Consider the following 56,786-nt stretch of genomic DNA (forward strand, 5'->3'; position numbering starts at 1 on the left):
AGATTGGAATCATTGGATTAAGAAATCGCAGCCGGCTTACGTTCCGTCTGTGGCGAGATTCGGCATGTTCCCGCGACAAATCTCTCATATACGACGGTTTGCGCAGGCGGAAGGCGGCCTACGGCCGAGGCTGGTCCGAAGCCGGCCTGATCGCTGCGGCAGAATGTCCGGGCAAGCCCTGGTGCAGCCTTACGGGCCGACGCCGGGCGGCTCGCTCGCTAAGCGCCGAGCGCCTTGCGGTTCAACGTTCGCAGGAAACGCAGCGACAACGTTCGCACGTTCGCAACATTCAGCAACCAGGCCGCAGCCGCATAAGCGAGGCCGCCGGCGAGACTGACGATGGCGAGCGGCACGAGGCCGGTGCCGCCCGCTTGCGATCGCGCGATCAGGATCGCGGCCGCCATCACGGCTGCGGAGACGGCAACGCCGGCGAGGCGGTTGAACTCGAACGGGACCGGGTGGGCCCGATGCATCAGGACGACGGCAGCGAGGAAGCCGATCGCCTCGGTCGCCAGCGTTGCCAGCGCCGCGCCGTGGAGGCCATAGCCGGGGATCAGCGCGAACATCAGGATCACGCTGACCACGAGCGTGAGGAAGGACTGCGCCGACAGCATGAAGGGCCGCTCGGCGAGCTGAAAGCTGATCTGCACGTAGAACTGGTTGGCGATACCGAAGGAGCGGGCGAGCACCAGGGTCGGCAGCAATGCCGAGACGCCGGCGCGGAAGTCGACGCCGACCAGCGTGCCGGCCACCTGGTCCGCCGCAAGCGCGAGCCAGACCGCAACGGGTGCAACGACGACGAGCAGGAGCTCGAGGCTTTCGGTCAGCCGCTCCCGCGTCGTCTCGCCGTTGTTCTCGGACAATGACCGGAACACCAGCGGCACGGTCGCCGCGGCAACGCTGGATGCGATCATGACCATGAACTGGCGCGGCAGATCGGCGGCAACGCCGAAGATGCCGGCAGCGTCCTTGCCGAGCAGATAGGCGACAATGAGCCGGTCGGAGGCCGAATAGACGGCGACGGACAATCCTGCCAGCGTCAGCGGCAGGCCGTAGCGCGCCAGCTGCATGAACTGGCTGCGCTGGAAGCGCGCGATCCTGGTGCGGTCACCGACGAGGTTCAGGATGATGCCCGTGAGCGACCCCAGACCAAACGCGGCGAGCAGCCCCAATCCACCCCAGCCGAGCCAGATGCCGAGCAGACCGAAGCCGACGCTGGAGACGCTGCGCACGATCGAGATCGCCGCGAACCGGTAGGGGCGCAATTTGGCGCGCTCGAACTCCTGGCCGACGTCGACCGCGTTGGCCATGATCGCGACGAACATGCTGGCGAGCAGCAGCTCGACACTGACGTCGCTGCGGAGCAGGAAGACCAGCGGAGTGGTGGCGCAGAGCACCGCGGCCGTGAGAGCGAAGGCGACCATCGCCGTGCCGCGGAAATCGACCTCCGCCGACATCGCCTGATAGCGGGACACCGACAGCTTGATCCAGGCGAAGAAGATCGCGCCCAGAATGCCCGCAAGGCTCATGCCGACGACATAAACGCCGTACTCCGCCGGGCTCAGGAGCCGTGTATAGGCGGTGACAGCGAAGAAGCCCACCGCCGCGGGCAGGATGTAGGCGACCAGATAGATCGAGAAATGGCGGTTCAGCATGCGGGCACGGGACCGTTGGCGGCCATCAGGATTAACGAGACGTTAAGGCAGTTGGACTTTGGTGTGACAATCGGATTGCGCCGCTGGCATCGGCGAAGATAGCCGGACAAGCCTGCAAATCGGACCGCGAATGGAGCGAGCGCGCGGTTATCGCGCGTTAGCGTTAAATTTGCCCTGTCCTTGAAGCGACCGGCGCGATCACGGAAAAGGAGCAATGATGGCGAAACGTCGCTCGACTCCTCCGATGCGCTGATGTGACCGACATGGACGTTGCCGAACCAACCCGGGTGAAACCGGCCTCGCTGCCGCGTCGCGGCACCAACGTGCCTACGGTTCCTTCGGATTTCGGCGCAGGAGGCCGCGACGGGATGGTCCTCAACCTCTTTTTCGAAGAACGGGACGACCGCTGGTTTCCCGGCGACCGCCATCTCCGACCGCTGCTGCGACGTTTGCTGCTGGGCAAGTCCTTCGTCAGCGGCCAGCGGCGCGTCCTGCTCAATCTGTGCGCAGGCCTCGATCGGCTCGGCATCCGCTACCGCGTCAACGACTATCGCTACATCCGGAAGCACCCCGAGGAACTGGCCTGCATCATCGGCCGGCCGTTCGTGCTCGACTGGTTCAAGTGGAAGAACCCGCTCCTGCTCGGCGTCGCCATGTATGACCACCCGATCGATGCGCCGGAGAGCCTGAAGGACCTCGATGTCAGGCGCGTGCTGGTGCCGTGCGCCTGGTATGCCGACATGTTCCGTCCGCACTGGCCCCACGTCGGCGCCTGGCCGGTCGGCATCGAGACCGATCTGTGGACACCCGCGCCGGCGGATCAGAAGAGCGTCGACGTGCTGCTCTACGACAAGGTCCGCTGGGATCAAGGACGGTACGAGCGAGAGCTGATCGAGCCGATCCGCAGGCATCTCGAGGCAAGCGGACGTACCGTCGAAGTGATCCGCTACGGGCACTACAAGGAAGACGACTACAAGGCCGCGCTGGCGCGTTGCCGCAGCATGGTCTTCCTCTGCGAGCACGAAAGCCAGGGCATCGCCTGCCAGCAGGCGCTGTCGAGCGGCGTTCCCGTCTTTGCCTGGGACCGCGGCGGACCGTGGCAGGATCCGAAATATTTCCCGGACAAGGTGAGGTTCGAAGGCGACGTGTCCTCGGTGCCCTATTTCGACGGGCGCTGTGGCATGACCTTCACTGATGCGAGCGCATTCACCGCCGGCTGGGACGGCTTCTGGTCGCGCGTCGGCGCGGGGGACTTCGCGCCGCGCAACTATGTGCTGGACCACCTGACGCTCGAGAAGGGCGCGCTTCACTATTACGAGATCGCCGAAGCGGCGCTGCAGCGTCACGCGTGACCGGGCTCGACAGGCGCGAATTTCTCCTCGGCAGCGCCGCGGCCCTCGCGGCGGGCGCATCTGCGTCCGCAGTGCCGGCATCGAAACGCGCCCAGCGCCGGCCCGGCTATGGCGCTGCGGCGACGCTCTGGGACCTGCAAGCCGATCCGCGGCTTGGCGAGGCCATCAGCACCTATTGCACTCAGGTGGTGCCGGTGCTCGAGCTGAAATGGCCGATGCTGCGGCCGGACGCGCATACGTTCGCCTTCGAACGCGCCGACGCGATCCTGGATTTCGCGCGAGACAACGACCTGACGATGCGCGGCCACGCGCTCGCCTGGTATCACGACATTCCGGACTGGACCAAGCAGATCAAGGATTCCAAGGGCGTCGAGCGCGCGTATCGCGATCACATCGGCACCGTCGTCTCCTACTACAAGGACAAGCTGACGTCGTGGGACGTCGTGAACGAGCCGATTCCGGACAATCCCCGCAGTCCGAAGGATCGGCGTGACACGTTCTGGACGCAGCATCTGGGTCAAGGTTGGATTCCGTTGGCGTTCCGCACGGCAGCTGCGGCGGATCCCTTCGTCAAGCTCGCGATCAACGAATACGACATCGAGTCGGCAAAGGACTCGTTCATCGCCAAGCGGGCAGCGTACCGCAACCTCATCATGGACCTTCTCGACCAGGGCGTTCCGCTCCACGCCGTGGGCCTGCAATCGCATCTGCACGCCGAGCTCGAGATCGACACGCACGGGCTCGCCGAGTTCGTGGCCGAGCTTCGTTCCTGGGGACTCGAGGTGCTGGTCACCGAGCTCGACGTCGACGACCAGAAGCTGGCGGGCAATCCGGCAGAGCGCGACGCCATCGTCGCCAAGCGCGTCGACGACCTGCTGGCGGCGATCTCGGCCAGCGGGCCGGTGCGCTCGATCCTGACCTGGGGCATCTCGGACCGCTACAGCTGGATCAACGGCACTTTCGCCCGCAAGGACAAGCAGCCGAACCGCCCGCTGCCGCTCGACGGCGAGTTCAAGCCGAAGCCGTTCATGGACGTCATCAGCAAGTTTACGAAGGACGCCTGAGGATTCACCTCTCCCATCGGGGAGAGGTAACCCGGGATCAACAGCTTGCAGACTTCAGCTCTGGCGCGTCTTGGGCACTTCGAACGCGGCAGCCTCGCCCATATGGTCGGGAGCCAGGCTCGGACTGCGACGGTCGCGCGAAGAGAGGCGGAACACGTCGCGGATGTCGTCGATCGAGGTCGACGAATAGGACTGGATGCAAAGCGCGACCTGCTCAGGCGAGGCCGTGCGCATCATGGCCTCGATCGCCGGGCGGTCGAGCGGCGTATCGTCCCAGTGCGAGACCGCGATGCTGTCTTCCGTGACGCGATGGGCCGCCAGATGCTCAGGCGAATTGGCGACGAAATTGCCGTACAGCAGATATTCCGAGAACTTCTTCTTCCGGCACAGCGCCAGCGCCCAGCTGAGGCCCGTCGCCGACTTGATGGCGTCGGTCATCGCACGCGCGGTGCCCTTGTCCCAGACCAGCGCGTTGCCGACATAATCGTCCGCCGGGAACGAGCGTTCCTTCATACCCAGAAGCTGATCGATGGTGCGGAGCCACACGCCATGCACCGGGTGGTCCGCGCCGATCGCCCTGCGGGTGACGAAGAGCGGCGTCTTCTCACCGCCGGCATATAGGCCGACGTCGAATTCGCGGAAGAACAGATTGTCCGAATCCAGGATGCAGACGCGCTGCTCGGGCGCATTGAGGATCCCGGCGATCTTCAGGATCTGCTGGATGTGCCAGCCATGCACGGGTGACGACAGCAGCGAGAGCCAGACACGCCGGTTGCTGAGGAACTGGAGGGCCGGCGGCACCGCGAACAGCCATTTCGGCAGGTAGCGCGAGGCCGGAACGATGACCCGCCTGTCGGAGGCGAACCGCGCAAACAGCGCAACGTCCTCATCGTTAACGAGAACATAATGCCGCGTGTATCCCGAGAGCCAGGTATCGATGCTCTCGCTGAGCAGCGAAAAGCGCTCGATATCCTTGGCGTAGCTGGCAGTCAGCAGGGCAACGGAATGCATGGCGCGCGCTCGAATGGCAGTCAGGCCGCACTCATAGCGGCAATGTAGGGCGTTGGAAACTTGCGATCGCAATCAAGGTAAAGCGACACGAAGCACGGCCGCCGGGAAAACTAACTTTCGGACTTCAAACCTCTGACGTAGGCGACCGCTCGGTCCGCAATTGTGGAATCAAGGTCGGTTTCGCGAATCCTTCGCTCGACGAGATCCAGGTCCAAAGGACGCATCGCATGGATCGCGTTGACGAACCGTTTGTCCCTCTCGTCCAGCCTAGCAAGTTTGGACACGACGAGGTCTTCTCGCGCCGGCGCGACGCCCGTCACCGTTCGGCCCGCGACTTCGGTTCGAACTCTGACCGCCCGGGTCTGCCAGCCCTTCGGGAGCCTGGCCGTCGTTTCGTCAACGCCGTCGATGTAAAATCCATGCGTGCGATGAAACGGGCTTTCCGATCCGAAGAGGCCGTCGATGTGTTCGGACGCAATCGGCTGCACACCATCGCGCGTCCGCTTGGCCTCCGTTAGTTCCCAGATTCTCGCGTTTGCCGGGAATGCATCGATTTCAGGCGATTCTCTGGCGGCGTCAGGGGCGTCCGGCATAGAAGCGAGAATTGCCTGGCTACCCACAATGAATACGGTGTCCGTCTTGAATTCGTAGGCCAGGGCCCTGACGACCCTGAGCAGATCATCCAAGCTGCGCAGCGGGCCGCCCCCGGACATTACGACGCTCGGGAGGAAAGAGAGCCCGTGCTTAGACCGCGCTCGACCACGCGTCTCGCGGCCCTCCTCAACCGGATCCTTGCGTCGTAGTCGCCGAAATGAACGTCTTCAACGAGATAGAACGGAGACGAGTTGCGCAAACGCGCCATCTCACGGTCGCGACTGATCAACTTTGACGCGAGCTCCCGGGTTGGCAGAGCAAGCAGTTCCTGCCACTCGCGCACGAAAGGCCAGCCATGGAATTGATCGGCCTGACGTGCGTGGGCTGCCTTCGCCTTGTCCACCAAAGTTGGATCGCGACGAAGTTTCCGCACAATCAGCCGATGCATCATCAGCTTCGCGGTGTCGCCAACCACGCCCTCATTCAATGGATCGTTCATCCTGTTTGTCCGGAGCCGAGTGAAATATAGATAATCCGGGCGGAACAAAAAAGGGCACAACATCCCGATAGTTAAACTTCGGTCCAGCCCGCCTGATCCGCCGGCAGCCCCTGCGCGAGGCTGCGAAAGCGCAGCGGTGCCAGGGCTGATGCTCGCTGCCACCAGTCGGCGACGCGGTCGTCGAGGGCGGTCGTGCCGCGGCCCTGGCCGGGAAAGATCCGGATCTGCTGGATCGCCTCGGCTTCAAACCCCCTGCCCTTGCGCGTGATCCTGAGCGCGGCGCCTTCGCGATCCCGCTGCGTCAGCGGCACCAGAAGACGGCCGCGCGGACGGAGCGACTGGAGCCAGAGCGGGTGCGGCTGCGGGAAGCCGGCATGCACGATGATCACGTCGGCGGGCTCGCCGACGTCCTTGCATCCGTCGCCGTTGACGACGGTGACGTTGCGATATCCGCGCAAGTGGCTCGCCGCTCGGGCCGCGAGCCGCTCGTCGCATTCGACCGCACGTACGCTGCCCCTTGGACCGACCATCTTCGACAGCACCGCGGAGAAATAGCCAAGTCCGCAGCCGATCTGCACGACGCGGTCCCTCTCCCTGACGTCGAGAATGTCGATGAGATGCGCCCACAGGCTCGGCAAGCCGGTGTCGAGCTTGCGGCGGGCGTCGATCGCGACCAGCACATTGTCGTAGAGATGAACGGGATCCGCGTCGGGCGTCAGCCGGTAGCTGCGCGCCGCTTCGCTCTTGATGCGCCAGGGCCCCCTCGGCAGAAAATCCTCGCGCGGAACAGTGGCGAGCGCCTCAAGCAGGCGGGGCGAGGAAATCCGCTCGCGCCTGGCAATCCGCTCCACGTAGCGCGCACGCGCGGCGGCAAGATCGCGCATGTCACAGATCGGCCTGTTCGCGCGCGGGCGTGTCGGTCCCGAGCTCGGTCACGAGCTGCATCGCCTGCTTCAGGTCCGGTGTGTAAAAACCCTCGCTGAACTTGCCCACGACCGGCGCGAGCAGGAGACTTGCGTGCTCGCGCTTGCCGGCTTCCAGCGACAGGCGCGCGAGGCTGACGGCGGTGCGAAGCTCCCAGGACAACGCACCCTGCTTGCGCGCGGTCGCCAGCGACTGGGCGAACAGGTCCTCGGCCTCCCGCACCGAGGCGGGATCGCCATCCAACAGGGTGATCTCGCCTTGAAGGCGATAGACCTCGGCGAGGTAGGAATGATCACCGGTCCGCCGCGCGGTTGCGAGCGCGCCGTCCAGCGCGCGCAAGGCGGCATCCCGCATCCCGACCTTGGCGTAGGCTTCCGCGAGCAGGCAGCGGAACCAGCAGCCGGCGAGCCAGGAATCCATCGCCTCGTACTCGTCGAGGCCGAAGCGCATCTGGCTGAGGCCTTCGTCGGCCTCGCCGAGCTGCGTCAGCGCCCAGCCGCGCAGGATCGTCGCCTGCTGCTTCCAGTGCAGGAAATTGTGCTCGCTGGCGATGATCATGGCGCGGTTGGCGTGGTCGCGCGTACCCTCGACGTCGCGCAAATGCTGGCAGAGATAGGCGCCGAACACGAGCGCGAAGGCGAGCGTGAAGGGATGGCGGATCTTCTCGGCATTGGCGATCGCCTGCTCGCTGTGCTGGCGCGCCGCGTCGGGCCGGCCGAGGAACCAGAGGAGATAGCCGAGATAGGACAGCGAGACGACGCCGGGATCGGTGCCGTGCCGCTCCATCAGGTCGGAGTGCAAATCGGGACTGTAGAGATTGATGCAGCGGTGCAAATGATGCTGCGAGGCGGCAAAGCGGCCGCGATAGAGCATGGTCATCGCGATCGAACGGTGCGCCTCGATCAGATAGCCGGTCTGCTGCGCCGGCTGCGAACGCTCGCTCAGCCGCTGCCGCTTGGCGAATCTCAACAGCTCGACGCTGAGATCGTGCGCGCGGGTGAGATCGGCGCGGATGAAATGGCACACCCAGAGTCCGCGAGTGGCTGCGAAGACCTTTTCGTCGTCATCAAGCTGATGGCCGAGCTCCAGCGCGCGGATGTAGTTTTCCTCGACTTCCTGCACCGCATAGCCCTTGGCGGCAATCAGCGAATTGCCCAGCGCGATGCGCAGCTCGAGCTCCATCTCGTCGGCTCCCGGTATGCCCGCGCTGGCGTGCACGACGCTGAGGCCGCGGCGCAGATGGCCGATCGCCTCCAGATTGGCGCCGCTCCTCGCCGCCTGCTTGCCGGCCTTGAGCCAAAAGCTGGCAGCGCCCTCGCTCTGGCCGGATTCGGTCAGGTGATGGGCGAGCAGCTCCGGCTCGCGCTCGGATTTCTCCGGATACATTTCGGAAAGCACCTGGACGATCCGGGAATGCAGCTTGCGCCGCTCGCTGTGCAACAGGCTCGCATGCGCGGCGTTCTGGATCATCACGTGCTTGAAGGAGTAGATCGCGTCCGGTGGGTGGCCGCGGCGCATGATCAGCCCCGCGTCCTCCAGATGGTTGAGTGCCGCCACGATCTGCTCGGCCGGCGTGTTGGCGACGGCGCGCAGCGTCTCGTAGGAGAACTCGCGACCTATCGTGGCGCCGATCTGCGCGATCCGCTTGAACGGTCCCATCCGGTCGAGCCGCGCCATCAGCGAGTCGGTCAGGGTTGCCGGGATTGCGAGCTGCCGCCACGGCCCGGACAGCACATAGCGCCCGTGCCGCTCGGTCAGGAGGTCGGATTCGAGAACCGTCTTGGTCAGCTCCTCCAAGAACAGCGGCACGCCGTCGGTCTTGACGATGATCTCCTCGACGACCTCCTTGGGCAGCTCGCGTCCCGCAACGCGCTCGACCAGCGTCGTGCGCAATTGCCGGCTCAGGCGGTTCAGGACCACGGTGGTGATGTGCGAATGCGCGCTCCAGCTCGGCTGGAATTCGGAGCGCGCGGTGATGATGACCAGGATCGGCCGGTTCTGCACCCGGTCGACCAGAAGGTCGATCACCTCGCGGGACGTCGGGTCGATCCAGTGCAAGTCCTCGAACGCGATCACCAGCGGCATCTCGCGCGCAAGGCCGAGGAAATGATTGACCAGCGCCACGACGGTCGCATCCTTCTGCTGCCGCGGCGACAGTTCGAGCGGCGGATAGCGGTCTCCGGTCGGTATCGACAGCAGCGCGGCAAACAGCGGCATGACCTGCTCGATGTCGCCATGAGCGGCGGCGATCGCGGTCTCGAGGCTCGCCAGCGACAGCGCGGACGACTCCTCGCGATCGAGGCCGAGGGAGAATTTCAGCTGATCGACGAACGGATGGAACGCCGTGGAGGTGTAGTAAGGCGAGCATTGGAGCGAGACTTGTCCATGGCGGTCGCCCGATATCCGCTCGAAGATTTCCTGGATGATGCGCGACTTGCCGATGCCGGGCTCGCCGAACTTGACCACGACCTGACCGTCGCCGTCCTTGGCCTGCTGCCAGCGCCCCATCAACAGCGCGATCTCCTCCTCGCGGTTGACGAGCGGCGTCAACCGCGAGCCCCTGGCGGCGGCGAAGCGGGTCTCCACCCGCGAGGCGCGCACCACGTGCCAGGCCTGTGCCTTCTCGGGGATACCCTTCAGGACATGGACGCCGAGATTGCGGTAGTCGAACTTCCCCTTCAGCAGCGACTGCGTCGAGGCCGAGATCACCACGCCATTGGGCGGCGCCAGGGCCTGCAGGCGCGCAGCGAGATTGACGGTTTCGCCGACTGCGGAGTCGCGTTCTTCGGTGCCCTGGCCGACGAGGTCGCCGACCACGACGAGGCCGGTCGCGATCCCGATGCGGACGGCGGGTGAATGGCTGAGCGCACCGCGCTGCTCGACCGCGTGCGCAGTCGACAGCACCCGCACGATCTCGAGCCCGGCGCGCACCGCGCGCTCGGCATCGTCCTCATGTGCGGTCGGATAGCCGAAATAGACCAGGATACCGTCGCCGACGAAACGGGCGGCAAAGCCCTCGTAATGCTTGACCACGCGAACGCAGGTTTCGCGGAAGCCCGCAATCATGTCGCGGACGTCTTCGGGATCGAACTGCGCGGATAGCGAGGTGGAATCCACCATGTCGCAGAACATCGTGGTGAGCTGGCGCCGTTCGGCTCCGACCTCCGCCCGTGCTTGCGGACGCACCGCCTCGGTTGGCGCCTCCGCCGTTTCCGCTTGAAACAGCGCCGCCATCGCCCGCTGGATCCGCTTGCGATCGCCGAGCGGCAGTCCGAGGTCGACCAGGTCGGATTCGGTCAGGTCCCCGATCACGTCGAGATCGAGACGGTGCTGCGCGAAGAGATCGGTGTAGTGACCGAGGCCGATACCGTCGAGCCAGCGCTTCAGCTCGCCTTCCGTCCCCGTGCCCGGCTCATTCTCCAGCATGGTGATTCTGCCCGACCATCACTCCGTCGAAGGGCTCTGGGGGCCCCTCAACCACAGATTTTGGGGCTCAAACTTCACCTCAGACTGGACGCGTTCCCCAACTTTTTGGAAGAATAGCCCAATCGGATCAAAAGGGAATGGCGTTGTCGGACATTGCATCCGGAGCAGACGGAGGATCAGCCGCTGCCACGGCCGAAACGAAGATATTCGCGCATATCAGCGGCCTTCTCGAATTCTACGCGCGCAGGACGCCGGCGGCGGCCGCACTCCTCGCCCCTGGCCGGCCGGTTCTCACCTACCGCGCCTTGGCCGACCGGACGCAGGATCTGATCGGCACGCTGCGCGGGCTCGGCATCGCGCCTGCGGACCGCATTGCAGTTGCACTGCCGCGTGGCGCCGACAGTGCGTTGGCATTGATCGCGGTCGCGTCGGCCGCCGTATGCATCCCCGTCAGTCCGGATCTGACGGCGGACGAGCTGCAACGCTATTTCAGCGAACTGAAGTTGGCGGCGCTCGTGACCCGGGCCGACATGAATTCGGCGAGCCGCGACGTCGCCAGGGCGCTCGATATCGCGGTGATCGATTTCGTGCCGGGGCCGAAAGACGATCTCGGCGGTTGCGCGTTCATCGGCCCGCCGGTCGGACCGGCGAGCACCAGTGGTCCCTCGCGCGGGGACGACGATGCGTTCATCCTGTTGACGTCAGGCACGGCGGCGCGGCCGAAGATGGTGCCGCTGACGCATCGCAATGTCTGCCTGTCCGCTTACAATGCCGGCCATGTGCTGTCGCTCACGTCGCGCGATCGCCTGCTCAACGTCCTCCCGCTGTTTCATGCCCATGGCTTGATCTCCGGCCTTCTCACGGCGCTGGCCGCGGGCTCCAGCGTGATCTGCACCGACGGCTTCGATTCTTCGTCCTTCTTCGGCTGGATGCGGGAGCTGCAACCGACCTGGTACACGGCGGTGCCGACCATTCATCGCGCATTGCTGACGGCGGCGGAGGCGAACCCGGACCATGCCCGACCGTCGTCGCTGCGCGTGATCCGCTCGGCCTCGGCCTCGCTCGCGCCTGCGATTCTTCGAGGGCTGGAGGCGACGTTCGGCGTTCCCGTGCTGGAGACCTACGGGATGACGGAAGCGGCCTCGCAGATCGCGGCCAATCCGTTCGAGCTGCGCAAGGTCGGATCGGTCGGCCGAGCCGCCGGCCCCGAGATCGCGATCATGGACGAGGCGGGCCGCACGCTTGCGAGCGGCGCGCGCGGCGAGATCATGCTGCGCGGGCCCAACATGAGCCGCGGCTATTATAATGACGAGGCGGCGACGCAGGCTGCGTTCCGCAATGGCTGGTTCCGGACCGGCGACCTCGGCTATCTCGATGCCGACGGCTATCTTTTCATCGTCGGCCGCATCAAGGACGTCATCAACCGCGGTGGGCAGAAGATCTCGCCGCTGGAAGTGGAAGAAGTTCTGCTCAGCCACCCGACGGTGCTGGAGGCCGGCGTGTTTGCCGTGCCGCACCCGAAGCTCGGCGAGAACGTCGCCGCCGTCGTGGTGCTGCGGCCGAATTCCGAGCCCACTTCCGACCAGTTGCGCCAGTTCGCACGAAAGCGGCTCGCAGCCTACAAGGTACCGAGCCTGATCCGCAGCGTCGCGGCACTGCCGAAAGGCGCCAGCGGCAAGGTCAAACGCGGTGCGCTGGCCGGACTGATTGCGGCAGTGGACGGCCGTGACGAGACCCGGCTGCCGCGCAATGCGATGGAGACCCAGCTCGCCGAAATCTGGGCTGGTCTGTTGGAGCTGCCGCAGCTCGGCGCCGACCAGGACGTCTTCGCGCTCGGCGCGGACTCGCTCGCGGTGACGCAGATGCGCTCGCGCCTGCGCGAACGCTTCAATGTCGAGTTCTCGTTCGAGGACATCTTCGATTGCACCACGGTCGCAGCACTTGCGGCCCGGATCGAAACCGCCGCAAGCCGGCGCGAGGCGGCGCTGCCGGCCTGGCGCCACACTACGGGCGCAGACGCACCGCTGTCGTTCCAGCAGCAGCGGATGTACGTCCTCTCGCGGCTCGACCCGACCCGCTACAATTACAATGTCGTCGAAATTGCGCTCTTCGACGGCCCGGTCGACGTCGCCGCGCTCTCTGCGAGCCTCACTGCGATGTGCACACGCCATGAGACGCTGCGCACAATCTTCATCGAACGTCGGGGCGAGCCGGCGCAGCTTGTGCTGTCATCGCCGCCGCAACTCGCGCGCGTCAAGCTCAAGCCCTGCCCTGCCGGCAAGCGGCTCGCGGTTGTCCGGCGCGAGGCGCTCAAGCTCGCGCAATATCCGTTCGACCTGGCTCACGAGCCGCCGCTGAAGGTCACGTTGCTGTCGTTCGACGGGAACAGCCATGCGCTGTTGGTCAACGTCCATCATCTCGTCACCGACGGCTGGTCGCAGCGGCTGTTCTGGGAGGAGCTCGCCGTCCACTACGCCGCGGCGCGCAGGAAGCACCCGGCCGCGCTGCCTCCGCCCGCGTTCCAGTATCGCGACTTCACGCTCTGGCAGCAGAGCTGGGCGCAGACGCCGGCGGCGAAGGAGCAGCTCGATTATTGGAGGACCCAGCTCAACGGCGTCACCACGCTGCCGCTGCGAACGGACCGGCCCAGGCCGGAGGTCTGGAGCGGTCACGGCGCGCGCCACTATCTCGAATTTTCCAAGACGGTGTCGGGCGGCCTGCGCGCACTGAGCCAGAGCCAGGGCGTCACGCCGTTCATGACGCTGCTGGCGGCCTTCCAGTGCCTGTTGTTCCGCCACACCTCGCATGAGGATGTCGCGACCGGCTCACTGATCGCCAACCGCAACCAGATCGAGAGCGAACGCCTGATCGGGCTGTTCGCCAACACCCTGATCCTGCGCAACGATTTCAGCGGCGATCCGAGCTTCGGCGAGATGTTGCGGCGGGTGCGACAGGTCACGTTGGACGCCTACCGCAACCAGGACCTCCCGATCGAGGAAGTGTTGCGCGCGCTCCAGATCGCGCGCCGCAGCGACGGCAATCCGCTGTTCCGGATCATGTTCATCCTCCAGAACGCCTCGATCGAGGCGGCACGCTTTCCCGGCCTGTCGGCACGGCGGCTGGAAATCGATCCGAAAGTGGCGCGCTTCGACATTACGCTCGAACTGGTCGAGGCCGATGGCCGCTTCAGCGGGTTCTTCGAATACGCCACCGACCTGTTCGACGCCGCGACGATCGCAGGCATGGCCGCCCAGTTCAGGACGTTGCTCAAGGCCGTCATCGCCAATCCGGAACAGCGCATCTCGCGCCTGCCGCTGCTGACCGAGGCCGAACGACGGCTGTTGCTGGCGAAAGGCCGGGGCGTGCCGGCCAATTTCACGACGCGCGGCAATTTGAGCGAACGCTTCGAGCGCCAGGCGAGGAAGACGCCGAACGCTGTTGCGGTGTCGGACGGCCGCACGTCCCTGAGCTATCGCGAGCTGGCGCACCGCAGCCTGGCGGCCGCGCGCTGGCTGGCCCGTGAGGGTATCGGCGCCGAGAGCGTCGTCGCCTTGCTCGCAGAGCGCGGGCCCGACCTGCTCGCCGCGATGATCGCGGTGCAGCGCGTCGGCGCGGCCTTCCTCAATCTCGATCCCGACCAGCCGACGGCCCGGCTCACGACCATGCTCGGATCGAGCTGTGCCCGCGTGCTGCTGGCCGGACGGGCTCAGTTCCCCATGGTCGAGGCACTGCTCGAGCCGCTGGTCGAACGCATGCAGGTGGCCGCGCTCGAAGACGCGATTGCCTCGGGGGTGACCAAGCCGGCTCGCGCCGCACCGCGGGCCGCCTCCAGCCTCGCCTATCTCGTCTATACGTCGGGCTCCTCCGGCGCGCCGAAGGGCGTCATGATCGAGCAGCGCGGCCTGTCGAACCACCTCGCTTCGCTCATCTCCGAGCTCGACCTCTCCGCCAGCGACGTGATCGCGCAGACCGCGCCGCAGAGCTTCGTCATCTCGGTCTGGCAATTCCTCGCCGGGCCGATGGTCGGCGCGCGCGTGCATGTCTGCGGCGACGCGATCGTGCGGGACCCGATCCTGCTGGCGCGGGAGATCGAGCGTGAGGGCATCACGGTGCTCGAGATCGTGCCTTCGCTGCTGCGCGTCATTCTCGATCGCCTGGACGAAGTGCCGGTGTTGCGTGCCTTCTCTGAATTGCGGCTCCTGATCTCGACCGGAGAGCCATTGCCCGTCGAGCTTTGCCGCGCCTGGTTCGCCCGCTGTCCAGGAGTGCCACTGATCAATGCCTATGGCGCGTCGGAATGCTCCGACGACGTCTCCCTGCATCGCCTGACCAAGGCGCCGGCGATCGCGACGGGCAACGTTCCGGTCGGCGCGCCGCTGCCGAACACCCAGCTCTACGTGCTCGACGCAAACCTCCAGCCGCAGCCGATCGGCGTGACCGGCGAGCTCTGCATCGGCGGTGCCGGCGTCGGCCGTGGCTATGTCAACGATCCCGCGCAAAGCCGGCAGCGCTTCATCCCCGATCCGTTCTCGCGCCAGCAGGGCGGCCGGCTCTACCGGACTGGCGATCTTGCCAGGCGCCGCGCCGACGGGACGATCGAATGCCTCGGCCGTGCCGACCATCAGGTCAAGATCCGCGGCCATCGTATCGAGCTCAAGGAGATCGAGAACGCGCTTGCCGATCATCCAGGCGTGCGCGCCGGCATCGTCGAGCCGCGCCGCGAGGCGAGCGGCGATATCAGGCTGATCGCCCATATCGTCGCAAAGCCCGGCAGCCGGAGCAGCGCCAGCGAGCTGCGCGAATTCCTCAAAGCCAGGCTGTCGGCCCACGCCATCCCGTCGGCCTTCCTGTTCCTGGATCAGGTGCCGCTCAACGCCCATGGCAAGATCGACCGCTCTGCGCTGCTGGCGCCCGTCCAGCAGGAAACGTCCGGGCCGGACGCGGCCGTGCCGGCGCGGCGCTTCACCGAAAAGGTGCTCTCAGACATCTGGATCGACCTGCTGAAGCTCGAGAGCATCGGTGTGACCGACAATTTCTTCGATCTCGGCGGCCATTCGCTGCTGGCTGGCCAGGCGATGGCGCGCGTTGCCCGCGCGCTCGGCGTGTCGCTGCCGATCAAGTCCATCTTCGAGGCACCGACGATCGAGGAGCTCGCTCGGCGGGTCGACGGGGCCGTGGCGGCGAAGCCGCACAAGCCTGCCGCAAGCGTGCCGCGATTGGCTGCGAGCGGGCCTCCCGCGCTTTCCATCGCGCAGGATCAGATGCTGCGGATCGAGCGGAATCTGCCGGAGCTGCCGTTGTTCAACCTGCCCTTCGCCTTCCGTCTGCAGGGCCCGCTCGATCCGGCCGCCCTGGCAAAGGCGATCGATGATGTCGTGCGCCGGCACGAATCGCTGCGGACCGCGTTCACCTGGAACGGCGAGGAGCCCGAAAGCCGCATCGTTGCGCCTCGGGCCCTTGGCCCCGTCATGACCGTCGAGACGATCGGCGACGGTCAGCCCCACAACAACAAGCGGCGCAGGGCGCTCGAACTCAGGAAGATCAATCTCCTGATCGAGCAGGAGACCTATACCCCGATCGACACCACGCGCGCGCCGCTGCTGCGCGCCCGGTTGTTGCGGCTCCACGACGACGACCACGTGCTCTTGCTGACGCTGCATCATGCCGTTGTCGACGGCTGGTCGATCGGCGTGCTGTTCGAGGAATTGTCGAGCCGGTATGCGGCGCTGGCCGGATATCCGTCGGTGCCGCTGCCGAAGCCGCCAGCGGCTTATTCGGCGGTCGCACGCTGGCAGCGCTGGTGGTGCGATACCGACGCCGTCCGCCGCCAGGCGTCCGACTGGACGGAGAATTTGCGCGGAGCGGGCCCCGTCTTCGACGGCGAAGCGCGCCCGGGCGCCTCCACCGGGCACCATCCGGTCAGCCTCGAGCGTGAACTGGTCGGCCGGCTCACGGCGTTCGCCGGCCGGCACAATTGCACGCTATTCATGTGCCTGCTCACCGGCCTGAAGGGCATGCTGCTGGCGCGGACGGGCCGCACCGACATCGCGGTCGCGACCGCCATGGCCAATCGGGCCCAGCCGGACACCGACCGCATCATCGGCCCGTTCGAGAACACGGTAATCGTCCGTACGACAATCACGCCGGAGCTGTCGTTCGCGCAGGCCCTGATGCGGGTGCGCCAGAGCGTGCTCGACGCGCATGGGCGGCAGGAGCTGCCGTTCAGCATCCTGGCCGACCATCTGGAGCAGGAGGGGATCGATCCGGCCTCGCTGCTCCAGGTCTATTTCACGCTGCAGAATCCACTGCGCCAGCCGCTCGATCTGCCGGATCTCGCAACAGAATCGATCGGCAACATCGCGCGCGAAGGCCAGCCGGTGCTGCCGATCGACCAGACCCGGCTGTCGCTGATGCTCAAGGAGCGGCCGACCGGCATCACCGGCTCATGCAACTACAAGCGCGAGTTGCTCGAGGGCCGAACGGTCGGCGAGTGGATGGAGGATCTCGTCGCGCTGCTGATTGCGGCCGTCGCGCAGCCCAACACACCGCTCGGCCGGTTACTCGCTCGCAGGGCAGCCTGAGCGGGTCGCGTCGAGGGCGGATTCACGCGCCGAGGCTGTGAATGATCAAGTTGCGTCTTGATTATTTGGCGTCGCCGCGCAAGATTATTCCCACGCTTCGATTTGGACGATTATTTTCAACCGGGGGAGTGTTATGGGTTTCATCAAATTTACCAAGGGCACCTCGTTGAGCGACAAGGACCGCAAGGCCCTCCAGAAGCTGCTGACCAACGAGAAGAAGAAGCTGCAATCCGCGCTGAAGGACGTCGACGCCAGCCTTTCGATGCTGGGTGGGTCGAAGAAGACCAAGAAGAAAAAGAAGTAAAATTCGCCGGCCGGGACGCCGCAGCAATCTTCAGACTTCAACGTTCGAGCTTCAGTTTTCGGACCTTGGATTTCAGTCTTTGACTTTCGGTCTTTAGTTTTCGGCCTTTAGTATTCGGTCGTAGGCCGCTCGCTGGTCGAGTTGGGGTCTCGCACAAGCTTGCGCCTGTAAACCGGCCTGCAAATCGACAAGAATTCGCCTGGGTGGGCCATTAGGAACGGTCCTCCTGGTGATTCTTGCTCAGTTGAATCTTCCGTCAGGACCGGGGATTTGGCCTCGCCTGACGTCATGGGCCCAAGTGATGGCGGACGACAGAATTGAACTCTTTGTCGGGCTGATCGAGGCCATTGACAGGCCGGGCGCGGTCGAGGCGTGCCGGCGTCTGCTCTCGGTCGACGAACGAGCCCGGGCCGATCGCTTCATGTTCGAGCGGCACCGGCGGCAATACATCTTCGCACACGCCATGTTGCGCCTCGCACTATCGCAGGTCGCGCGCAACGTCGCGCCCTCCGACTGGTCCTTTGCCGCGGGCCGCTATGGGCGGCCGTTTGTCGCAGCGCCGGTCAGCTCGACCGCGCTGCATTTCAGCCTGTCGCATGCCGACGGATGCGTTGCCTGCGTGGTGTCGCGGCATGAGGCGGTCGGGGTCGACGTCGAAACCGTGTCCCGGCGCGTCGCCCCGCTGTCCACCGCGCTCCGCTTCTTTGCGCCGGAGGAGGTCGAAACGCTGCGCGGACTGCCCGAGCCCGCGGCCATCGAGCGCTTCTTCGACTATTGGACGCTCAAGGAGGCCTATCTGAAGGCGAGAGGCTTTGGACTCAATTTGCCGCTCGACGCCTTCGCGATGCAGGTGTCGCGCGAGGCCATCGAGATCAGCTTCAAGCCCGACATCGCCGACGATCCGGACGGCTGGCGCTTCTCGCTATGCTCGCCATCGCCCTCGCATCGCCTTGCGATCGCCGACGGCTCCCGCGCGAACGGCGGCCTTCCCATCAGCCGCCATGCCTGGCCGCTCCAGCAAGCGGCTGAATGATGCCGCCGCGGCTGCGTGTCTTTCCGGCGATTTCACGCAACCGCGATCCCAAGGCCTATATCGGCGAGCTGATGCGGGTGGCCCGGTTCGCCGACCGCAACGGCTTCGAAGGCATCCTGCTGTTCGAAGGCAATGACGTGTTCGTCGAGCCCTGGGCGATGGCCCAGCACATCATGGCAGAGACGACGCGGAGCTCGCCGCTGATCGCCGTCAATCCGCTCTACATGCACCCGTTCACCGCCGCGAAATTCGTTTCGTCCTTCGCGCAGCTCTACGACCGCAAGGTCTATCTCAACATGATCACGGGAACGGCGGTCAGCGACTTGGAGGGGCTGGGCGACGAACAGTCGCATGCCGATCGCTACGTTCGGCTCGGCGAATACGTCGCGCTGATGCGCCAGTTGCTGGCAAGCCCGCGACCTGTCAATTTCGCGGGCCGGTTCTACCGCGCCAGCAATCTGCAACTTCGTCCGCTCCCGCGTGCGGAGCTGATGCCGGAGTTCCTGATCGCCGGCCAATCCGAGGCGGCCCAGCGCGTCGCGGAGGAGACCGGCTGCATCAAGATGCAGATGCTGCCGCCCGACCTCGATCGCGGGCTCGACGCAGCAGGCATGAACTTTGGAATTTTCGCGCGCGCGGACCGCGACGAGGCCCGGCAGGCCGCAAAGGCGCGCTTTCGCGACAATCAAGATGATCGCGAGCTGCTCGCGCTCACGGTGGAGAACAGCGACTCCGTGTGGAAGCGCCGGCTCTATGAGGGGCAAAGCGGCGAGCTTCAGGACAACGGCTACTGGCTGCTGCCGTTCCTAACCTTCCAGGCCGACTGCCCCTATCTCGTCGGCAGCTACGAAGAGATCGGCGCGAGGCTGAAGCAGTTTTCGGCGAAAGGCCTGACCACGATCATGCTGGACATGGTCGCCGACGAGTCCGAGATGCAGCACGTCTGCAAGGCGCTCGCGGCGAGCGGGATGTTCTAGGTTCTTCTCCCTCACCCCGCACGCGGCAGGGCTATCGCATATGAGTTCTTGGCGGGACCTGAGCGCGCGCCTCGTCCTTCGAGACGACCGCTTCGCGGCCTCCTCAGGATGAGGCTGAGTGGCATCGGTACCAGCTGAAACTGCCGCCGCTCACTCAATTCTCATCCTGAGGGCCCGCCAACGGCGGGCGTCTCGAAGGATGGCCGCAGGGAAAAGCTCTCATGTGCGATAGCCCTGCTCGCTTGCGGGGAGAGGCGAAAGAGGCCTCATCGCGCTTCTTCGAATCCTGCCAGCACCGAGGTCAGGTTCGTGCCGAGGATATCCGAGAGATAGCCGCCCTCCTGCACGAACACGGTCGGCAGGCCCATTTTCGCGATGGCCTGGCCGATGCGGCGGAAGCCGGGCGTGGTGACGGCCAGTCCCTTCAGTGGATCGTGCTCGGAGGCATCGAGACCGAGCGCGATGACGAGGGCGCCCGGCGCAAACGACTCGATCGCCTTGCGCGCGAGGTCCAGCGCCTGGATGTAGCCGTCATCGCCGGTGCCGATGGCAAGGGGAATGTTGAGATTGGTGCCGAGACCGGGGCCTTCGCCGCGCTCATGCGCATAGCCCCACACGAAGGGGTAATAGGCGGTCGGATCGGCATGGATCGAGATCGTGTAGACGTCGGGCCGGGCATAGAAGATGCCTTGCGTGCCGTTGCCGTGATGGACGTCGACGTCGAGGATCACGACGCGCTCGTGCTTGAGCCGAAGATGCGCGGCGGCGATCGCGCTGTTGTTGAGGAAGCAGAAGCCGCCGGCCATGTCGCGATAGGCGTGATGGCCGGGCGGACGGCACAGCGCGTAGGTCGCGTCCTCGCCGTCCATCACCATCTGCGCCGCCGTGACTGCCACATCGGTCGCGGCACAGGCGGCCGCCCACGTGCCCGGCCCGATCGGCGCCGCGGTGTCGGCGGTGTGCCAGCCGAGCTTGCCGACGATGTGGGTGGGATAGGTCGCGGCATGGCGCACCGGATGGATGTTGCCGATCATCTCCGGGCCGGAATCGCCGAGCGCGGTCCAGGCGTCCCAGGCTTCGCTGAGGAACGACAGATATTCCGGACTGTGAATGCGCGCGCGCGGCCCCTGCCCGAAGCTGGTCGGCTCGACCAGTTGATGCTTTCCGTCCTTCAATCCCTTGAGCAGGCGGTCGGCGCGCTCGGGCTGCTCGGTGGTGCGCTTGACGACACCGCGAACAAGGAAGAATTGCGGATCGTGGCTGCGGTGCAGTTCGGTATGGACGGCCTTCACTCAAACACTCCGTGGTCGCATGCTCTTGAGGGGTGCCACAGATGTCTTGATGCCTGCGACCGCCCGATGCAAGCAAGAAGAATGCCGCACCCATCGCGCGGCTCTGCGCCGGAAGCAGATCGCCCGTGACGCTCAGCAACGCCCGCGCTGGAGGCAGTGCTCGCGCCCCTGCTGGTCGGTGCGGAAGGACTCGATGTAGCCACCCTGGCGCTGGGTGACGAAGACGGTCTTGCCGTCGCTGCCGCCGAAGGCGAGGTTGGTCGGCTCCTTGCCCTTCAGCGCGATCTCCCGCTCGACGGCGCCACTGGGTTTCACCAGCGCGATCGTGCCCTTGAGAATGCGCGCGACATAGAGACGGCCGGCAACATCGGTGCGCAGACCGTCGACGGTGTCGGGCTGAAACGACTTGACGAGTTTTGCGCCGGTGAGTTCGTTGCCGCTGATCGCATAGGACCAGATCTGGCCGCTGCTGGATTCGCCGACATAGAGCGTCTTGCCGTCCGGACTGAGATCGATGCCGTTGGTGGTGCCCATCGCGCGCGGCGCAGCCATGACCCGGCCCTGCACCGTGCCGTCGGCTTCCTTCGCGATGCGCCAGACGTATCCTTCGCGGCCCTTCCAGTTCGGATCGCTCGCATAGATCGTGCCGTCGCGGGCGATGGTGATGTCGTTGGGCTGGTTCATCTCCTCAGAGTGAAACCAGACGGCCGGCTTGGTCGCACCCTTCGGGATCGCGAAGATATTGTGCTTCTTGTAGTCGGCAATGAACATGGTGCCGTTCCGATCGAAACGGATGGCGTTGCCGACACTGCCTTCGGGAAGCACGGTGAACGGCTCCGACGCCGCGCGGCCGGCCGGCAGCCTGCCGATGGTGCCGGGCTTGCCGAGATTGACCACGAAGAGGTTGCCGTCGATGTCGGCGGCGGGCCCTTCGATGCCGAACGTGTATTCTCCCGCAGGCGTCACCTGCACGCTTTCGAACAGCTTGGTCTCGGCCCGGGCGGACGCGGTCGCAATGACGAGAAGAACGCTACCGCACAGGCACCAGAAATTCCTGCCGGATGTAATAGCCATCGCCGTCGGTGCACTCGCCATTCAGATAGGGATCGGCCAGCCGGAAGAAGCGGCTGAAGCCGGGTTTGTCTACAGCGCTCCTTTGTGTCACGACGACGACCTTGGCGGCCGGTATTTCGCCGCATTCCTTGTTGGTCCTGCCGTAGAACTTGCGCTGCGGCGGACCCGACTTGATCCGCATCCGCGTGCCCGGAACCATGTTCGCGACGAGCAGATCCGCAGCGTCCAGCAGACGTTTGTAGCCGGGCTCGGTCTTCGGCAGGCTCTCGCCGCCCGGCGGCATCAGCTTCTCCGCGCCCAAGCCGCGCAGGCGCGTGCGCAGCTTGCCGGCGTCGGGATCGCCCGGATAGATCCAGCCGTCCTGCGACAGCATGAAGCGCAGCACGGCCCCGTCCTTCTCCCTCTCCGATTGCCCCGGCGCCAGACCGAAATCGGAGTGACAGCCGACACAGTGCTTCTCGACGAGGCCCTTGCGCAGCGTCGTGAGACGGGCGCTGTTCTGCGTATCCCTGGCGACGAAGGCCGCGAGCTGGTCGATCATGGCCTGGCTGCGCATGTCGCAGGGTAGCGGCTGAGGCGCATCGCCCGTCGCGCGATCGATCCGAATCACGGTCTTGTTCTTGTCTTCGACCAGCCAGATCGCGCCGTCCTCGGCGACCGTCATGCCGACGGGCGCACCTTGCGGCCGGGCGCCATTGACGCGGTGCCAGCCTGCAATCAACTCCTCGAACGGCGCGGCAGCGACCTCGCCCAGCTCGGTCTGGAAGGTGCGGGTCGGGTCGGCGGCGCAACTCACGTGATAGCGCACCGGCGCCGGGGCAGGTTTGGGAAAGCCGTGATCGTCGACGTCATAGACGAGCAGGCGGCTGCCGGTCGGGCGATAGCCGTGCAGGCCGACCAGCAGCTTGCCCTCGAGTTCCGGGAATTTGCCGCCGTGATAGTACAGCATCGCGAGCGGCGCGCCGTGCGGCGGCAGCAGCGAGAACGGCGCCTTGTAGACCGCATTGGCCGTGCAGAGCGATTTGTAAATCCCCGATTGCAGCACTCGCCTGAATTCGGGACTCGGCGTCGACAGGTCGTAGCAATAGGGCCAGCCATAGTGCCGGCCCTGCTCGATCGCGTTGATCTCCTCGTTCGGCTTGAAGATGTCAGGCAGATCGCGACCGTTCTCGCCCTGCAGGAAGGCGTAATCAGCGTCCGGAAACATCGGGTGCAGCACCAGCGCCATCGAATTGCGCAGGCCGCGCGCATAGACGGTGTGCGGCGGATCGGGATCGTTCGGCTTCAATGCCGGAAAGACGCCGCCCGGAGGCGGCGTGAACAGCCAGATCGATGCCAGCGCGGAGGCGCCTTCGGCGGCCGCGCAGGGCTTTGTGATCGGCGAGGGTGTGACGCAGTCGTCGCTGTGCGAGCCGACATTGACGAACAGCCGGCCGGTCCTGTCGAACACGAACTGCTTGAACGGGTGCGCACTCTCGCCGAGCCTGGTGCCATCCGGCAGCGTGATCCGCCGGCCGGGCATGTGACGGATGATGGTCTCCACCGTGCTTCGCGGATTGTCCGCAAGCGGATCGAACCGGAAGATCGCCTCCGGGGTCGAGGCATAGAGCTTCTTCTCCGGGCCGATGACGAGGCCGAACGGATACTCGATTCCGGTCAGCAGCTCCTTGAAACGCCGGTCCTGTCGCGCGTGCGGGTCGAGCAGCAGCAGCCGTCCATCGGCATGACCCCAGCCGCCCATGTCGGCCACGACGAACAGGTCGCGGCCGGGCACCTGGACGATTGAACGCGGAAATTTGAGATGGTCCTCTTCGCTGGCGACGAGCCCGGCGCAGAATCCCGCCTTCATGTCGATCTGGATCCTGGGAAAAGCGAGATCGCCGCTGCCGCAAATGTCCGTGCCGATCGCATAGCCGCTCTTCCTGACCGGTTCGGAAGAAGCCGGGGCGAAGGCGAGCAGCGCTCCGGCGACGACCGCCGCAAACACGCGCAAGCTTCGGCGTTCGCTCAGGAATGTGAACTCGTTCACGGCGCCCCCGGCTTTCCCGGAAGACTTGTTCCATGTCGCCGGAACGCCGTCCAGTTGATCATCACCCGCCTGTGATAAAACCTGTAGCGGCTTCCGCAGCGACCAATCTCCGTAGATTCCCTTACCGGGCTCGACCCGAATGTTTCGCAAATGCCTGGGGTGGTATCGATATGCCTTCCCAATCGCTTTCTAGGAGGCGTTCATGGTCCAGGTCTATTTTCACTGCTCCAACACCGAGGGCACGCTGATCGACCGCTACGGGGCCGCCGTCGCCAATCTGACCGAGGCGCGCGACCGCGCCGCCCAGATCATGAACTCGATGATCCAGACGCCAGGTGCCGAAGACTGGCGCGACTGGGTCATCCATATCAGCGACGATGACGGCGAGGAGATTTTCGATCTCCCGTTCACCGCCATTCTCGGCAAGCCGCATTGAGGTGACGCCATGCTGCTGTCGTCACTGAACCTGCTCTGCCAGCCCCTGACCTTCGTCGCCACCAAATGGCAGACGCTGATCCGGGTCGCGGGCAACCCCTATCGCCCCGAGCTGCACTACATGCGCGGGCCCGGCCCGAAATGGCGCGCCAAGCATCAGGCCAGCCGGCTGGACCGCTCGCTCTGAGGACGCGGCCGTAGAAATCTCACTAATCGTCGTCATGGCCGGGCTTGTCCCGGCCATCCACGTTTTCGGGTGCGGATATGAAGACGTGGATGCCCGGGTCAAGCCCGGGCATGACGAGACTGGGGACATGTACCCACCTCACCGCCCCGTAAACCTCGCCTTGCGCTTCTCGATGAAGGCATTGCGGCCTTCGATGGCGTCCGCGCTTTTGCGGATCGTGGCCTGAAGCTCGATCTCGCGGCGAAACTGCGCCTCGTAGGTCGCATGCTCGCTCTCCTCGACCAGCGCGCGCGTTGCCACCAAGGCGCGCGTCGGACCATCAGCCAGACGGCGTGCCAGCGTCAGCGCCTCCTCCGTCAGCTTGGCATCGTCGACGACCTGCCGCACCAGGCCGATCTGCTGGGCGCGTTCCGCCGTCAGCGGCTCGTTCAGCAGCATCAGCTCGAGCGCGCGCTGCCGGCCGACCAGCCGCGGCAGCAGCCAGGTCGAGCCGAGATCGGGCACCAGCGCGATGCGGCTGAACACCTGGATGAAGCTTGCTGACCGCGCCGCGACGATCATGTCGCCGGCCATCGCCAGACTGAAGCCACCGCCGGCCGCCACGCCATTGACGGCGACCACGACGGGCACGCGGCACTCGCGCAAGGCCTTGAAGGCCGGCCAGTAGAAGCGCATGACGCCGGCGGCGATATCCTCGCCGAGCGCCTCCGACGCCTTCAGGTTCTGGCCCGAGCAGAAGCCGCGCCCGGCCCCGGTCAGGATGAGGGCGCGGACGTCATCGTCCTTCGTCATCTCGGCGAGGGCGGCGGCGAGCGCGCCGAGCAGGTCCGGCGTCATTGCGTTCAGGCTCGCCGGCTCGTCGAGGGTCAAGATCCCGACCGCGCCATCCCGCGCCTGTTTCACACCTGCCATGTCGCTCCTCCCTTTTGATGTTCTCGTTCTCCGCAATGTGCCATGGTCCGCGCGCTCCGCCAATTGCGGAGCCTCGATCTCAACGCAGCACACAAGACGCCATCATGCCTCACCAGTTCAGCCGCACCCAAGCCGTCCGCAAACCCGCCGTCAGATCCAAGGGCGGCATCGTCGCCGCGCAGTCGCGGCGGGCGGCCGAGGTCGGCGCCGAGGTGCTGGCGGCGGGCGGCGACTGCGTCGATGCGATCATTGCGACCACCTTCGCGCTGAACGTGCTGGAGCCCTGGATGAGCGGCATGGGCGGCGGCGGTGCGATGGTGCTCTACCGTGCCAAGGAAAATCGCTACGAGGTGATCGACTACGGCATGTGCGCGCCGCAGAGCCTGCGCGTTTCCGACTATCCGATCACGGGACAGGGCGCAGCTTCCGACCTGTTTCCCTGGCCGCGGGTGAAGGACGATCGCAACATCCACGGGCCAGGCTCGATCGCGGTGCCCGGGGTCGTGGCCGGCATGGAGGAGGCGCATCGCCGCCACGCCCGGATGAAGTGGAAGGATCTGGTCGATCCCGCCGCGACGATCGCCGGTGAGGGCCTGCTGGTCGACTGGTGGACGACGCTGATGATCGCGAGCACGGCCGCCGATTTGCGCCGGTATCCCGCCAGCGCCGAAACCTTTCTCAAGGACGGCCTGCCCCCGAATGCGCCCTGGGGTATCAAGGCCGAGACGCGGCTGCCGCAGGACAAGCTGAAGGCGACGCTGGCTCACCTTGCGGCCGCCGGCGCGCGTGACTTCTACCAGGGCGACCTCGCCAAGAGCATCGCCTCCGACATCAAGGCCGACGGCGGTTCGCTCTCGGTCGAGGATCTCGCCGCCTTCCGCGCACATCTGCGCGATCCGCTCGCGATCCCCTATCGCGGCGGCAAGGTGTTTGCGACGCCGGAGCTCACCGCCGGCCCGACCATGGCGCATGCGTTGCGCCTGCTGCAGCAGAATTTGAAGCCGGCTAGCACGCCGGACGCGGCCGCCTATGCCGAATATGCGCTCGCTCTGCAATCGGCCTATCGCCAGCGGCTCGACGACATGGGCGATGCCGACGGCAAGCGTTCGCTCGGTGCGGAATATCTCGCGCCGGCCTGCACCACGCATTTCTCCGTGGTCGACCGTCACGGCAACATGGCCGCGGTGACGCAGACGCTGCTCTCCACCTTCGGCTCGAAATACGTGACGCCGCACACCGGCATTCCCATGAACAACGGCATCATGTGGTTCGACCCGACGCCTGCTACCACCAACTCGCTCGCCCCCGGCAAGCGCTGCCTCACCAATTACACGCCGGTCATCGCCGAGACCAAGGACGGCAAGCGTCTCGCGGTCGGTGCCTCCGGCGGCCGCCGCATCCTGCCGGCGGTGACGCAGCTCGTGTCCTTTGCGATGGATTTCGGCATGGACCTGGAGGCCGCCATCCACCAGCCGCGCATCGACGCCAGCGAAGGCGCGGTCGTGATCGGCGATGCGCGTCTGCCGGCGGACGCGCGCAAAGCCCTCGCCGAGCGCTTCGACTATGAAGAGGCGCTGGTGCAATCCCTGCCGATGAAGTTCGCCTGCCCGAGCGTGGTGATGCGCGAAGGCGACACGAATTTTGGCGCGGTCGAGATCTTCCAGCCGTGGGCCGAAGCGGTGGTGGAAAGCTGAGCGTTCGCCAGACAAGCGACAACGACGCGCGGATCAATGCGCGACGGCGCCAGCGCGCGTTGAGCCGATGCGCGATGGCGTATCTCCGCGAGCGTCACGACTCCTCCACATTTGCAGGAGACCTAGCTATGCGCCGTTCGTTCGCCGAACGGACAAATGCGCTCGCCCCATTGGAGGACACGATGAAGAAACTAGCGCTCGCCGCCTCGCTGATCGTTGCGGCCGGCCTTACGTTTGCCGGCCCCGCGGCCGCGAAGGGTGGACATGGACATGGTCATGGTCATGGTCGCGGCCATGGCCACGCAATGGGCCATCACTACCATGGCACGCCGCCGGGATGGCACCACGGGCGCAAGGTTGGCTGGCGCGGCATGGGATGCCCGCCCGGCCTGTGGAAACAGGGCCGCTGCTGACGCCCGCTCTGCAATGCCTGCAAGGCGTCGCCCGCAACCGGGCGGCGCCTTTCTTCAAATGCCGAGCCGGTCCCGCACGCGGCCCGCAATCACTGCGGTCGTCACGCCGACCGGCCAGAACGCGTGCATCGGGATCGGCTTGATGGCCGTGATCGGCATGTCGATTTCCACCTTCGTCCCGCCGATCAGCCGGCGCGCGAGCTGAGCGCCCATCGCGGTCGAGAGCGCGACGCCGCGGCCGTTGCAGCCGAGCGAGATCAGCACGCTTTCCGCAGGCTCGTGCACGTGCGGATAATGATCCCCGGTGATGGCGAGCCGGCTGTTCCAGCCGTGGGTCCAGGAAGCGCCCTTAAGCTGCGGCCAAAGCCGCTCGGCATAGCGGATGAGATAGGCGACGTCATACGGCGACTTGATCCAGCGCATCGGGCCGCGGCCACCCATCAAGAGACGGTTCTGCTGATCGATACGGTAATAGACGGTGATGTGGCCGCTCTCGTAGAGCACGGGACGCGTCGGCATGATCGAACGGGCGACCTCGTCGGAAAGCGGCGCGGTGGCGGCGATCGAGGAGAACACGGGCACGATGGTGCGGCGAAGCGCCGGCCAGAGGTCGTCGGTGAAGCCGTTGGTGGCGAGCAGCACCTTTTCCGCGTGCACCACTGCGCGCGGCGTCTCGATGCGCCAGCGCGTGCCGTCGCGGCGCAGCGACAATGCCGGTGTCTCGCCAAAGACCTTTGCGCCGGCGGAGATTGCTGCGCGCGCGAGGCCGCGGGCGTAGCTGAGGGGATGCAGATCGCCGCCGCGGCTATCCAGCATGGCGCCGATGTAGCGGTCGGTGCCGGTCATCTCGCGGAGCTGCTCGCGGTTCAGATATTGAACCGGCATGCCGCGGCGGATGCATTGCTGCGCGGTCTTCTCGATCGCAGCAGCGCTGGCCTCGTGATAGGCCGCGCGCAGCGTGCCGTTCTGCCGCGCCTCGCAAGGAATTTGATAACGGCGGATCAGGTCGTGGGTAAAATTCGTGGTGCCGTAGGAGAAATCGATCATGCGGCGACCGAGCTCCGCGCCGAAATCCGCTTCGATCTGATCGGGGTCGTGCTTCAGCCCGGGATTGGTGTGGCCGCCATTGTTGCCGGACGCGCCCCAGCCCGGCTCCTGCGCCTCCAGCACCAGCGCCTCGACGCCCTGCTCGGCCAGATGCAACGCGGTGGACAGGCCGGTGTAGCCGCCGCCGATGATCGCGACCGAGACGCTCTTGTCGACGTCGAGCGGCGGCGTGGCCACCGGTGCGACGGCGGTGTCGGCATAGAGCGAGGGCGGCAAAGGCAGGCGCGTCATTGGCGAAGACCGATCAGAGCGGATGCAGCACGCGGCGCAGGAAGTCCTGCGTGCGCGGGTGCTGGGGTTGGTTGAGCAGCGCCTTGGCCGGCCCCTGCTCGACGATGACGCCGCCGTCGATGAACAGCACGCGGTCGGCGACGTCGCGGGCAAAGCCCATCTCGTGGGTGACGACGACCATGGTCATGCCGTCGTCGGCGAGCTTGCGCATGACGCCGAGCACGTCGCCGACGAGCTCGGGATCGAGCGCCGAGGTCGGCTCGTCGAACAGGATGGCCTTGGGCTGCATCGCGAGCGCCCGCGCGATCGCGACGCGCTGCTGCTGGCCGCCGGAGAGCTGCGGCGGATGCGCATCGGCCTTCTCGGCGAGCCCGACCTGGGCGAGCAGCGCGCGGCCGCGCTCGAACGCCTGCGCACGCGACTCTTTCTTCACATAGAGTGGTCCCTCGACCACGTTCTCCAGCGCCGTACGGTGCGGAAACAGATTGAAGCGCTGGAACACCATCGAGACCTGGGTGCGAATGTCCACGATCGAAGGCGCGTCGCGGTTGACCCTCAGCCCCTCGACGCTGATCTCGCCGCGGTCGTAGCTTTCCAATCCGTTGATGCAGCGCAGGATGGTGGACTTGCCGGAGCCGGACGGACCGATGATGCAGACCACTTCGCCCTTCTGGACGGAGGCCGTGATACCCTTGAGCACCTCGACCTTGCCGAAGCTCTTGTGGACGTCGCTCAGCTCGATCATCGCTTGCCGGCCCGCTTCTCGAAGTGACGGACCAGCAGGATCAGCGGGATGCTCATGGTGAGATACATCAGCGCAACAAGCGTGAACACGCTGGTGTTCTTGAAGGTCGACGAGGCGATCAGCTTGCCTTGCAGCGCGAGCTCGGCGACCGTGATGGTCGAGGCCTGCGACGAGTCCTTCAGCATCATAATCATGACGTTGCCGTAAGGAGGAAGCACAATGCGCACGGCCTGCGGCAGCACCACGCGCCGCATGGTGAGCCACCAGCCCATGCCGATCGACTGCGCCGCCTCGATCTGGCCCTTGTCGATCGCCTCGATGCCGGCGCGGAAGTTTTCCGCCTGGTAGGCCGAATAGGCGATGCCGAGCCCGAGGATCGCGGCCTGCAAGGCCGACAGCGTGACGCCGAGATCGGGCATCACGAAGTAGAGGTAGAACAACAGCACGATGATCGGGATGCCGCGGATCACGTTGATCAGGCTGGCGCTGAGCATCGACAGCGCCTTGATGCCGGAGACGCGCATCATCGCCCAGAGCAGGCCGAGCACCGTCGAGAGCAGCAGCGAGCCGATCGTGACGACGATCGTCAGCGCGACGCCGTTCATCAGGATCGGGAAGAACTCGACGGCGTCGTGCCAGAAGCCTTTCATCGGGCAGCCTTCGGTGAGCCGTTATCAGCCCTGGGCCTTCAGGCCCCATTTATCCAGGATCTTGTCGATGGTGCCGTTGGCCTTCAGCTTCGCGAGCGAGGCGTTGATCTTGCCGAGCAGCGCAGTCTCGCCCTTGCGCACGCCGATGCCGACCGAGCCGACCGTGACCGGCTTGTAGCCGTCGACCAGGCGCACCTCGGGGAAGCCGCCCTGCTTCAGATTGTAGGCGAGGATCGGATAGTCGGCGTAGCCGGCCTTGAGGCGCCCGGTGTTCACGTCACGCAGGATGTCGGGAATGGTGTCGTAGGCCTTCACCTCGGCGAACAGGCCGGATTTTTTCAGGGCGTCGACGAAGGCGGTGCCGACCTGGGCGCCGACCGTCGCTCCTTTCAGATCGTCCTGCGTGGCGTAAGCCTTGGTGTCGGTCTTCGGCACCACGAGGCCCTCGCCGTAGCTGTAGATCGGGTCGGAGAAGTCGACGACCTCCTTGCGCGGCGGCGTGATGAACATCGCAGCCGCAATGATGTCGATCTTGCTCGAGGTCAGCGACGGGATCAGGGCCGAGAACTGCATCGGCTCGATCTGCACGTTGAAGCCGGCATCCTTGCCGACCTCGGTGATGAGATCGACCATGATGCCCTGGATGGTGTTGGTCTTGGTGTCGAGGAAGGTGAAGGGAATGCCCGTCGGCGTCGAGCCGACCTTCAGCACCTGTTGCGCCGAAGCCGGCACCGCGGTTGCAATTGCGAGCGCCGCGATCGCGGCCAGACCAAAACGCTTCATCGCATCCCCCTTTGGGCCCGGCCGGTGGCGGCGCTCGCGCATGTCGTGATCAGACGTTGCGGGCTGCGCCGTTTCAGCCTATTTTCACCAATATGAAAATTTGGTCATACTTTCACGGACGATGCAAGCGGTTTTCATGCACATGAAGGAAGCGGTTTGACGTGAGCGGTGGCAAAAGAATGCGCAAACCGGCCGCCGCCAAGCCGGCGAAGCGGGTGAAATCCAAAGCCGCGACCAAACCGGCCGAGCCCGCGATGGACGTCGCCGTCGGCCGCCGCATCCGGGATCTCAGGCGCGTCAGGCAATTCTCGCTGGAGACGGTCGCGGCGCGCACCGAGCTTTCGATCGGTTTCCTCAGCCAGATCGAGCGCGGGCTGTCGTCGCCGTCGCTGCGGGTGCTGGCAACGCTCGCCGACGTGCTCGGCGTGGGCATCGCCGCGCTGTTCGGCGCGAGCCCGAGCGCCGACGGTGCATCCGACCAAGTGGTGACGCGCGGCCTGCAACGGCCGGAGCTGAAGCTCTGGCGCACCGGCGTATCAAAACAGCTGCTGAGCCCGGCCAGCGCCGACAACAAGCTCAACCTGTTCCTGGTGCATCTGGAGCCCGGCGGCTCCACCGGCGACGAGCTCTACACCCATGACGGCGAGGAAGCCGGCCTCGTGCTCGAAGGCGAGATGATGCTGACGGTCGACAGCGAGACCTGGTCGCTCAAGACGGGTGACAGTTTTCGCTTCGCGAGCCGAAGGCCGCACCGGTTTTCCAATCCGGCGAACGATGCGAAGGCCGTGGTGCTGTGGGTGAATTGCGTGACGGGAGCGTGAGCCTCCCTCCTTCCACGCGCACACACTCTCAACCCGTCATCCTGAGGCGCGAGTGGCGCGATGCAATCGCATCGCGCAGCGAGCCTCGAAGGATGCACGGCCCGGATGCAGCCGGGCCGTCGCCCTTCGAGGGCCGCTGAAGAAGCGGCCACCTCAGGGTGACGGTGATAGATAAAGGGCGAGCCGTCTCAACACCCGTCATTGCGAGCGCAGCGAAGCAATCCAGAGTCTTGATGTGGAGACGGTCTGGATTGCTTCGTCGCTTCGCTCCTCGCAATGACGCGGGGAGAGAGTCTTACCCGAAGCGGTGATTATACCTGTCCACCGTCAGCGCACTGACGTCGATCTCCGGCTTCTTGCCCGACAGCATGTCGGCGAGCACGCGTCCCGAGCCGCAGGACATGGTCCAGCCCAGCGTGCCGTGGCCGGTGTTGAGGTGGAGATTGGCGTATTGGGTCGGGCCGATCACGGGCGGACCGTCCGGCGTCATCGGACGCAGGCCGCTCCAGAACGTCGCCTTGGCGAGATCGCCGCCGCGCGGGAACAGGTCCGTCAGGGAATGATCGAGCGTGGCGCGGCGCGCATCGTAGAGCTTGTCCGAGAAGCCCGAGATTTCGGCGGTGCCGCCGACGCGGATGCGATCGCCGAGGCGCGTGATCGCGACCTTGTAGCTCTCGTCCATCACGGTCGATTCCGGCGCGCCGGAGGCGTCCTTGATCGGCACCGTGATCGAATAGCCCTTCACCGGATAGACCGGCAGCGAGATGCCGAGCGGCGCGACGAACCGCGACGACCAGCTGCCGAGCGCGAGCACGTAAGCGTCCGCCTGCAACAGGCCGGCGCTGGTCGCGACGCCGCTGACGCGGGCGCCCTCGGTGACGATGCGATCGATGCCGGTGTTGAACATGAAGCGCACGCCGAGCGCCTGGGCGTGCTTGGCGAGCGACTGCGTGAACATGTGGCAGTCGCCGGTCTCGTCCTGCGGCAGGCGAAGGCCGCCGACGAACTTCTCCTTCACGCCGCCGAGCGCCGGCTCGACCGCGATGCAGCCCTCACGGCTCAGCACCTCGAAGGGCACGCCGTATTGCTTGAGCACCGCGATGTCTTCGCCGCTGCCGTCGAGCTGCGCCTGGTAGCGGAACAGCTGCAGCGTGCCCTGCGCGCGGTCGTCATATTGGATGCCGATGTCGCGGCGCAGGTCGCGCAAGCAATCGCGGCTGTACTCCGCGATCGGAATCATCCGGCTCTTGTTGACGGCGTAGCGCTCGCTGGTGCAGTTGCGCAGCATCTTGAGCAGCCAGACCCACATCACGGGATCGAGCTTCGGCCGGATCACCAGCGGGCCGTGCTTCATCAAGAGCCACTTGACCGCCTTCACCGGCACGCCGGGACCGGCCCAGGGCGAGGAATAGCCGGGCGACACCTCGCCGGCATTGGCGAAAGAGGTCTCCAGTGCCGGCTCCGGTTGACGGTCGACGACCGTCACGTCATGGCCGGCACGAGCGAGGTAGTAGGCAGAGGTGACACCGATGACACCGCTGCCGAGGATCAGAACTTTCACGCTTCGTCAAACTCCCGCGGCATCACGCTCGCCGCTGCAAGGAAACAACTCGCAACGGCGAGAGCAATTATCAGGCCACCCGCTTGATGGCGTCGCCCAGGATCGAGACGATATCGTCGATGTGGCTCTTCTCGACGATGAGAGGCGGCGACAGCGCGAAGGAGTCCCCGCTCATGCGGAAGTAGAGCCCGCGATTGAAGCAGTCGACCATGACGTCGTAGCCACGCGCTCCGACCGCGCCGTCGCGCGGCGAGAGCTCGACCGCGCCCATCAAGCCGCAATTGCGGATGTCGATGACGTTAGGCAGGCCCTTCAGCGAATGCAGCGCATCGCGCCAATATTCGGCAATCGAGGCACCGCGCGTGAGCAGGCCCTCGTCCTTGTAGATGTCGAGCGTCGCGATGCCCGCGGCGCAGGCGGTCGGGTGCGCCGAATAGGTATATCCGTGGAACAGCTCCATGACGTTCTCCGGGCCGATCATCATGGCGTCGTGCACCTTGCGATGCGCAAACACCGCGCCGCACGGAATGGTGCCGTTGGTGATGCCCTTGGCCGTCGTCATCAGGTCAGGCGTGACGCCGAAGAAATTGGCGGCGAACGGCGTGCCGAGGCGGCCGAAGCCGGTGATGACCTCGTCGAAGATCAGGAGAATGCCGTGCTTGTCGCAGATCTCGCGCAGGCGCTGCAGATAGCCCTTCGGCGGCGGCAGCACCGCGGTCGAACCGGGCACCGGCTCGACGATGACGGCGGCGATCGTCTCCGCGCCGTGCAGGGCGACCAGACGCTCGAGGTCGTCGGCGAGCTCGGCGCCGTGCTCCGGTTGATCCTTGGCGAAGGCGTTGCGGGTGAGGTCGTGGGTGTGGCGGATGTGGTCGACGCCCGGCAGCAGGGTTGCGAAGGCGCGGCGGTTGGCGACCATGCCGCCGACCGAAGTGCCGCCGAAGCCGACCCCGTGATAGCCGCGTTCGCGGCCGATCAGCCGGGTGCGGCTCGCCTGGCCGTTGGCGCGGTGATAGGCGAGCGCGATCTTCAGCGCGGTGTCGACCGACTCGGAGCCGGAATTGGTGAAGAAGATGCGGTCGAGACCCTTCGGCGCAATCTCGGCGAGCCGCTCGGCGAAGTCGAACGCCAGCGGATGGCCCATCTGGAACGACGGCGCGAAGTCCAGCGTCATCAGCTGGCGCTCGACCGCAGCCGCGATCTGCTTGCGGCCGTGGCCGGCATTGACGCACCACAGGCCTGCGGAGCCGTCGATCACCTTGCGGCCGTCGACCGTGGTATAGTGCATGCCTTCGGCCGAGGAAAACAGGCGCGGCGCCTTCTTGAACTGCCGGTTGGCCGTGAACGGCATCCAGAACGAGTCGGTCTTGATAGTGTTCGGAATCTGATGAAGGGTCACGGCCGCGCTCCTTTGCTGACCCAATAGCTGAGACACGGTTTCGGAACCGCAACAAGTCCTTTTCTGGTGACCTGCAAGCCATTGATTCGACTTGGCCCTCCGGTCCATATTTGTGCGATCCGCAACACCTGCAACAGGGGCCAGGGGGCATGAGCGTCGACATCGGTGGACGGCTGCGATTCATCCGGGCGCGCCACAAGCTGTCGCAGCGCGAGCTCGCCAAGCGCGCCGGCGTCACCAATTCGACGATCTCGCTGATCGAATCCAACCAGATGAACCCCTCGGTCGGGGCGCTCAAGCGCATCCTCGACGGCATCCCGATGGGACTCGCCGAGTTCTTCGCGCTGGAGCCGGAGTCGAGGCGCAAGATCTTCTACCGTGCCGAGGAGCTGACGGAGGTCGGCAAGAAGCCGATCTCCTACCGGCAGGTCGGCGACAATCTGTTCGGCCGCAGCCTGCAGATCCTGAAGGAGCGCTACGAACCGGGCAGCGACACCGGCCGCGTGCATCTCGTCCATGACGGCGAGGAGGGCGGCATCGTGATCTCGGGCAAGCTCGAGGTCACCGTCGAGGACGAGCGCCGCATCCTCAATCCCGGCGATGCCTATTATTTCGAGAGCCGCCGGCCGCATCGCTTCCGCTGCGTCGGCGGCAAACCCTGCGAAGTGATCTCGGCCTGCACGCCGCCGACGTTTTGAAGGCGATAGAATATCCGGACTCCTACGGAGTCACCGGTTTCTTACGGAGCTTGAGCCATCTCAATTTCCCCGGGCCGCACCGCTATATATTGCGAACCATCGCCGAACAGCCTGGCGCAAAAGGTGCTGAGGTTATCGCCCGGAGTTCCAGGCACGCCGGGGCCGCTTCGTAACAGGGCTCGCAGATGAAGATCACGCTCGCCAATGCAGAAGCCGCGCTCGACGAAGTCCAGCGCGACGCCGACAAGCTCCATTCGCGCGAGCTGCGCAAGGTCATCGCCGAATACATCGAGACGCAGCGAGAGGCGCTGAAGGCGCTCCGGAAAAAGCTGCATTGACGAGTTGCGGCGGAGCGAGAAGATCTCGCCCCGCCTTTTGCCTCAAAGCTGCGTCAGCAGCTCCTCGATCCGGATCGGAAAGCGGCGCACGCGCGCGCCGGTCGCGTGCCAGACCGCGTTGGCGACCGCGCCGGCGCTGCCGGTGATGCCGATCTCGCCGACGCCCTTGATGCCGAGCGCGTTCACATGCGGATCGTGCTCCTCGACCGTGATCACGTCGAGTGGCGGCACGTCGGCATTCACCGGGATGTGGTACTCGCCGAGATTGGCGTTCATGATCCGTCCGCTGCGCCGGTCGGTGATGGCCTCCTCGTGCAGCGCGAACGACATGCCCCAGATCATGCCGCCGAACAGCTGGCTCTGAACCATGCGCGGATTGACGATGCGCCCGGCCGCGAAGGCGCCGACCATGCGGGTGACGCGGACCTGGCCGAGATCGGGATCGACCTTCACTTCCGCGAACACCGTGCCGTGGGCGTGCATCGCATATTCCTCCATCGCGGCAGGGTTCGGCGCGCCGGTGCCGCGCGCCTCGACCTCGGCGACGCCGGCGCGCGCGAGGATCTCGGAATAGCTCTCGCCGCGGCTCTCGTCGTCACGACGGATCAGCCTGCCATCGCGCGCGATCACGCCGGCATTGCCGGCGCCGAACAGCGGCGAGCGTTCGTCATTAGTGGCAAGATCGGCAAGCCTGGCAATCACGGCCGCTCCGGCACTGTGGATCGCGGCACCGGCGGTGGCCGTGTGCGCCGAACCACCGGCAATGCCGGCATCCGGCAGGTCGGATGTCCCCGCCTTGAACTCCACGCGGTCGACCTCGAGGCTAAGACCATCGGCCGCGATCTGGGCGAGCGCCGTCCAGGCGCCCTGCCCCATGTCGTGCGCGCCGATCTCCATCACGCCGGAGCCGTCTCGGCGGATCGCCGCGCGGGCTTCGGCCTGGAACATCAGCGCCGGGAAGGTCGCCGTGCCCATGCCCCAGCCGACCAGGAGGCCGGCATCGTCGCGCATCTGCCGCGGCCGGAGCGAACGCTTCGCCCAGCCGAAGCGCGCCGCGCCCTGCTCATAACAGGCCCGCAGCGCTTTTGAAGAGAACGGCTTGCCGGTGATCGGCTCGATCTCGGCGTAGTTCTTCAGGCGGAAGGCCAGCGGATCCATGCCACAGGCCCAGGCCATCTCGTCGATCGCGCTCTCCAGCGCAATCGAGCCGGTCGCCTCGCCCGGCGCACGCATGAACAGCGGCGTGCCGGTATTGACGCGCACGGCGTCATGCGAGGTGCGAATCGCCGGCGCCGCGTAGAGCGTGTGCGAGGCATCGGCGGCGGGCTCGTAGAAATCGTCGAACGTGCTCGACACCGTCCGCGCATGGTGATCGAGCGCGGTCAGACGCCCCTCGGCATCGGCGCCGATGCGCAGTCGCTGCCGCGTCGGCGCGCGATGGCCGACCGGGCCGTACATCTGCTCACGGCGCAGCACCAGCTTGACCGGCTTGCCGACCAGCTTTGCGGCCATGATTCCCAGCACCTGCGGGCCGGCCATCAGCCCCTTGGAGCCGAAGCCGCCGCCGAGAAACGGGCTGCGGATGTGGATCTTGTCGTGTGCGATGCCGAACAATTCGGCGATGCGCGCCAGCGACAGCATCAGGCCCTGGGTCGGCATGTCGACCGACAGATTGTCGCCGTCCCACGACGCGACGATCGCATGCGGCTCCATCGCGTTGTGATATTGCGGCGGGGTCTCGTAGACCGCCTCGATCTGCTTCTCCGCCGCGGCAAGGCCCTCCTCGACATCGCCGTGGTGATGCGCCGCGGGGTTGCCGACACCGACGACCGGCGGCACGAAGCTCTCGCCGGCATCGAGGCCGACGAGCGCGGGCAGCGCTTCGTAACGCGGCGCCAGCAGCACTGCGCCTTCCGTCGCGGCCTCCAGCGTCTCGGCGATCACGACGGCGATCGGCTGGTAGGCGTAGCGGACCTCATTGCTCTGCAACACCTCCATCCGGAACACGAACGGATTGGTCTTGATGTCGGGATCGATCGCGAGCTGCGGCTTGTGGTCGGGCGTCATGACGTCGACGACGCCGGGATGGCGCTTTGCGGCGGCGACATCGAGCGAGACCACGCGGCCGCGCGCAACACTCGAGACGGCCATCACCGCGAACAGCATCCCGGGCGGATGATTGTCGGCGGCATAGGTCGCCCGCCCCGTGACCTTGAGGATGCCGTCACGGCGGGTCAGCGGCTGGCCGATGTTCGAGCCGTGCCGCAGATGGACGGGCGCGCTGGTCAGGTTGAGCTCAGGCATGGATGGCTCCGGAGGTCGCGGCAAAGGGAGAGGCCGGCAGCGCGGGGATACGCGCAGGCGTACCGGCGGCGGCGAGTAGCAGCGCGCGCACGACGATGCGGCGCGCGAGCTCGATCTTGAAGGCATTGTCGCCGGAGGGTTTTGCGTCGGCGAGCGCCCGCCAGGCCGCCTCCTGGAACGCGTCTGCCGTGGGCGCAACGTCCCTGAGCACGTCCTCCGCGGCACGGGCGCGCCAGGGCTTTGCGGCGACGCCGCCGAGCGCGAGCCGCGCCTCCGCGATCTTGCCGTTCTCGATCCGCAGCGCAGCTGCGGCCGATACCACGGCGAAAGCATAGGACGTACGCTCACGGACCTTGAGGTAGCGCGCGTGTGCGGCAAAGCCGCGCGCGGCGGGCGGCAGACGCACGGCGACGATGAGGTCTCCGGGTTCGAGCACGGAGTCACGCTCGGGCGTATCGCCGGGCAGGCGATGCAGTTGATCCAGCGCGATCTCGCGCCGGCCGGCCCTGCCCTCGATCTCGACGACGGCGTTGAGCGCGACCAGCGGCACGCCGAAGTCGGACGGATGCGTGGCGATGCAGTCCTCGCTCCAGCCGAGCACGGCATGGCTGCGGTTCTCGCCGTCGCGGGCGTCGCAGCCGCTGCCGGCCTCGCGCTTGTTGCAGCGGCTGGCGGTATCGTAGAAATACGCGCAGCGTGTCCGCTGCAGCAGATTCCCGCCGACGGTTGCGGCGTTGCGCAACTGAGCCGACGCGCCGGAGAGCAGGGCCTCGGCGACGGCGGGATAGGACCTTGCGAAGTCCGCATCGTGCGCGAGATCTGCGTTGCTGACGAGTGCGCCGATACGCACACTGCCGTCGGCGAGACGCTCGATCCGATCGAGGCCATCGAGATGCGTGACGTCGACCAGCCGATCCGGACGGCTGACGCCGCCCTTCATCAGATCGAGCAGGTTGGTGCCGGCAGCGAGGTAAACGGCGCCCGGCAGAGCGGCGGCGGCAACGGCCTCTGCGACCGTGGCGGGCCTGACATAATCGAACGGCTTCATGCGGAGCGCCTCTGATTGGATTCGTCCATATGTCCTTGCGCCTCCAGCACCGCATCGACGATGCCGGCATAGGCGCCGCAGCGGCAGAGATTGCCACTCATGCATTCGCGGATGCGTTCAGGATCGTTGCCGGCCTGCGCCTCGCTCATCATGCCGATGGCGCTCATGATCTGGCCGGGCGTGCAGAAGCCGCATTGAAAACCGTCATGGGCGATGAAGGCGGCCTGCACGGGATGCAGCTGGTCGCCGCGCGCGACGCCTTCGATGGTGAGGATGTCGGCACCGTCGTGGCTGATGGCGAGCGCGAGGCAGGAATTGATGCGCTTGCCGTCGACGAGGATGGTGCAGGCGCCGCACTGACCGCGGTCGCATCCCTTCTTGGTTCCGGTCAGATCGAGGCGCTCACGCAGCAGATCGAGCAGCGTGACGCGTGGATCGTCGAGGACGAAATCGCGCCGCGCACCGTTCACGGTGAGGCTGATGGAGTGGTTCATACAAGGCTCCGATCAGAAATGGACATGAGTCATCGCGCAGCGCGCCACCTCCGTGGCCGCCGTCGATACCGCGCCGTCCGAACACGATGCGGGCCGACGCTCGAGCGAAGATACGGAGGCATCCTCCGCTTAACAAGGGTCGCCCGCAAATATTTGGAATTCGTCAAAAGCCCTTGCGCCACCAACGCGATGCAGCCTCTTTGGGTTCGACGAGGGTTCAATCTAACCAATTCGTGATCTACATTGCCGCCATGGACGACCACGCCGATCACACCCGCAAGCCCCGCGCCGATGCCGTGCGCAATCGCGAACGCGTGCTCGAGGCCGCGAAGGCCGTGTTCAACGCCGGCGGGCCCGAGGCGAGCCTGGAGGCCGTCGCAAAGCGCGCCGGCGTCGGCATCGGCACGCTCTACCGGCATTTCCCGACGCGCGAGGATCTGTTCGAGGCGGTGTACCGGCGCGAGGTCGAGCAGCTCAGCGAGCTCGCCGAGCAATTGAAATACGCCAAGGACCCGGTGGACGCGCTGCGTCGCTGGCTGCGCTCCAACGTCGAATTCGTCGCCACCAAGAAAGGCATGTCGGCCGCGCTGGCGCTGACGTTCCAGAGCTCATCCGAGCTCGCGGCTTTCTCCATGGACCGGCTGACCAAGGCGATCGGCTCGCTGCTCGACCGCGCGGTCGCGGCGGGCCAGATGCGCGGCGATATCAGCCCGGAGGACCTGCTGCGGACGCTCGTCGGCATGTGCTACATGCACGACCAGCCCGGCTGGCAATCCTCGGTGCTGCGGATGCTCGACGTATTCGTCGACGGCCTGCGGATGCAGCCGGCCGGCAAGGCCAAGGCGCGCGTCGCCAAGCCAGCGAAGCCGGCCGCAAAGCGGAAACGATAGCCGAACGGAAACTGCGAGATCCGGCTGTTCGCTGCTGAAGGGGCAAAGTCGGCCTATGTCGCGAAACCGGGACCGGTCTTGACCGAGCTCATCCGCGAGCGGATCAGCAGCAACACGACGATGCCGATGTTCAGCGCATTCCACGCCACGCCGTTGGCGAACGCCGCGGCATAGGAGCCGGTCGCATCGAAGATGACGCCCGACACCCAGCCGCCGAAGGACATGCCGAACACGGAGGCAAAGATCACGATGCCGACGCGCGTCGCCGCCTCGCTCGCCGGCATCGCCTCACGCACGATGATGGCGTAGCTCGGCACGATGCCGCCCTGGAACAGGCCGAACATCGCCGAGATCAGATACAGCGAAGTCAGGCTGTCGAAGAACAGATAAAACACCAGCGCGAAGCCCTGCGCCAGCGATCCGACCAGGAGCGTGCGGATGCCGCCGATCTTGTCGGCGAGATAGCCGGAGCCGATCCGGCTGACGATACCGCATGCCATCATCAAGGACAGCATCTCGGCGCCGCGCGCCACGCCATAGCCGAGATCGCCGCAATAGGCGACGATATGCACCTGCGGCATCGCCATCGCGACGCAGCAGGCGATGGCCGCGATCGAGAGCAGCACCGTCAGCGTGTTGGTCGAGAGCTTGAGATCGACTTGCGGCGGCGGCGCATTGGCGTGATCGCGAACCTTGTCGTGGCCCATCTGTGCGCGCAGGACGAGGACCAGAAGCGTCATCGTGCAGGCGCAGACCATGCCGATGCCGATATGGGTGTAGCGCCAGCCGATCTCCTGCGTGCCCCAGCTCACGATCGGCGGCCACATCGTGCCCGCGACATAATTGCCGCTGGCGACGATGGTCACGGCAAGTCCGCGGTAGCGCTCGAACCAGTGCGAGGCTTCCGCCATCAGCGGCGCGAAAGTCGCCGAGGTGCCGAGCCCGATCAGGAAGTAGGCCGCCACGAACTGCCAGAGATGGCTCGACAGACCCGCGAGCACGTTGGCGACGCCGAGAAAGGCGATGCTGATCGCCATGGCCGGTACGATGCCGAACCGGTCGGTGATCTTGCCGGCGATCACCCCGCCAAGCCCGAAGCCGAACATCATGAGGGTGAAAGCCAGCGACACCGCGCCGCGCGTGGCGCCGAATTCGGCCTGCACCACGGGAATCACCACCACGACCGCCCACATGCCGACGGCGCCGATCGAGCCGATCAGAAGCGCAATGATCAGCCGCGTCCAGGCCTGACGAGAATCAGGGCTGAATGATTGAGGCGTCTGTCCTGGATGATTTGGCGCGTGCACGGGCCGGACCATGGCCCGCGGCTCGCCACAGGGTCAAGCATTGTGGCGCGATATTGGGCATGCGCTGTGCACTGCGGTAAGAAGGAGCTTGGCGATCGCGCAATTTGCTACTAGTTTGCAATCCGCGTGTGCACCTTTGCCGCGCGGAGAGCATGCCGGCGGAATGTTGCTGCGATTGACGCGATCGATGCGGATCAGGGTGGGGCGGATCATCGCCCTCGCCTACCTGTTCTGCGTGCTCGCGCCCGCTGCGGCGCTTGCCTGGGGCGATGGCGCTGCGCCGTGCCTTGACGACGCACTCCTCGCAGACCCCGTGCCGGCGCATCACCAGATGCCGACGAGCCATCTGCATGGCGATGCCTCGCACGAACACGCGGGAACCCACGCTCACCCCCAGACGGCCGCGCAGGACGCGCCGGCTCCGCATCATCACGGCGGCAAGGGAACAGTGGGCCCGTGCTGCGCGATGATGTGCGTGAGCGCGCTGCCCGCCGACCTGCCCAGCGTCGCCAAGCCCCTGCTGCCCGTCTCCGCCTGCGCGCCCGAGTTCGTGGCCAGCCTGCACAGCGCGGCGCCGCCCCTGCACTATCGCCCCCCCATCGCCTGATCTGACGCGACGATTTCGGGCCGAGCGCGCTTTTGCGCGCGCGAACCTGTGGTCTCCAGATCAGGGATGAATCATGTTTACGCTTTCCGGGGCGAAGCCCGCCGCCGCATCTGCGGTGGGTGAACGACAGTGCCGAACCAAGTGGCTGCTGCTGGCCTTTGCTGCGCTGGCGCTGTCCGGCTGCATGCCGGCAACGACACGAATCGCCAGCGCCGATCCCGCCGATCCGGCGGCGAAGGTGGCGCGCATCGGCTATCGCTCGACCATTGCGCCCTATACCAGTCTGCGCCCTGCGACGCCGGCGCCATGGCGTGGCCGCAACGACGCGGTGACGCCGCAGCCGAAGCAAGACCGGTAGGAGCGCGCCATGACACGCCATCTTGCGCGGGGCCTGCTCGTCCTCATTGCGCTCAGCGTTTCCGGCTGCGCCGCGTTCTCGCCCGACAGCGGGATGACTGATGTCTCTGATCTGACAGGCCAGGCCATCAACAAGGACGTCGCCTTCGTGCGAACGGCCGAGGGCGCCAACGCGGTCGAGGCGCGCGTTCGCCAGCTGCTGTCGCGGACGCTGAGCGCGGAGACCGCCGTGCAGATCGCGTTGCTCAACAACAAGGGACTGCAAGCCGCCTATAACGAGCTGGCGCTGGCCGAGACCGATCTCGTCGAGCAGAGCCTGCCGCCCAATCCCGTCTTCGCGATCTCCCGCATATCGGGCAATGGCGCCAGCGAGATCGAGCGCCAGGTGGTCGGCGACATTCTCGCGCTCGCCACCCTGCCGTTCCGCTCCGAGATCGCACGCGACCGCTTTCGCGGAGCCCAGCTGCGCGCGGCGCTGGCGACGCTGCGGCTCGCCGCCGACGTCCGCCGCGCCTATGTCCGCGCCGTCGCCGGCAACGAGATGGTGGGGCTGCTGACCGACGCGAAGGCGACGGCGGAATCGACTGCGCAACTCGCGGTCAAGCTCGGCGAGACCGGCTCGCTCAACAAGCTCGACCAGGCCCGCGAGCAGGTGTTTTATGCCGAAACCACCGCCGACCTCGCAACGGCGCGCCAGGCGGCGGCGAGCGCGCGCGAAAGGCTGGCGCGCCTGATGGGGCTGTGGGACGACGGTCTCGACTTCCGTCTCCCTGATCGGCTGCCGCCGCTGCCGCGTCGGCCGCAGGCCTTGCCCTCGATCGAGGCCGACGCGGTGGCGCACCGCATCGACCTGCAGATCGCACGGCTGGAGCTGGCCGCGCTGGCGAAGGCCCTGAACCTCACCGAGGCGACGCGCTTCGTGACGCTGCTCGATCTCGCCGGCATCTCCCGCCGCACCCAGGATCCGGAAGGGCCGCCGTTCCGCGAACGCGGCTTCGACGTGCAGTTCCAGATCCCGATCTTCGACGGCGGCGAGGTGCGGGTGCGGCAGGCCGCCGAGACCTACAATCTCGCCTTCAACCGCCTGACCGAGCGTGCCGTGAATGTGCGCTCCGAGGCGCGCGATGCCTATCGTGTCTATCGCTCCACCTACGACATCGCCGGCCATTACCAGCGCGAGATCATCCCCTTGCGGAAGATCATCACCGAGGAGATGCAGCTGCGCTTCTCCAGCATGCAGGTCGACATTTTCGCGCTGCTCACCGAGGCGCGACAGCGTTTGGCTTCGCTGCGCGGCGCGATCGACGCAAGGCAACGCTTCTTTCTCGCCCAGGCCGATTTGCAGACTGCCGTCAACGGCGGCGGCGTGCCGGCGGCCGGCGGCGACAATCCAACCACCATCGCCGCGGCAGCGCCTGCCGGCGGCGGCCACTGAGATGGAGGCCAGCATGTTTTCCCGCCGAGGATTCCTGGGGACCGCCGCGCTTGCCAGCGCGTCGGCCATCAGCGGCCGCGTCCAGGCCGCTTCGATTCCGGAAGCACCCACCATGGACAAGGTGGTAATGCAGCCGCCGCTGCATCCGGTCAGCGGCCCCGACTATCGCCCCGTGGTCACGCTCAACGGCTGGTCGCTGCCGTTCCGCATGAACGGCGACTGGAAGGAATTCCATCTCGTCGCCGAACCCGTGGTGCGCGAATTCGCCGAGGGCATGAAGGTGAATCTGTGGGGCTACAACGGGCAATCGCCGGGCCCGACCATCGAAGCCGTCGAGGGCGACAAGGTCCGCGTCTTCGTCACCAACAGACTGCCCGAATACACCACCGTGCACTGGCACGGCATGATCATTCCGAGCGGCATGGACGGCGTCGGCGGATTGAACCAGCCGCACATCCAGCCGGGCAAGACCTTCGTCTACGAATTCGAGATGAAGAAAAGCGGGACCTTCATGTACCACCCGCATTCCGACGAAATGGTGCAGATGGCGATGGGCATGATGGGCATGGTCGTCGTGCATCCGCGCGACCAGAGCTTCCGGCCCGTCGACCGCGACTTCGTCTTCGTGATGAGCACCTATCGCGTCGACCCCGGCACCTATCTGCCGCATGTCAACGAGATGACCGACTTCAACATGTGGACCTGGAATGCGCGGGTCTTTCCCGGCATCGATCCGCTCCCGGTCAGGCTCGGCGACAAGGTGCGCGTGCGCATCGGCAATCTCAGCATGACCAACCATCCGATTCACCTGCACGGCCACAGCTTTGCGGTCACCTGCACCGACGGCGGCTGGATCCAGGAGAGCGCACAGATCCCGGAAACGACCACCGACGTCCCGGTCGGCGCTGTCAGGGTGTTCGACGTGCTCGCCGACAATCCGGGCGATTGGGCGTTCCACTGCCACAAGTCGCATCACACCATGAACGCGATGGGACACGACGTGCGCAATCTCATCGGCGTGTCGCGCAAGGATCTCGCCAAGGCCGTCGGCAAGCTCGCGCCCGACGGCATGGCCATGGGCTCGACCGGCATGGCGATGGGCAACATGGAGATGCCGACGCCAGACAACACGCTGCCGATGATGACCGGCACCGGCCAGTTCGGGCCGATCGAGATGGGCGGCATGTTCACGGTGATGAAGATCCGCGAGGGCCTCGCGCGCGACGATTACCGCGATCCCGGGCCGTACAAATTCCCGCAAGGCACCGTCGCCTACGAGGTTACGGCCCCGGCCGCAGAGCCTGCCCGGCAAAAACCAGGCAGCCCGCCGATGAAGAACATGAAGATGTGAGCGTTTCGATGAATGAACAACTGGAGACCACGATGAAGACCACTATCAGGCTCGGCCTCGCGCTGGCTGCGCTTTCGACCGCGCCGGCCTTTGCTCACGACAAGCACGGGCACGGAAACTTTTCCGCCGGCGAACCCGGCGATCCCAAGAAGCCCGCCCGCACGATCGAGATCCTGATGAACGAGATGGACTACACACCCGCCCGGATCGAGGTCAAACGCGGCGAGCAGATCCGCTTCGTGCTGCGCAACGTCGGCAAGGAGGACCACGAATTCCTGCTCGCCACGCCTAAGGAAAATCTCGCGCATGCGGTGGAGATGAAGAAGCACCCGCACATGGAGCACGACGATCCCAACGGGGCCCGGCTCGCGCCGAACAAGACGGCCGAGATCCTCTGGAAATTCAGCAAGGCCGGCACGTTCGAATATTCCTGCCTGATTCCCGACCATCGCGACTACGGCATGGTCGGCCACGTCACAGTGAAGTAAGCAATGGAGACTCCCATGAACCGCCTCATCCGTATCACTGCTTCGCTCGCGCTTGCTGTCGGCCTTGCGACCGGAACCCTCGCAGCCGAGGGCGCTGCGATCAGCGGCGAGGTGAAGAAGATCGACGAAGGCGCCGGCAAGATCACGCTCAAGCACGGACCGGCCAAAAGCCTCGGCATGGAGGACCCCATGACGATGGTCTACCGCGTCAAGGACCCCGCCATGCTCAAGCAGGTGAAGGTCGGCGACAAGGTGACCTTCGAGGCCGAGGAGGCGGCTTCCGGGTATACGGTGACGAAGATGGACAAGGCGAAATAGCTTCCACTGTCATTCCGGGGCGCGCCGCTTGGCGCGAACCCGGAATCTCGAGGTTCCGGGTTCAGCTCTGCGAGCCGCCCCGGAACGACGGCGCCTGCGCCGCGCTGCCCCGAACTACCCTGTCCCGCCCCCTCCCCACCCTCCGTTAACCCTTTGCTAACCATACACCCGGCAAGAATTGCCGGGTGAAGTCGAGTGTCGTCAGCCGCGTAGAACGGGAGCTCCCGTGGACGCCAGTGCGGTGCCTCACTTTCGGAACGGCGGCCCGTCGGCCGCCGCGCAGACGTTTGGGGCGCGCGGACGGCAGTCGCGCGGGGAGGCAGCTACCATGGTCGACGTCACGGCGGGACAGGGCGTAGGCAGCGCGAAGCCCGGCATCCCCTCCCTCAACGAGATCGTCAACATCCTCAAGCGCGGCGACATCGCGCTGGCGCTCGGCATCCTCACCATCCTGGTGGTGCTGATCCTCCCCTTGCCCGCGATCGTGCTGGACCTGTTCCTGGCGATCTCGATCACGCTCTCGATCCTGATCCTGATGACGTCGCTGTTCATCCAGGCGCCACTCGAATTCTCGGCCTTCCCGACCATCCTCCTGATCTCGACCATGCTGCGGCTGTCGCTCAACATGGCCTCGACCCGCCTGATCCTGTCGCACGGGCACGAGGGCACGGCCGCCGCCGGTCACGTCATCGAGGCCTTCGGCAACTTCGTGATGGGCGGCAATTTCGTCATCGGCATCATCGTCTTCGCCATCCTGATCATCGTCAACTTCGTCGTCATCACCAAGGGTTCGGGCCGTATCGCCGAAGTCGCGGCGCGCTTCCATCTCGACGCCATGCCCGGCAAGCAGATGGCGATCGACGCCGACCTCTCCGCCGGCCTGATCGACGAGAAGGTCGCCAAGGAGCGGCGCAAGGAGCTGGAGGACGAGAGCGGCTTCTTCGGCGCCATGGACGGTGCCTCCAAGTTCGTCCGGGGCGATGCCATCGCAGGCCTCCTGATCGTCTTCATCAACGTCGTCGGCGGCATGATCATCGGCGTGGCGCAGCAGGGCATGTCCTTCGCCGACGCCGGCCGCACCTACACGCTCCTGACCGTCGGTGACGGCCTCGTCACCCAGGTGCCGGCGCTGATCGTCTCGACGGCGGCCGGCCTGCTCGTCTCCAAGGCCGGCGTATCCGGCGCCGCCGACAAGGCGCTGATGAAGCAGTTCTCCGGCTATCCGCAGGCACTGGCGATGTCCTCGGCAGTGATGCTGGTGCTGGCGGCCCTGCCGGGGATTCCGACCCTCCCGTTCCTGGCGCTCGGCACCGGCGCCGGCGCGCTGGCCTGGAACGCCCGCAACCGCAACCGGGCCACCGCCAGGGCCGAGGAAGCCGCCAAGTCCGCACCCGCGGCAGGTCAGCCCGGCGCGCCGGGGGCCGCTGCGACCGAAGAGCCGATCTCGGCGGCGCTCAAGATCGACGACCTCAAGATCGAGCTCGGCTATGCTCTGCTGCCGCTGGTCAACGGTCCCGACGGCACCGATCGCCTCACCGAGCAGATCAAGGCGCTGCGCCGTTCGCTCGCGATCGAGATGGGTTTCGTGATGCCGGCGGTGCGCATCCTCGACAACGTCCAGCTCGAGGCCAACACCTACATCATCAAGATCAAGGAGGTCGACGCCGGCACCGGCAAGATCTGGCCCAACCAGTTCATGGTCATGGATCCCGGCGGCGGCCAGGTGCAGGTGCCCGGCATCCACACCACCGAGCCGACCTTCGGCCTGCCCGCGACCTGGGTCGACGCCAGCCTCAAGGAAGAAGCCTCTCTCAAGGGCTACACCGTGGTCGACGCCGCGACCGTGCTCTCGACCCACCTCACCGAGCTGCTCAAGGCCAACATGTCGGACCTGCTCTCCTATGGCGAGGTGCAGAAGCTTCTCAAGGAGCTGCCGAAGGAGCAGAGCGAGCTGGTCAAGGACATCGTCCCCGGACAGGTCACGGTCTCCGGCATCCAGCGCGTGCTGCAACTGCTGCTCGCCGAACGCATCTCGATCCGCGACCTCTCGACCATCCTCGAAGGCATCGCCGATTCGCTCGCCTTCTCGCGCAACCCCGCCACCATGGTCGAGCACGTCCGCGCGCGTCTGGCGCGGCAGATCTGCGCGCAGAACACCTCCTACAACGGCTATCTGCCGCTGATCGCGCTGTCGGCACGGTGGGAGCAGGCCTTTGCCGAATCCATCATCGGCCAGGGCGAGGAGCGCAGCCTCGCGATGCAGCCCTCGAAACTGTCGGAGTTCATGACCGCCGTGCGCGAGGCGTTCGAGCGCGCCGCCCGCGAGGGCGAAGCACCGGTGCTGGTCACCTCTGCGGCAATTCGTCCGTTCGTCCGGTCCCTGGTGGAGCGGTTCCGAGCCCAGACGACCGTGCTGTCACAGGCGGAGATCCACCCCAGGGCGAGGCTGAAAACGGTCGGAAGCATCTGATTTGCCTTAAGAAGCTGTATGTTTTTCAGCCACAGGCAAATGGTTTTTGAGTTCCTGGCGCCTTGTCGACCAAATGCTGCCGGGACGCCCAATCGGCACATTACATCATTGAAATAATTAGATAATTGCACGATTCAGGATCATTTTCGATCGCGACCATTCACGTCCTGTCACGCTCTTGTGACCGCCTCTTGGGAACGAATCCCGCCAATACTAGGTTGTTGGGCACCGGAAGCATGAACCTGCCTTAACGGGCTGGCGACTACTTCGGGTAGATGGCGGCAGGAGGCTTCCATGAACCACTCGATCTACAGCGCTGATCGCTCGACCCACTTGAAAATCGTGGTCGTGGCCCTCGTCGCGGGGATCGCGCTGGCAGGCCTCGGCATTTCGGCGCGTTCGGGTTCGGATGAAGGTTTGACCCAGACCGCCCGCGTCATCAAGGCCGGCAAGCCGGTCGTTGTCACCAGTTCGGACGTATCCCTTGTTCGATAAGGAGATCTAGAGTTTCAGGAATTCACGCGGCTCTTTACCAGCCCCCCAAAGTCGCCACGTGGATATGTAGACGACCCCAACCCCAAGTCGACTACAGAAAGCGCCCGCCCCCCACGGGCGCTTTCTCATGTCTGGAGGTAGCTCGCGAGACGCTCAGCCGTCGTCCTCCAACCAGCATCAATCAGATTATCACCGCCCCCCATAAGTCGGCGGCGGTGCCTGCACGGTCGGCGCTGCGGCAGCGAACAGCTCGTCCTTGCTGCCGGTCAGCGGTGGATAGATCCGTCTGCGGTTAATGGTCTCTTTGGTCGCCTTTGCGGCCGCGCCGGTGGTACGGACTTCGCGATCCCACCCCTCCGTATAGAGCGCACCCCAGCCGCCGAGATCGAGCACGGTGACGTACCAGTCGATCCGCAGCGGCAGCATGGGCAGGCCGGCGAGATCGGCCACCACGTTGTGGCCTGCGAAGCGGCCCATGGGACGGGCGAACTGACAGGACATCACGGTCGGATGCAACCCGTCGATCACGCTCGAGGCAACGTCGCCCGCCGCGAACACGCCGCCGACATCCGCAACCCGCATCAAGGGATCGACCAGAAGGCGCCCGAGGCGATCGCGTGCGCCCGGAAAGCTCGCTGCCAAGGGGCTTGCACGCATGCCCGCACACCAGATCACCGTCTGCGCCGCAATGAACTCGCCCGAGTTCAGGCGCATGCCGGCGGCCTCGATCGACACGACACGCACACCGAGACGCGTCTCGATGTCGAGCGAAGCCAGGGCCGTCTCGACGATCGGGCGCGCGTGCGCGCCGATCGTGGCACCGACAGCTGGATTGGGATCGACCAGGATGATGCGGCGGCTGCCGGTGATGCCCGCACGCGCCAGCCGGTCAGGCATCTCGGCTGCGACCTCGATTCCGGTGAAGCCGGCGCCGACCACCACCACCGTTGAACGTCCCGGAGATGGCGCGCTGCGTCCAAGCGAAACCAGATGTTCTTCGAGGCGGAGCGCCGCGGCATAGGTGTCGACGTCGAAGCCGTGCGCGGCAAGGCCGGGAATGTCGGGCCGCATCACCTCGCTGCCAAGCGCCAGCACGAGGCGATCATAGCCCAGCGTCTCCTCGCCGCTGCTGGTGACGAGCGAGATCTCGCGCCGCACCGGATCGATGGCCTCGACCTCGCCGAGGCCGTGGCTGACACCGATCGGATCGAGCAGTCGCGGCAGCGGCAGCGCGACCTCGCCGAGATCGGCCTCGTAGTTGCGCACGCGGATATTGTGATAGGGGTTGCGGTCGATGACCCGGATCTCGATGTCGCGGTCGCTCGCGCCGATCTCGTCTCGCTTGCGCGCAGCGCCGATGGCCGCCCACAGGCCTGCAAATCCGGCACCGAGCACGACGATACGCGCCATGTCCGCCTGCGCACCTTCCAGAGGATCCTGCGGTCTCCCCGCCCGGACAGACTAGCTCAACGGCCGGCGTCGACCAAATGCGGCAGCGCACGCGCCGCCGCGCGAAATGCGACTTACGCCTCGCGCAGCTCCGACGGCGTCGCCCCGAAGCGCTTGCGAAAGGCGCGATTGAAATAGGACAGATCGGAGAAGCCGGACGAATGCGCGATGTCACTGATCTTGCGCGCCCTGGCGCGGGGATCACCGAGCAGCTTGCGCGCATGGAGCAGGCGCTGCTCCAGCACGAATTCGGTGAAGGTCGTGCCGGCCTGCTCGAACAGGCGCTGTGCCTGGCGCGGGCTTAAGCCTGAGCGCGTCGCGACCTCGGCCAGACAGAGATCGTTGCGGCCGAGTGCGGCCATCACGTCGGCGCGCATCAGATCGAGGCGAGCCGCCGCCTGGCCGCGGCCGCGTGCGCGGCTCGCATGCTCCGCATCGGTGCCGAGCAGGAGACCGATGAGATCGACCATATGCTGCGCCGTCAGGCGCTGGCCTACCGCATCGAGATGCGGCGCCTGGCTGGCGGCGAGCGCATGGTAGCGGAAGATGGTCTCGGCGACCGCGCCGTCGCAGAGTACCTGCGAGAGCTTGTCCTCGGCGCGCGGATTGATGTCGAGCAGCGCACGGCGCGGCATGCGGATGGTGGTGAAGCGGTCTTCGTCGGTGTGGCCGACGGTGCCGGTGATGCTCATGTCGACGAGCACCATCTGGGCAGGCGTGAGCTCCACGGTATGCCCATTCTGTCCGACGCGGACGAGCCCCGCATGCGCCGCGATCAGGACGACGTCGTCGCTGCCGTCGGCAAGGTGGCTCTGCGTACGGGAATATTGCGCGGAGGCGCCTTCCGGAATGGCGAGCACGATGTTGTCGACGACGCTGACCTGGAGCCGGCAATCGATGCTGTCGCCATGGCTCGGCCCGATGTCGAGGCCGCAGCGACCGAAGGCCCGCTCGCGCCAGTCTTCGAACGCCGGGCCGTGCGGCAGCCCCGCATATTGGTGAAGGAAGATGCCCGGCGTTCTCGCTGCATCCATCTGATTCTCTCGCCCTCTTTCGGCATCGCCGACTTCAAATTCCGGGGATTTGACGCCCGGGATCGGGCGGAGGTTCAAATCGGGGCCGGATTTGGCCGGGCTTGTCGAAATGCGACGACCGGATGGACCGCGGCGACAAGGCGCGCCCTTCCAGCCCGAATGGAGCGCAGCTCCATCCGGCCACGATGCTGCATGCTTATTTCTTTGCGGGCGCCTGCGGCTGGGACGGCGGCACGGTCTCGATCAGCTTGCCGGAAAACACCGGCGCCGATGTGGGCTGGCCGTCGGGTGAGCCGCCGGCCTGCTCGACGGTGACGGCGAAGGTGGCGCCGTTGACGACCTCGGCATCATAGGAGGCGAGCAGCGGACGGGCGGTGAAATCGCTGGCCCCGATGACGCCGAGCGAGCGCGGGCGCGGCAGCTTGTCCGAGATCAGCCAGAGCTCGAAACTCTTGCCGGGCTCCGGCGTCGCGCCGACTTTCCGCACCGTGAAATTCCGTGTCGCGCCGTCGATGGTGAGGATGAACGCGGGGCCACCGCCCTGGCCCTGCAGCAGCGCGACATATTGCGCGGAGGCGGCGAGTGGCGCGGCCGGAGTTTTCACCTCGACCGTCTGGATGCGGGGCGCAGGACGCAAGCCGCCCGGCAGCGCGTCGGGCAGGAATATCTGAAGCGACAGCGTCACGAGCAGCGCGGCCGCGAGCGCGCCGACGGCGGATGCAATGTTGCGCCAGCGCTTCACGCGCCCCTCGAGGCGGATCACGTCACCATCGACGACCGGCGCCAGCTGTGCGCGCAAAACACTGATATCCGGAGCATGGACCTGCGGAATGAATTGCGGCGCGATGTCCGGGATGGCATCGGGTTCGGGGCGCGACGACCCGGGCTGCTCCGCGGCGGGATGCGATGTTTGCGGGGGCCCGTTCTCCGCGGAAGATTCCGACGTCGCAGCTTCCTCCGCAGGCAGGTCCGGCATGGGCGCAGGCGGCGAAGCTTCGGCAGGTGCAGGCGGCTCCTGCGCAAGCGCGGTGCGCGCGATTTCGGACTTGATGTTCTCCCACACGACCGGACGCGGCTCGACCGAGCCGACCATCTGGTTGAGCGCGCCAAGTCGATAGGACCAGGACTGCACGATATCGGCGAACGCCTCGTCCTCCGCCATCATGGCCTCGACCTGCGCACGCTCATCGGCGTCGAGCGTACCGAGCGCGTATTCCGCGACGAGCGCGATATGATCCTCCGTGTAGGCCATCAATTGCGGTCCAGAACCATCCTCATCATCAGGCCATCACAGCCCGAGGCACTCCCGAATATCCAGCATGCTGCGCCGGAGCCACGTCTTCACCGTGTTGACGGGCGCCGCGAATTTCTCCGCCAATTGCTCGCGGCTCCAGCCGTTGTAATAGGCGAGAAGCACGAGCCTCTGACGGTCCGGCTCGAGCCGGCCGATACATTCCAGGAGCCGCTTCAGCTCCTCGGTCATCTCGCGGCGCGCCAGCGGATCGGGACTCTCGGCCGCGACCTCCATCGCCTGAGGCTCTTCCTCGATGGAGACTTCCGACTTCTTGCGCACGATGTCGATTGCACGGTTGCGCGCGATCGAGGCCATCCACGTGATCGGCGACGACAAGGCCGAATTGAACTGGCCGGCGCTGTTCCAGATCTTGACGTAGGTCTCCTGAAGGACCTCCTCTGCAAGATCCTGTCGGCGCAAGATACGGAGCACGACGCCATAGAGTTTCGCGCGCGTGGCGGCGTAGAGGCGCTCGAATGCGGCCTGATCGCCCTTCGCCACTGCCTCGATCAACTCGACCAGCTCTGCTGGCGTCAGCATTCAGCCCCCCCAACGCGCGGCGCCGTCTTCGCCTTCACCTCTCCCCGACGGGACGAGGTCGATTTCAGCAGCAAACCGGGTGAGGGGGCTCGGGGCTGACGGGAGACCGGAACCCCTCACCCCGCGCTCCGCGCCGACCTCTCCCCAGGGAGAGGTGGACGCCGCCGTCGCTGGCACAGCATTCATCGCGGCCACCATAGCGCGCAGCAAAGCCGACCACCAAGGGGCGCGGTGCCCCGCTGTGGACAGCACATACGAAAACCCGGACCCTTGCGGGTCCGGGCTTGGCAAATTCCAACGTGGTCTGGCTGCCGGCCGGCTCAGGCTACCGCGCCGATGCGGGCCCGCATCAGGCCGATGCTGTCGAGGTCGGCCTGCTCACGGGCGTTTTCCTCGGCCCGCTCGCGGGCCTGGTCGCGCTCGTCGAGGAGCTCGACCTTCTTCAGCTCTTCGAAGGCCTCGGCCAGTGCGGCCTTGGCTTCGTCGAGCTGGCCCTTCAGCTCGTCGGCTGAACGGGTCAGGTTCTCGCGGCGCTGGATCGCGGCCTTGGCGTAGGTCGGATAGGCGAAGTGCGAGGGATCGTTGATCCCGGCACGGTCCTGCTCGGTCTGGATCTCGCGTTCGAGATCGACCGACATCCGCTGGAAATCGGCGATCATGGTCTCGATCTGGGTGACCCGGCGGCGCTTCTCGTCGACCTGAAACTTTTTCAGGCGGATAAGCGTATCTCGTGACTTCATCGACTCGTACTCCCCAGAAGTCCCCCCGCTGCACGTGGGACGGCACCGGTCGCCCCCCAGGCCCGATTGAGGCCAAGACCGGCTCTGCTACTCTGTGGGAACGGATGATGACCTGACAAAGTTAGCGTTCCGTTTCCAAATTGCCGAGGATCTGCGCCAATTGGCGGTAGCCGTCCGCCAGGGATGCATTCTCGTCCTTGCGCTGGCGCAGGAAGGCCTCCAGCGGCTCGTGCAGCCGGATCGCCTCGTCGACCTCCGGGCTGGAGCCGGCGCGGTAGGCGCCGAGCCGGATCAATTCCTCCATGTCGGCATAGGTCGCCATCACCTGGCGTGCCCGCTGGATGACGGGCCAGAACTGCGGATCTGCCGATTTCGGCATGGTGCGCGAGACGGATTTGAGGATGTTGATCGCGGGGTAGCGGCCGCGCTCGGCGATCGAGCGCTGCATCACGATGTGGCCGTCGAGGATGCCGCGGACCGCATCCGCGATCGGCTCATTATGGTCGTCGCCGTCGACCAGCACCGTGAAGATCGCGGTGATGGCCCCCTCCCCCAGGCCCGGCCCGGCCCGCTCCAGGAGCTTCGGCAACTCCGTGAAGACGGTCGGCGTATAGCCCTTGGCTGTCGGCGGCTCGCCGGCGGACAGGCCGATCTCGCGCTGGGCCATGGCAAAGCGCGTCACCGAGTCCATCAGGCAGAGCACGTCCTTGTCCTCGTCGCGAAAATATTCGGCGATCGCGAGCGTCAGATACGCCGCCTGGCGGCGCATCAGCGCGGGCTCGTCGGAGGTGGCGACCACCACGACCGAACGCGCCAGGCCCTCCTCGCCGAGATCGTCCTGCAGGAATTCCTGAACCTCGCGCCCGCGTTCGCCGATCAGCCCGATGACACTGACAGCGGCATCGACGTTGCGCGCGAGCATCGAGAGCAGCACCGACTTGCCGACGCCGGACCCCGCGAAGATGCCCATGCGCTGGCCGCGGCAGCAGGTGAGAAAGGTGTTCATCGCACGCACGCCGAGATCGAGCGGCGCGCCGACGCGCTTGCGCGAATGCGCCGGCGGCGGCGTATTGCGGAACGGCATCGGCGAAGAGCCCTGCGGCAGCGGCCCCTTGCCGTCGATCGGCTCGCCCAGCGCGTTGACGACGCGGCCGAGCCAGGCTGCGGACGGCCGCACCTGATTGGCGGCATTGGCAATGACCGCCTTGCAGCCGCGGCGCACGCCGTCGAGGCCGGCGAACGGCATCACGACGGCATTGTTGCCGGAGAAGCCGATCACTTCGCAGGGAATGGTGCGGTTGGCGCCGGTCTCGATCACGAGCCGTGCGCCGACCGACATGGCGTGAATCGGACCGGCCACCTCGACCATCAGGCCGCGGACCCCGACCACGCGGCCGTAAATATTGACGCCGTCGATGTCGCCGATCTGTTCGGCAAGAGCCTTCATTGGGAGCACGCCTTCATGTGAGAGCCTTCATGAGGTGATCGCCTTCGTGATGCCCGGGTCGCTCTTGTGATCCCCGGGTCGCCCTGGCGATCCCGGGACGTCACGGTGAAAGCCTTAAGTTTCGCCACATTTCTGAACGGCGCTTAACCTCGTGTTTACCCGCATCATTAATCATTGCGTCACTGTCTTTGTGACTGAGCGTGACTCCCCTTCAGAAGAAGGCTGAGTCGCGGGAGTCGGTTAAACCCGTCTCTTAAAGTGGAGCTTGAACGGAATCGGGTAACGAAAGCTGCTTCATACGCAAGACCTTAGGGCGATTCGGCAAAAATTGCACCGTGGGGACTTGCGTTCCAGAATCAGAGTTTGTTAACCATCTGTCGTCAGGATCCGAATCAGTTGTTCAAAGGCGTTTTGTTGAGTGCCGCGAATGCGGCCGACCTGACGCCCAGGAGCGGCGACTATGGGGAACTGGCATGCGCGTTTTGCTGATTGAAGATGACAGCGCCGTCGCGCAGTCGATCGAGCTGATGTTGAAGTCGGAGAGCTTCAACGTCTACACGACCGATTTGGGGGAAGAAGGCGTCGATCTCGGTAAATTATACGATTACGACATTATTCTCCTCGACCTCAATCTGCCCGACATGTCCGGCTACGACGTGCTCAAGCAGCTCCGGGTCTCCAAAATCAAGACACCGATTCTGATCCTCTCCGGCCTCGCCGGCATCGAGGACAAGGTCAAGGGACTCGGCGTCGGCGCCGACGACTACATGACCAAGCCCTTCCACAAGGACGAGCTGGTGGCCCGCATCCACGCGATCGTGCGCCGCTCCAAGGGCCATGCCCAGTCGGTCATCCAGACCGGCGACCTCGTCGTCAACCTCGACACCAAGACGGTGGAGGTCGGCGGCCAGCGCGTGCATCTGACCGGC

Annotated in this window: 49 protein-coding genes (1 of these 49 cut by a window edge); 23 read left to right on the forward strand and 26 right to left on the reverse strand. The window is 65.9% G+C overall.

Annotated elements, in window-relative coordinates; genetic code table 11:
- Positions 1–218 precede the first annotated feature (218 nt).
- Positions 219–1,655 carry a lipopolysaccharide biosynthesis protein gene (locus tag AC1RQP_RS24455; protein WP_492938823.1) on the reverse strand — a complete coding sequence of 479 codons (1,437 nt, stop codon included), beginning with the start codon at positions 1,653–1,655 and terminating at the stop codon, positions 219–221.
- Positions 1,656–1,918: 263 nt separating this feature from the next.
- Between AC1RQP_RS24455 and AC1RQP_RS24460 the strand changes: the two genes are divergently transcribed.
- Together AC1RQP_RS24460 and AC1RQP_RS24465 are read left to right on the forward strand one after the other, a co-directional pair.
- Positions 1,919–3,007, forward strand: a complete 1,089-nt coding sequence (locus AC1RQP_RS24460; RefSeq protein WP_492938824.1) for a glycosyltransferase family protein — start codon at positions 1,919–1,921, stop codon at positions 3,005–3,007.
- On the forward strand, positions 3,004–4,071 hold the full coding sequence (locus tag AC1RQP_RS24465) for an endo-1,4-beta-xylanase (RefSeq protein ID WP_492938825.1): 1,068 nt from the start codon (positions 3,004–3,006) through the stop codon (positions 4,069–4,071). The genes AC1RQP_RS24460 and AC1RQP_RS24465 overlap by 4 nt, the downstream gene beginning before the upstream one ends.
- A 54-nt stretch (positions 4,072–4,125) precedes the next feature.
- On the opposite strand, the gene AC1RQP_RS24470 is transcribed toward AC1RQP_RS24465, so the two are convergent.
- The 5 genes from AC1RQP_RS24470 to AC1RQP_RS24490 all read right to left on the reverse strand — a co-directional run bounded on the left by AC1RQP_RS24470 (position 4,126) and on the right by AC1RQP_RS24490 (position 10,525).
- Positions 4,126–5,082 (reverse strand): DUF6492 family protein, encoded by a 957-nt coding sequence (locus tag AC1RQP_RS24470; RefSeq protein ID WP_492938826.1) that lies wholly within the window; start codon positions 5,080–5,082, stop codon positions 4,126–4,128.
- Between the two features lie 110 nt (positions 5,083–5,192).
- On the reverse strand, positions 5,193–5,795 hold the full coding sequence (locus AC1RQP_RS24475; protein WP_492938827.1) for a DUF6036 family nucleotidyltransferase: 603 nt from the start codon (positions 5,793–5,795) through the stop codon (positions 5,193–5,195).
- Complete coding sequence (locus AC1RQP_RS24480) at positions 5,795–6,175, reverse strand: hypothetical protein (protein WP_492938828.1); 381 nt, start codon at positions 6,173–6,175, stop codon at positions 5,795–5,797. Before AC1RQP_RS24480 ends, AC1RQP_RS24475 begins: the two co-directional genes overlap by 1 nt.
- A gap of 71 nt (positions 6,176–6,246) precedes the next feature.
- Positions 6,247–7,059, reverse strand: a complete 813-nt coding sequence (locus AC1RQP_RS24485) for a protein-L-isoaspartate O-methyltransferase family protein (protein WP_492938829.1) — start codon at positions 7,057–7,059, stop codon at positions 6,247–6,249.
- Between the two features lies 1 nt (position 7,060).
- The gene (locus AC1RQP_RS24490) at positions 7,061–10,525 is read right to left on the reverse strand and encodes an ATP-binding protein (RefSeq protein WP_492938830.1); all 3,465 of its coding nucleotides are present in this window, start codon (positions 10,523–10,525) and stop codon (positions 7,061–7,063) included.
- Between the two features lie 137 nt (positions 10,526–10,662).
- On the opposite strand from AC1RQP_RS24490, the gene AC1RQP_RS24495 reads away from it, so the two are divergent.
- The 4 genes from AC1RQP_RS24495 (at position 10,663) to AC1RQP_RS24510 (ending at position 19,420) form a co-directional block, all read left to right on the forward strand.
- Positions 10,663–17,106 carry an amino acid adenylation domain-containing protein gene (locus AC1RQP_RS24495; protein ID WP_492938831.1) on the forward strand — a complete coding sequence of 2,148 codons (6,444 nt, stop codon included), beginning with the start codon at positions 10,663–10,665 and terminating at the stop codon, positions 17,104–17,106.
- A 133-nt stretch (positions 17,107–17,239) separates the two neighbouring features.
- Positions 17,240–17,410, forward strand: coding sequence for a hypothetical protein (locus AC1RQP_RS24500; RefSeq protein ID WP_162832039.1), 171 nt, complete (start codon positions 17,240–17,242; stop codon positions 17,408–17,410).
- 301 nt (positions 17,411–17,711) lie between these two features.
- Complete coding sequence (locus tag AC1RQP_RS24505) at positions 17,712–18,443, forward strand: 4'-phosphopantetheinyl transferase family protein (RefSeq protein ID WP_492938833.1); 732 nt, start codon at positions 17,712–17,714, stop codon at positions 18,441–18,443.
- The gene (locus AC1RQP_RS24510) at positions 18,440–19,420 is read left to right on the forward strand and encodes an LLM class flavin-dependent oxidoreductase (protein ID WP_492938835.1); all 981 of its coding nucleotides are present in this window, start codon (positions 18,440–18,442) and stop codon (positions 19,418–19,420) included. The genes AC1RQP_RS24505 and AC1RQP_RS24510 overlap by 4 nt, the downstream gene beginning before the upstream one ends.
- Positions 19,421–19,686: 266 nt before the next feature.
- On the opposite strand, the gene AC1RQP_RS24515 is transcribed toward AC1RQP_RS24510, so the two are convergent.
- The 3 genes from AC1RQP_RS24515 to AC1RQP_RS24525 form a co-directional block, all read right to left on the reverse strand.
- The gene (locus AC1RQP_RS24515) at positions 19,687–20,712 is read right to left on the reverse strand and encodes a histone deacetylase family protein (protein ID WP_492938837.1); all 1,026 of its coding nucleotides are present in this window, start codon (positions 20,710–20,712) and stop codon (positions 19,687–19,689) included.
- Between the two features lie 132 nt (positions 20,713–20,844).
- Positions 20,845–21,786, reverse strand: a complete 942-nt coding sequence (locus AC1RQP_RS24520) for an SMP-30/gluconolactonase/LRE family protein (RefSeq protein WP_239621600.1) — start codon at positions 21,784–21,786, stop codon at positions 20,845–20,847.
- Positions 21,743–23,815 carry a PQQ-dependent sugar dehydrogenase gene (locus AC1RQP_RS24525; RefSeq protein ID WP_492938839.1) on the reverse strand — a complete coding sequence of 691 codons (2,073 nt, stop codon included), beginning with the start codon at positions 23,813–23,815 and terminating at the stop codon, positions 21,743–21,745. The genes AC1RQP_RS24520 and AC1RQP_RS24525 overlap by 44 nt, the downstream gene beginning before the upstream one ends.
- A 202-nt stretch (positions 23,816–24,017) precedes the next feature.
- Here AC1RQP_RS24525 and AC1RQP_RS24530 point away from each other — a divergent pair, with 202 nt between their 5' ends.
- Positions 24,018–24,251 (forward strand): DUF6894 family protein, encoded by a 234-nt coding sequence (locus AC1RQP_RS24530; RefSeq protein ID WP_239621598.1) that lies wholly within the window; start codon positions 24,018–24,020, stop codon positions 24,249–24,251.
- A gap of 9 nt (positions 24,252–24,260) precedes the next feature.
- Positions 24,261–24,437, forward strand: a complete 177-nt coding sequence (locus AC1RQP_RS24535) for a hypothetical protein (RefSeq protein WP_492938841.1) — start codon at positions 24,261–24,263, stop codon at positions 24,435–24,437.
- A gap of 138 nt (positions 24,438–24,575) precedes the next feature.
- On the opposite strand, the gene AC1RQP_RS24540 is transcribed toward AC1RQP_RS24535, so the two are convergent.
- Positions 24,576–25,349 (reverse strand): enoyl-CoA hydratase-related protein, encoded by a 774-nt coding sequence (locus tag AC1RQP_RS24540; RefSeq protein WP_492938843.1) that lies wholly within the window; start codon positions 25,347–25,349, stop codon positions 24,576–24,578.
- Between the two features lie 104 nt (positions 25,350–25,453).
- Here AC1RQP_RS24540 and AC1RQP_RS24545 point away from each other — a divergent pair, with 104 nt between their 5' ends.
- The gene (locus AC1RQP_RS24545) at positions 25,454–27,043 is read left to right on the forward strand and encodes a gamma-glutamyltransferase (RefSeq protein ID WP_492938845.1); all 1,590 of its coding nucleotides are present in this window, start codon (positions 25,454–25,456) and stop codon (positions 27,041–27,043) included.
- A 182-nt stretch (positions 27,044–27,225) separates the two neighbouring features.
- On the forward strand, positions 27,226–27,456 hold the full coding sequence (locus tag AC1RQP_RS24550; protein ID WP_492938847.1) for a hypothetical protein: 231 nt from the start codon (positions 27,226–27,228) through the stop codon (positions 27,454–27,456).
- Between the two features lie 54 nt (positions 27,457–27,510).
- On the opposite strand, the gene AC1RQP_RS24555 is transcribed toward AC1RQP_RS24550, so the two are convergent.
- From AC1RQP_RS24555 to AC1RQP_RS24570, 4 genes are read right to left on the reverse strand one after another with little or no spacing between them, the layout of a single operon-like run.
- Entirely contained in the window at positions 27,511–28,794 is a 1,284-nt protein-coding gene (locus tag AC1RQP_RS24555) for an NAD(P)/FAD-dependent oxidoreductase (protein WP_492938849.1), read from the reverse strand.
- Positions 28,795–28,807: 13 nt separating this feature from the next.
- Positions 28,808–29,539 (reverse strand): amino acid ABC transporter ATP-binding protein, encoded by a 732-nt coding sequence (locus AC1RQP_RS24560; RefSeq protein ID WP_239621593.1) that lies wholly within the window; start codon positions 29,537–29,539, stop codon positions 28,808–28,810.
- On the reverse strand, positions 29,536–30,189 hold the full coding sequence (locus AC1RQP_RS24565) for an amino acid ABC transporter permease (RefSeq protein ID WP_492938851.1): 654 nt from the start codon (positions 30,187–30,189) through the stop codon (positions 29,536–29,538). Before AC1RQP_RS24565 ends, AC1RQP_RS24560 begins: the two co-directional genes overlap by 4 nt.
- A gap of 24 nt (positions 30,190–30,213) precedes the next feature.
- Positions 30,214–30,972 (reverse strand): ABC transporter substrate-binding protein, encoded by a 759-nt coding sequence (locus tag AC1RQP_RS24570; RefSeq protein WP_492938853.1) that lies wholly within the window; start codon positions 30,970–30,972, stop codon positions 30,214–30,216.
- A 179-nt stretch (positions 30,973–31,151) separates the two neighbouring features.
- Between AC1RQP_RS24570 and AC1RQP_RS24575 the strand changes: the two genes are divergently transcribed.
- A complete protein-coding gene (locus tag AC1RQP_RS24575; RefSeq protein WP_239621590.1) occupies positions 31,152–31,793 on the forward strand; it encodes a helix-turn-helix domain-containing protein in 642 nt (213 codons plus the stop codon).
- Between the two features lie 295 nt (positions 31,794–32,088).
- Here the strand turns inward: AC1RQP_RS24575 and AC1RQP_RS24580 are convergent, their stop codons facing one another.
- Positions 32,089–33,354, reverse strand: coding sequence for a D-amino acid dehydrogenase (locus tag AC1RQP_RS24580; protein ID WP_492938855.1), 1,266 nt, complete (start codon positions 33,352–33,354; stop codon positions 32,089–32,091).
- Between the two features lie 70 nt (positions 33,355–33,424).
- Positions 33,425–34,753, reverse strand: a complete 1,329-nt coding sequence (gene aptA / locus AC1RQP_RS24585; RefSeq protein WP_063196885.1) for an omega-aminotransferase AptA — start codon at positions 34,751–34,753, stop codon at positions 33,425–33,427.
- A gap of 149 nt (positions 34,754–34,902) precedes the next feature.
- Here aptA and AC1RQP_RS24590 point away from each other — a divergent pair, with 149 nt between their 5' ends.
- Positions 34,903–35,451 (forward strand): cupin domain-containing protein, encoded by a 549-nt coding sequence (locus tag AC1RQP_RS24590; protein ID WP_018646206.1) that lies wholly within the window; start codon positions 34,903–34,905, stop codon positions 35,449–35,451.
- Between the two features lie 185 nt (positions 35,452–35,636).
- The gene (locus AC1RQP_RS24595) at positions 35,637–35,789 is read left to right on the forward strand and encodes a hypothetical protein (RefSeq protein ID WP_239621588.1); all 153 of its coding nucleotides are present in this window, start codon (positions 35,637–35,639) and stop codon (positions 35,787–35,789) included.
- 42 nt (positions 35,790–35,831) lie between these two features.
- Here AC1RQP_RS24595 and AC1RQP_RS24600 read toward each other — a convergent pair whose 3' ends face one another.
- From AC1RQP_RS24600 to AC1RQP_RS24610, 3 genes are read right to left on the reverse strand one after another with little or no spacing between them, the layout of a single operon-like run.
- Positions 35,832–38,093, reverse strand: a complete 2,262-nt coding sequence (locus AC1RQP_RS24600) for a xanthine dehydrogenase family protein molybdopterin-binding subunit (RefSeq protein ID WP_492938858.1) — start codon at positions 38,091–38,093, stop codon at positions 35,832–35,834.
- On the reverse strand, positions 38,086–39,141 hold the full coding sequence (locus tag AC1RQP_RS24605; protein WP_492938860.1) for an FAD binding domain-containing protein: 1,056 nt from the start codon (positions 39,139–39,141) through the stop codon (positions 38,086–38,088). Before AC1RQP_RS24605 ends, AC1RQP_RS24600 begins: the two co-directional genes overlap by 8 nt.
- A complete protein-coding gene (locus AC1RQP_RS24610; RefSeq protein WP_239621585.1) occupies positions 39,138–39,635 on the reverse strand; it encodes a (2Fe-2S)-binding protein in 498 nt (165 codons plus the stop codon). The genes AC1RQP_RS24605 and AC1RQP_RS24610 overlap by 4 nt, the downstream gene beginning before the upstream one ends.
- 251 nt (positions 39,636–39,886) lie before the next feature.
- On the opposite strand from AC1RQP_RS24610, the gene AC1RQP_RS24615 reads away from it, so the two are divergent.
- Positions 39,887–40,525, forward strand: coding sequence for a TetR/AcrR family transcriptional regulator (locus tag AC1RQP_RS24615; protein WP_239629578.1), 639 nt, complete (start codon positions 39,887–39,889; stop codon positions 40,523–40,525).
- Positions 40,526–40,578: 53 nt separating this feature from the next.
- Here the strand turns inward: AC1RQP_RS24615 and AC1RQP_RS24620 are convergent, their stop codons facing one another.
- Positions 40,579–41,844, reverse strand: a complete 1,266-nt coding sequence (locus AC1RQP_RS24620) for an MFS transporter (RefSeq protein WP_492938862.1) — start codon at positions 41,842–41,844, stop codon at positions 40,579–40,581.
- Positions 41,845–41,995: 151 nt separating this feature from the next.
- Between AC1RQP_RS24620 and AC1RQP_RS24625 the strand changes: the two genes are divergently transcribed.
- From AC1RQP_RS24625 to AC1RQP_RS24660, 8 genes are all read left to right on the forward strand, one after another.
- A complete protein-coding gene (locus tag AC1RQP_RS24625) occupies positions 41,996–42,439 on the forward strand; it encodes a hypothetical protein (protein ID WP_492938864.1) in 444 nt (147 codons plus the stop codon).
- Between the two features lie 73 nt (positions 42,440–42,512).
- Positions 42,513–42,797, forward strand: coding sequence for a hypothetical protein (locus tag AC1RQP_RS24630; RefSeq protein ID WP_492938866.1), 285 nt, complete (start codon positions 42,513–42,515; stop codon positions 42,795–42,797).
- Between the two features lie 9 nt (positions 42,798–42,806).
- Positions 42,807–44,231, forward strand: a complete 1,425-nt coding sequence (locus tag AC1RQP_RS24635; protein WP_492938868.1) for a TolC family protein — start codon at positions 42,807–42,809, stop codon at positions 44,229–44,231.
- A gap of 13 nt (positions 44,232–44,244) precedes the next feature.
- Positions 44,245–45,582 carry a copper oxidase gene (locus tag AC1RQP_RS24640; RefSeq protein WP_239621580.1) on the forward strand — a complete coding sequence of 446 codons (1,338 nt, stop codon included), beginning with the start codon at positions 44,245–44,247 and terminating at the stop codon, positions 45,580–45,582.
- A 32-nt stretch (positions 45,583–45,614) separates the two neighbouring features.
- Positions 45,615–46,070: a cupredoxin domain-containing protein gene (locus tag AC1RQP_RS24645; protein ID WP_492939265.1), complete on the forward strand. Its 456-nt coding sequence runs from the start codon at positions 45,615–45,617 to the stop codon at positions 46,068–46,070.
- Positions 46,071–46,085: 15 nt separating this feature from the next.
- Positions 46,086–46,388, forward strand: coding sequence for a copper-binding protein (locus AC1RQP_RS24650; protein ID WP_239621579.1), 303 nt, complete (start codon positions 46,086–46,088; stop codon positions 46,386–46,388).
- 328 nt (positions 46,389–46,716) lie between these two features.
- Positions 46,717–48,858, forward strand: a complete 2,142-nt coding sequence (gene flhA, locus AC1RQP_RS24655; RefSeq protein ID WP_239621578.1) for a flagellar biosynthesis protein FlhA — start codon at positions 46,717–46,719, stop codon at positions 48,856–48,858.
- 294 nt (positions 48,859–49,152) lie between these two features.
- Positions 49,153–49,353, forward strand: a complete 201-nt coding sequence (locus tag AC1RQP_RS24660) for a hypothetical protein (protein WP_239621577.1) — start codon at positions 49,153–49,155, stop codon at positions 49,351–49,353.
- A 189-nt stretch (positions 49,354–49,542) separates the two neighbouring features.
- Here the strand turns inward: AC1RQP_RS24660 and AC1RQP_RS24665 are convergent, their stop codons facing one another.
- The 6 genes from AC1RQP_RS24665 to fliI form a co-directional block, all read right to left on the reverse strand.
- On the reverse strand, positions 49,543–50,763 hold the full coding sequence (locus AC1RQP_RS24665; protein WP_492938871.1) for an NAD(P)/FAD-dependent oxidoreductase: 1,221 nt from the start codon (positions 50,761–50,763) through the stop codon (positions 49,543–49,545).
- Between the two features lie 113 nt (positions 50,764–50,876).
- The gene (locus tag AC1RQP_RS24670) at positions 50,877–51,836 is read right to left on the reverse strand and encodes a helix-turn-helix transcriptional regulator (protein WP_492938873.1); all 960 of its coding nucleotides are present in this window, start codon (positions 51,834–51,836) and stop codon (positions 50,877–50,879) included.
- 196 nt (positions 51,837–52,032) lie between these two features.
- On the reverse strand, positions 52,033–53,088 hold the full coding sequence (locus AC1RQP_RS24675; protein ID WP_492938875.1) for an anti-sigma factor: 1,056 nt from the start codon (positions 53,086–53,088) through the stop codon (positions 52,033–52,035).
- Positions 53,089–53,124: 36 nt separating this feature from the next.
- Positions 53,125–53,670, reverse strand: coding sequence for a sigma-70 family RNA polymerase sigma factor (locus AC1RQP_RS24680; protein ID WP_239621573.1), 546 nt, complete (start codon positions 53,668–53,670; stop codon positions 53,125–53,127).
- A 320-nt stretch (positions 53,671–53,990) separates the two neighbouring features.
- Positions 53,991–54,410 (reverse strand): flagellar export protein FliJ, encoded by a 420-nt coding sequence (fliJ, locus tag AC1RQP_RS24685; RefSeq protein WP_008562039.1) that lies wholly within the window; start codon positions 54,408–54,410, stop codon positions 53,991–53,993.
- A gap of 121 nt (positions 54,411–54,531) precedes the next feature.
- On the reverse strand, positions 54,532–55,857 hold the full coding sequence (fliI, locus tag AC1RQP_RS24690; protein WP_239621572.1) for a flagellar protein export ATPase FliI: 1,326 nt from the start codon (positions 55,855–55,857) through the stop codon (positions 54,532–54,534).
- Positions 55,858–56,330: 473 nt separating this feature from the next.
- Here fliI and ctrA point away from each other — a divergent pair, with 473 nt between their 5' ends.
- On the forward strand, positions 56,331–56,786 hold the 5' portion of the coding sequence (gene ctrA, locus AC1RQP_RS24695; protein ID WP_016848562.1) for a response regulator transcription factor CtrA. It continues 246 nt past the right edge of the window; the window shows 456 of its 702 coding nt (coding positions 1–456); the start codon lies at positions 56,331–56,333; its stop codon lies beyond the right edge, outside the window.

Source organism: Bradyrhizobium sp. GW821-FHT13H06 (assembly GCF_058803975.1).

Coding starts and splice junctions, on each gene's coding strand:
- AC1RQP_RS24455 (WP_492938823.1), bottom strand. CDS start 1,655: ATGCTGAACCGCCATTTCTCGATCTATCTGGTCGCCTACATCCTGCCC.
- AC1RQP_RS24460 (WP_492938824.1), top strand. CDS start 1,919: ATGGACGTTGCCGAACCAACCCGGGTGAAACCGGCCTCGCTGCCGCGT.
- AC1RQP_RS24470 (WP_492938826.1), bottom strand. CDS start 5,082: ATGCATTCCGTTGCCCTGCTGACTGCCAGCTACGCCAAGGATATCGAG.
- AC1RQP_RS24475 (WP_492938827.1), bottom strand. CDS start 5,795: ATGTCCGGGGGCGGCCCGCTGCGCAGCTTGGATGATCTGCTCAGGGTC.
- AC1RQP_RS24480 (WP_492938828.1), bottom strand. CDS start 6,175: ATGAACGATCCATTGAATGAGGGCGTGGTTGGCGACACCGCGAAGCTG.
- AC1RQP_RS24485 (WP_492938829.1), bottom strand. CDS start 7,059: ATGCGCGATCTTGCCGCCGCGCGTGCGCGCTACGTGGAGCGGATTGCC.
- AC1RQP_RS24490 (WP_492938830.1), bottom strand. CDS start 10,525: ATGCTGGAGAATGAGCCGGGCACGGGGACGGAAGGCGAGCTGAAGCGC.
- AC1RQP_RS24495 (WP_492938831.1), top strand. CDS start 10,663: ATGGCGTTGTCGGACATTGCATCCGGAGCAGACGGAGGATCAGCCGCT.
- AC1RQP_RS24500 (WP_162832039.1), top strand. CDS start 17,240: ATGGGTTTCATCAAATTTACCAAGGGCACCTCGTTGAGCGACAAGGAC.
- AC1RQP_RS24505 (WP_492938833.1), top strand. CDS start 17,712: ATGGCGGACGACAGAATTGAACTCTTTGTCGGGCTGATCGAGGCCATT.
- AC1RQP_RS24510 (WP_492938835.1), top strand. CDS start 18,440: ATGATGCCGCCGCGGCTGCGTGTCTTTCCGGCGATTTCACGCAACCGC.
- AC1RQP_RS24520 (WP_239621600.1), bottom strand. CDS start 21,786: ATGGCTATTACATCCGGCAGGAATTTCTGGTGCCTGTGCGGTAGCGTT.
- AC1RQP_RS24530 (WP_239621598.1), top strand. CDS start 24,018: ATGGTCCAGGTCTATTTTCACTGCTCCAACACCGAGGGCACGCTGATC.
- AC1RQP_RS24535 (WP_492938841.1), top strand. CDS start 24,261: ATGCTGCTGTCGTCACTGAACCTGCTCTGCCAGCCCCTGACCTTCGTC.
- AC1RQP_RS24540 (WP_492938843.1), bottom strand. CDS start 25,349: ATGGCAGGTGTGAAACAGGCGCGGGATGGCGCGGTCGGGATCTTGACC.
- AC1RQP_RS24545 (WP_492938845.1), top strand. CDS start 25,454: ATGCCTCACCAGTTCAGCCGCACCCAAGCCGTCCGCAAACCCGCCGTC.
- AC1RQP_RS24550 (WP_492938847.1), top strand. CDS start 27,226: ATGAAGAAACTAGCGCTCGCCGCCTCGCTGATCGTTGCGGCCGGCCTT.
- AC1RQP_RS24555 (WP_492938849.1), bottom strand. CDS start 28,794: ATGACGCGCCTGCCTTTGCCGCCCTCGCTCTATGCCGACACCGCCGTC.
- AC1RQP_RS24560 (WP_239621593.1), bottom strand. CDS start 29,539: ATGATCGAGCTGAGCGACGTCCACAAGAGCTTCGGCAAGGTCGAGGTG.
- AC1RQP_RS24565 (WP_492938851.1), bottom strand. CDS start 30,189: ATGAAAGGCTTCTGGCACGACGCCGTCGAGTTCTTCCCGATCCTGATG.
- AC1RQP_RS24570 (WP_492938853.1), bottom strand. CDS start 30,972: ATGAAGCGTTTTGGTCTGGCCGCGATCGCGGCGCTCGCAATTGCAACC.
- AC1RQP_RS24575 (WP_239621590.1), top strand. CDS start 31,152: ATGCGCAAACCGGCCGCCGCCAAGCCGGCGAAGCGGGTGAAATCCAAA.
- AC1RQP_RS24590 (WP_018646206.1), top strand. CDS start 34,903: ATGAGCGTCGACATCGGTGGACGGCTGCGATTCATCCGGGCGCGCCAC.
- AC1RQP_RS24595 (WP_239621588.1), top strand. CDS start 35,637: ATGAAGATCACGCTCGCCAATGCAGAAGCCGCGCTCGACGAAGTCCAG.
- AC1RQP_RS24600 (WP_492938858.1), bottom strand. CDS start 38,093: ATGCCTGAGCTCAACCTGACCAGCGCGCCCGTCCATCTGCGGCACGGC.
- AC1RQP_RS24605 (WP_492938860.1), bottom strand. CDS start 39,141: ATGAAGCCGTTCGATTATGTCAGGCCCGCCACGGTCGCAGAGGCCGTT.
- AC1RQP_RS24610 (WP_239621585.1), bottom strand. CDS start 39,635: ATGAACCACTCCATCAGCCTCACCGTGAACGGTGCGCGGCGCGATTTC.
- AC1RQP_RS24615 (WP_239629578.1), top strand. CDS start 39,887: ATGGACGACCACGCCGATCACACCCGCAAGCCCCGCGCCGATGCCGTG.
- AC1RQP_RS24620 (WP_492938862.1), bottom strand. CDS start 41,844: ATGGTCCGGCCCGTGCACGCGCCAAATCATCCAGGACAGACGCCTCAA.
- AC1RQP_RS24625 (WP_492938864.1), top strand. CDS start 41,996: ATGTTGCTGCGATTGACGCGATCGATGCGGATCAGGGTGGGGCGGATC.
- AC1RQP_RS24630 (WP_492938866.1), top strand. CDS start 42,513: ATGTTTACGCTTTCCGGGGCGAAGCCCGCCGCCGCATCTGCGGTGGGT.
- AC1RQP_RS24635 (WP_492938868.1), top strand. CDS start 42,807: ATGACACGCCATCTTGCGCGGGGCCTGCTCGTCCTCATTGCGCTCAGC.
- AC1RQP_RS24640 (WP_239621580.1), top strand. CDS start 44,245: ATGTTTTCCCGCCGAGGATTCCTGGGGACCGCCGCGCTTGCCAGCGCG.
- AC1RQP_RS24645 (WP_492939265.1), top strand. CDS start 45,615: ATGAAGACCACTATCAGGCTCGGCCTCGCGCTGGCTGCGCTTTCGACC.
- AC1RQP_RS24650 (WP_239621579.1), top strand. CDS start 46,086: ATGAACCGCCTCATCCGTATCACTGCTTCGCTCGCGCTTGCTGTCGGC.
- flhA (WP_239621578.1), top strand. CDS start 46,717: ATGGTCGACGTCACGGCGGGACAGGGCGTAGGCAGCGCGAAGCCCGGC.
- AC1RQP_RS24660 (WP_239621577.1), top strand. CDS start 49,153: ATGAACCACTCGATCTACAGCGCTGATCGCTCGACCCACTTGAAAATC.
- AC1RQP_RS24665 (WP_492938871.1), bottom strand. CDS start 50,763: ATGGCGCGTATCGTCGTGCTCGGTGCCGGATTTGCAGGCCTGTGGGCG.
- AC1RQP_RS24670 (WP_492938873.1), bottom strand. CDS start 51,836: ATGGATGCAGCGAGAACGCCGGGCATCTTCCTTCACCAATATGCGGGG.
- AC1RQP_RS24675 (WP_492938875.1), bottom strand. CDS start 53,088: ATGGCCTACACGGAGGATCATATCGCGCTCGTCGCGGAATACGCGCTC.
- AC1RQP_RS24680 (WP_239621573.1), bottom strand. CDS start 53,670: ATGCTGACGCCAGCAGAGCTGGTCGAGTTGATCGAGGCAGTGGCGAAG.
- fliJ (WP_008562039.1), bottom strand. CDS start 54,410: ATGAAGTCACGAGATACGCTTATCCGCCTGAAAAAGTTTCAGGTCGAC.
- fliI (WP_239621572.1), bottom strand. CDS start 55,857: ATGAAGGCTCTTGCCGAACAGATCGGCGACATCGACGGCGTCAATATT.